Raw genomic sequence first — 43,643 nt, forward strand, 5'->3', positions numbered from 1 at the left:
ACTAGCGGTCGATTGGCGCCGCGGCTTCATCGAGTGTGCGGGCGATCCACTCGGGCAGGGAGACGGCCGCATTCCGCGCCGCCGCGATCCAGCGCCGCGCGGCGGCGCCGCTGCCGGTGTGGCGCGGAGCCGTCCCACATCATGGAGGCGCGCCCTTCCGGCGTGCCAGATATTTCATACTTTGCGGAGCAATGACCGAGATGATCGGGGTGTTTGAGTGACCGCAGTGCTAGTGCTGGAAGACGGCCGTGTCTTCCATGGGACCCCTTACGGCGCCGAGGGCGAGACCTTCGGCGAGATGGTCTTCAACACCGGGATGACCGGCTACCAGGAGACCCTCACCGACCCCTCCTACCATCGCCAGATCGTCGCGATGACCGCGCCGCACATCGGCAACACGGGGGTCAACGACGAGGACCCCGAGTCCTCACGCGTCTGGGTCTCCGGCTACGTGGTCCGCGAACCCGCCCGCGTCTCCTCCAACTGGCGCGCCAACCGCTCCCTCGACGACTATCTCAAGGAGCAGGGCGTCGTCGGCATCGCCATCCCCGGAACCCGCGCCCTCACCCGCCACCTGCGTGAGCGCGGCGCCATGCGCGCCGGGGTCTTCTCCGGCAAGGCTTTGGCCCCGGTCGAGGAGCTTCTCGACCGGGTGCGTAACAGCCCCGCGATGGAGGGCGCCGACCTCGCGGAGGCGGTCTCGACCGCGGAGCCGTACATCGTGCCCGCCATCGGCGCCAAGCGGTTCACCGTCGCGGCCGTCGACCTCGGCATCAAGGCGATGACCCCGCACCGGATGGCGGAGCGCGGCTGCGAGGTGCACGTCCTGCCCGCCTCAAGCACCGCGGAGGACATCCTCGCGCTGAACCCGGACGGGGTGTTCTTCTCCAACGGCCCCGGCGACCCGGCCACCGCCGACCGGCAGGTCGAGGCGCTGCGCGGGGTCCTCGCCGCGGGCAAGCCGTTCTTCGGCATCTGCTTCGGCAACCAGATCTTCGGCAGGGCCCTCGGGCTCGGCACCTACAAGCTGCGCTACGGCCACCGCGGGGTCAACCAGCCGGTCCAGGACCGCCGCACCGGCAAGGTGGAGATCTCCGCGCACAACCACGGCTTCGCCGTGCAGGCCCCTCTGGACGGCAGCTTCGACACGCCGTACGGCCCGGCGGAGGTCAGCCACGTCAACCTCAACGACGACTGCGTCGAGGGGCTGCGGCTGATCGACCGTCCCGCCTTCAGCGTCCAGTACCACCCGGAGGCCGCGGCGGGCCCGCACGACTCCGCCGGGCTGTTCGACCGGTTCTGCGCGCTGATGGAAGAGACAACGAACACGACGGAGGGCAGCAAGGGTGCCTAAGCGCACGGACATCCAGTCGGTCATGGTGATCGGCTCAGGGCCGATCGTGATCGGGCAGGCCTGCGAGTTCGACTACTCCGGCACCCAGGCCTGCCGCGTGCTGCGCGCGGAGGGCTTCCGCGTGATCCTCGTCAACAGCAACCCGGCGACGATCATGACGGACCCCGAGTTCGCCGACGCGACCTACGTCGAGCCGATCACCCCGGACATCGTCGAGAAGATCATCGCCAAGGAGCGCCCCGACGCGCTGCTGCCGACCCTGGGCGGCCAGACCGCGCTCAACACCGCGATCGCCCTGCACGAGGCCGGAGTCCTGGCCAAGTACGAGGTCGAGCTGATCGGCGCGGACGTCGACGCCATCCAGGCGGGCGAGAACCGCGAGCTGTTCAAGGACATCGTGGCCAAGGTCGCCGACGAGCGCGGCCTCAACGCCGAGTCGGCCCGCTCGTTCGTCTGCCACACCATGGACGAGTGCCTGGCCGCCGCGGGCGAGCTGGGCTACCCGCTGGTCGTGCGGCCCTCCTTCACCATGGGCGGCGTCGGCTCCGGCTTCGCCCACGACGAGGACGAGCTGCGCAGGATCGCGGGCGCGGGCCTCGACGCCTCGCCGACCACCGAGGTGCTCCTCGAGGAGTCCATCCTCGGCTGGAAGGAGTACGAGCTGGAGGTCATGCGCGACAAGGCCGACAACGTCGTCATCGTCTGCTCCATCGAGAACCTCGACCCGATGGGCGTGCACACCGGCGACAGCGTCACCGTGGCCCCCGCGCTGACCCTCACCGACCGCGAGTACCAGAACATGCGCGACGTCGCCATCGCGGTCATCCGCGAGGTCGGCGTCGACACCGGCGGCTGCAACATCCAGTTCGCCGTCGACCCGCGCACGGGACGCATGGTCGTCATCGAGATGAACCCCCGCGTCTCCCGCTCCAGCGCCCTCGCCTCCAAGGCCACCGGCTTCCCGATCGCCAAGATCGCGGCCAAGCTGGCCATCGGCTACACCCTGGACGAGATCCCCAACGACATCACCAGGGAGACTCCGGCCTCGTTCGAGCCCTCCCTCGACTACATCGTGGTCAAGGTGCCGCGGTTCGCCTTCGACAAGTTCCCCGGCGCCGACCAGACCCTGACCACTCACATGAAGTCGGTCGGCGAGGCCATGGCCATCGGCCGGTCCTTCCCCGAGGCCCTGCAGAAGGCGCTGCGCTCGCTGGAGAAGAAGGGCGCGACCTTCACCTGGGCGGGGGAACCGGGAGACAAGGACGAGCTCCTCGCGGCCTGCCGCACCCCGCACGACGGCAGGCTGCGCACCATGCAGCAGGCCATCTGCGCCGGGGCGACCCCGGCCGAGCTGTTCGAGGCGACCGCGGTCGACCCGTGGTTCCTCGACCAGCTCTACGCGATCGACGAGGTCGCCGCCGAGCTGCGCGAGGCCGCCCAGCTCACCGCGGAGACGCTGACGAGGGCCAAGCGGTACGGCTTCGCCGACGCGCAGATCGCCGAGCTGCGCGGCATGACCGAGCACAGGGTCCGCGACCTGCGCCACGCCCTGGGCGTGCGGCCCGTCTACAACACCGTGGACACCTGCGCCGCCGAGTTCGCCGCCAAGACGCCCTACCTCTACTCCACCTATGACGAGGAGACCGAGGTCCCCTACGGAGACCGCCCCAAGGTCCTCATCCTCGGCTCGGGTCCGAACCGCATCGGGCAGGGCATCGAGTTCGACTACGCCTGCGTGCACGCCTCCTTCGAGCTCTCGGCCGCCGGGTACGAGACCGTCATGGTCAACTGCAACCCGGAGACGGTCTCGACCGACTACGACACCTCCGACCGGCTCTACTTCGAGCCGCTCACCCTGGAGGACGTCCTGGAGGTCGTCCACGCCGAGCAGCAGACGGGGCCCGTCGCGGGCGTCATCGTCCAGCTCGGCGGCCAGACCCCGCTCGGCCTGGCCCAGGCGCTCAAGGACGCCGGGGTCCCGATCGTCGGCACCTCGCCCGAGTCGATCCACCTGGCCGAGGAGCGCGGAGCCTTCGGCCGGGTCCTGGCCGAAGCCGGGCTGCCGGCGCCCAAGCACGGCACCGCGGTGACCGTGGACGACGCGCTGGCCATCGCCGAGGAGATCGGCTACCCGGTGCTGGTGCGGCCCTCCTACGTCCTTGGCGGCGCGGGCATGGCCATCGTCTACGACGACGAGACGCTGACCACCTACATGGCCAAGGCGGGCGCGGCCAGCGACCACCCGGTCCTGGTGGACAAGTTCCTCGACGAGGCCGTTGAGATCGACGTCGACGCGCTGTTCGACGGCGAGGAGCTCTACCTCGGCGGCGTGATGGAGCACATCGAGGAGGCCGGGATCCACTCCGGCGACTCGGCCTGCTCGCTGCCCCCGATGACGCTCGGCGGCCACGACATCAAGCGCATCCGTGCCGCGACCGAGGCCATCGCCAGGGGAGTGGGCGTGCGCGGTCTGCTGAACGTGCAGTACGCCATGTCGGCCAACATCCTCTACGTGCTGGAGGCCAACCCGCGGGCCAGCCGTACCGTGCCGTTCGTCTCCAAGGCGACGGCGGTGCCGCTGGCCAAGGCGGCGGCCAGGGTGATGATGGGCGCGACCGTCGCCGAGCTGCGCGCGGAGGGCATCCTTCCCGCGGATGGCGACGGCGGCACCATGCCGCTCGACGCGCCCATCGCGGTCAAGGAGGCCGTGCTGCCGTTCAACCGGTTCAGGGGCGTCGACACCGTGCTCGGCCCTGAGATGCGCTCGACCGGCGAGGTCATGGGCATCGACGAGTTCTTCGGCACGGCCTACGCCAAGTCCCAGGCCGCCGCCTACGGCTCGCTGCCGACCAAGGGGCGGGCGTTCGTCTCGGTCGCCAACCGCGACAAGCGCGCGATGATCTTCCCGGTCAAGGCGCTCGCCGACCTCGGCTTCGAGATCCTGGCCACCGAGGGGACGGCCGAGGTGCTGCGCCGCAACGGCGTCCATGCCAAGATCGTGCGCAAGCAGAGCGACGGGACGGGTCCCGATGGGGAGCCGACCATCGGCAGGCGCATCTTGGACGGCGAGGTGGATCTCATCGTGAACACGCCCTTCGGCAGCCCCGGTCAGTCCGGGCCGCGGCTGGACGGCTACGAGATCCGCACCGCGGCCGTGCTGCGGGGCGTCCCCTGCATCACGACCGTCCAGGGGCTGGCCGCGGCCGTACAGGGCATCCAGGCCATCGTCCGCGGCGATGTGGGCGTACGGTCGCTCCAGGAGCACTCGGAGCGGCTGAGGGGACGAGTGAGCGGAGCGGCCGGCGAAGGATGAGCCGTCCGTGTAGTGAGCGAGGAACCGAACGCGACCATGGGTGTGTGCGGCTGAGGGGACGAGTGAGCGGAGCGGCCGGCGAAGGATGAGCCGTCCGCGTAGTGAACGAGGAACCGAACGCGACCATGGACACAGCACGCCTGCGGGGTTGATGCCTTAAGCGGAGGTGAGGGAGACGCCTGTTACTCCGGTACAGGTGACGGGCACGGTGCTGACGACGCGCCGGGTCGACGCCTACCATGCGCTGACCGTGGTCGCGCCCGGCATCGCCGAGCGGTTCAGGCCGGGGCACTTCGTTTCGGTGGCCGTCGGCGGATCACACACGTCGATGCTGACGCGCCGTGCCTTCTTCGTCCACGATGTCAAGCCCGACTACGGCGGCACGGTCGAATTCGTCTTCACCGTGAGCGGTCCGGGCACGGCGTGGCTGGCCGAGCGCCGCGCCCGTGACACGCTCGACCTGGTCGGGCCGCTCGGCAGGCCGTTCCCGCTGCCGCGCGACCCGGTGACCTGTGTTCTGGTCGGTGGCGAGTACGGCTCCGCGACGCTGTTCACCGTGGCCGACGCCCTCCAGCAGCGCGGCTGCCGCGTCGACTTCGTGCTCGGCGCGGCCTCCGCCGACCGGGTCTTCGGTGCGCTGCGCGCCAGGAGGATGGGGGAGACGACCACCCTGACCACGGAGGACGGCTCCCTCGGCATGCGCGGCCGGGTGGCCGACGTGCTGCCCGGCGTGATCGCCGACGTCAGGGCTGATGCGGTCTACGCGTGCGGCCCCATGGAGATGCTGCGCGGCGTCACCGCCGTCGCGGTCGAGTTCGACATTCCGGTCCAGGTGGCCGTCGAGGAGCGGATGGCCTGCGGGATCGGTGTGTGCATGACGTGCGTGCTCCCGGTCATCGGAGACGACGGTGTCACCCGGATGGTGCGCTCGTGCGTCGAAGGACCGGTCTTCAGGGGCGAGCGCGTCCGCTTCGACGATGTGGGGACGATCCCGTTCGACGCGCTCGGGGCGCCGGGTGGGGGAACACGGAATGTCGGTTGACATGCGGACGTACCTGGGGCATGTGGAACTGGTCAACCCGATCACCACGGCCGCGGGATGCGCCGCCTCGGGCTCTGAGCTGGCCCAGTTCTTCGACCTCAGCCGCATCGGCGCGTTGACCACCCGGTCGATCACCATGGCCCCCAGGGCGGGCCGTCCGACCCCCAGGATGGCCGAGACGCCCTCGGGGCTGCTCAACGCCGTCGGGCTGCAGGGGCCGGGGGTCGACGCCTTCCTGGAGCGTGAGCTGCCCTGGCTGGCCCAGCGAGGCGTCAGGACCGTGGTCTCCATCGGGGGCGGGACCGTTGCCGAGTACACCGCGCTCGCGCGCAGGCTCACCGACGCCCCCGGTGTGACCGCCGTCGAGGTCAACCTGTCCTGTCCCAACATCGAGGACCGGGGCAGGGTCTTCGCCCGTGACGGGGCCTCCTCGGCCGAGGTGGTCGCCTCGGTGCGCTCGGTCATGCGCTACGACGTCCCGGTGGTCGCCAAGCTGTCGCCGGACGTGGTGGACATCGTGAGCGTCGCCAGGGCGTGCGTCGACGGAGGCGCCGACGCGCTTTCGATGATCAACAGCCCGATCGGCATGAGCATCGACACCGAGGCCATGCGCCCCTCGCTGGCCGCGGTCACCGGTGGCCTGTCGGGACCGGCCATCAGGCCGCTGGCCGTACGCTGCGTGTGGCAGGTCCACGCGGCGCTGCCCAGCGTGCCCATCATCGGCATGGGCGGTGTGCTGACCGGCAGGGACGCCTTCGAGCTCATCCTCGCGGGCGCCTGTGTCGTCGCTGTGGGCACCGCGCTGTTCCACGACCCATATGCCTGCCTTCGCGTCCTGCGGGAGCTTGAGGAGCTTCTGGCGGCGCGGGGGTTCCATCGGCTGGCCGACGCCGTCGGGCTGGCCCATCGCCCGCCGGGTGCTTCCGCCCGGCACCGGATAGACCTGGAGGAGAGTTCCCTGTGACGCCCGCACCCATCGCCGTCGCCCTGGACGCGCCCGACCTGGAGACCGCGGCCCGCTGGGCGAGCATGGTCACGCCACACGTCAGCACAGTGAAGGTCGGACTCGAACTCTACCTCCGTTACGGCCCCGAGGTGATCGCCTCGGTCAGGGGCGCGAGCGGTGTCCAGGTCTTTCTCGACCTCAAGCTGCACGACATCCCGAACACGGTCGCGGGCGCGGCCAGGGCCGTCGCGCGGCTCAAGCCCGCCATCCTGACCGTCCACGCGACGGGTGGCCCCGCCATGATCAGGGCGGCGGTCGACGCGCTTCCGGACACCCGGATCGCGGCCGTGACGCTGCTCACCTCGCTCTCGGAGGCCGACCTGGAGAGGATCGGCGTCTCCGGCTCTCCAGGCGACGCCGTGCGCCGCCTGGCGACGCTCGCCGTCGACGCGGGCGCGCAGGCCCTCGTGTGCTCGCCGCGTGAGGTCGCCGCGGTGCGAGCAGAGGTCGGCCCGGACATCACCCTGATCACTCCCGGCGTCCGCCCCGCCGGCGCCGAGACTCAGGACCAGGCAAGAGTAGCGACTCCCGAGAGGGCTTTCGCCGACGGGGCCGATCTTCTGGTGATCGGCCGCCCGATCACCGGTTCCGCGGACCCCGGCGCGGCGGCCGCGGGAATCGCCGCGGCGCTCCGGCGCGCCTTCGCACCGGCCAACAGGGGCGCCTGATCGACTCCCCCGAAAAACGCGGAGTTGAGGGTCGTTTCATCGACACTCGGCGACTTTTGAGCTACAGAAAGTGACGAAGTAGATTTTCTCAGGGAAGAAACTGGTCTTGACGTTGCTTGAAGCGCGATGACCAGCTAGTTTCCCTTCCCGTCCGAGTACATCGACAGGAAATTCGAGGTGACCCGGCGTGGCTCTTCCTCCCCTTACCCCTGAGCAGCGCGCCGCAGCCCTAGAGAAGGCTGCCAAGGCCCGCCGAGAGCGTGCCGAGGTTAAGAACCGCCTGAAGCACGGCGCTATCTCTCTGGCTGAGGTGCTCAAAGACGGGCAGGCTGACGACGTCATCGGCAAGATGAAGGTGTCGGCTCTTCTGGAGTCGCTCCCCGGCGTGGGCAAGGTCCGCGCCAAGCAGCTGATGGAGCGGCTTGGCATCGCAGAGTCCCGCCGCGTGCGGGGCCTCGGCGCCAACCAGCGGGCATCGCTCGAGCGTGAGTTCGGCGGGGCCGAGAGCTAATCTCGGTTCGGTACGCACACGCTCACCCCGCGGCAGCGGGAACAGCATCACGGGGGGTTTTGGAGTTGACCGGAACATCGAGGTCCGACGGGAGTCGGGCTCCGGGGAGAACCGCTGAGAGCGGGTCTGGTGGCTCCGCGTCCCCGGTCGCAGGCTTGGAGGGGGCAGCCGCCCTCGCCGGGCCGACCGGCAACCGCCTGACGGTCCTCTCAGGGCCGTCAGGCGTTGGCAAGTCCACGGTCGTCGCCGAGCTTCGGCGGGCACACCCCGAGGTGTGGCTGTCGGTCTCGGTGACCACCAGGAAGCCCCGTCCCGGGGAGACCCACGGGGTGGAGTACTTCTTCGCCGACGACGAGGAGTTCGACCGCCTCGCCGCCTCGGGCGAGCTGCTCGAATGGGCGGAGTTCGCGGGCAACCGGTACGGCACGCCGCGCGGCCCGGTGCTCGCCAAGCTCGAGGCCGGGGTTCCCACGCTCCTCGAGATCGACCTTCAGGGGGCCCGCCAGGTCCGCGCGACCATGCCGGAGGCCCTGCTGGTCTTCCTGGCCCCGCCGTCCTGGGAGGAGCTCGAGAAGCGCCTGCGAGGCAGGGGCACGGAGCCCGAGGACGTCATCGCGCGCCGCCTCGCCGCGGGCCGGATCGAGATGGCCGCCGAGCAGGAGTTCGACCTGTCCCTGGTGAACACATCCGTCCAGGACGTATGCCACCGGCTGATAGCCTTGTTGGCTGATGCTCCCGAGGCTTCGAGCCCCGGACGTTCACCTAGCTAGGGGAAAACACAACGTGGCAACGAACGCGGCCTACTCCGAAGGCATCACCAACCCGTCGATCGACGCCCTGCTCGACATCGTCGACAGCAAGTACAGCCTCGTGATCTTCGGTTCGAAGCGCGCCCGCCAGATCAACGCCTACTACTCCCAGCTGGGCGAGGGCCTGCTCGAGTACGTCGGCCCGCTCGTCGAGACCCACGCGCAGGAGAAGCCGCTGTCCATCGCGCTGCGCGAGGTCAGCGAGGGCCTGCTGACCTCAGAGCCGATCGAGGGCTAGTCCCACCGATGCGGACGCCTGGCGAGGGCGCGGACGGCGCGCCCGTGGCCGCCCCCTCCGCCCCTGGATCCGCCGCGGAACGGCCCGCCGCACGTGACGGCGGCTCTCCCGCGGCAGGCTCGCGGGGAGTCGGCCGCGGACCGGCCGTCGTCCTTGGGGTGAGCGCGGGCATCGCCGCCTACAAGGCCTGCGAGTTGCTGCGCCTGTTCACCGAGTCCGGTCACGACGTCCGCGTCGTCCCCACCAGGGAGGCGCTCCGTTTCGTCGGCGAGCCGACCTGGGCAGCCCTGTCCGGCAACCCCGTGGCGACCGACGTCTGGGAGTCCGTGCACGAGGTGCCCCACGTCAGGATCGGGCAGGAGGCTGACCTGGTCGTGGTCGCCCCCGCGACCGCCGACCTGCTCGCCAAGGCCGCCCACGGGCTGGCCGGGGACCTGCTGACCAACACCCTGCTCACCGCGCGCTGTCCGGTGGTCTTCGCCCCCGCCATGCACACCGAGATGTGGGAGCACCCTGCGACCCGCGCGAACGTCGCCACGCTCCGCGAGCGCGGCGCGATCGTCATCGACCCCGCCGTCGGCCGCCTCACCGGCGCCGACACGGGCCGCGGGCGGCTGCCGGACCCGAAGGAGATCTTCGAGATCTGCCGGGGAGTCCTGGCGGGCCGTCCCGCCGACCTGGCGGGGCGCCGCCTGGTGATCTCCGCGGGAGGCACCCGAGAGGCCATCGACCCGGTCCGCTTCCTCGGCAACCGCTCCTCGGGCCTGCAGGGCTACGCGCTGGCCCGTACGGCCCTGGCCCGTGGCGCCGAGGTCACCCTGGTCGCCGCCAACGTCGCCCTGCCCGACCCGGCGGGGGCGACGGTCGTCCGGGTCGAGTCGGCACTCGAACTGCGTGCCGCCGTGCTCGAGGCGGTCGAGAACGCGGACGCGGTGGTCATGGCCGCCGCGGTTGCCGACTTCAGACCGGCGCGGCGGAGCGGCTCGAAGGTCAAGAAGACCTCAGCCGATCCCGACCCTATCCATTTGGTGAAAAATCCGGACATCCTTGCTGAGCTGGGTGAGCGCCGCAGGGAGGGGCTCAAGCCGTACCCCCAGGTCATCGTCGGATTCGCCGCAGAGACCGACGACGTGCTCGCCAACGGGCGTGCCAAGCTCGCCCGCAAGGGCTGTGACCTGCTGGTCGTCAACCAGGTCGGGGAGAATCTCGCGTTCGGCACACCGGACAACGCGGCGGTCGTGCTGGCCGCGGACGGCGATCCGGTGGAGATCCCGCGTGGTCCCAAGGAGGCCCTCGCCGACGTGGTCTGGGACCTCGTCGCCGAACGCCTCGTCTGATCTGCTTGCTGGAGATCCTCTCGCGGCGGATACTGCGTCCGAAGTGGTGTGGAACGTTACGCCCGGGAGGGTTTTGACCATGCCGGTGTCTGCCGCAGTCAGGGGACGCTGCCGCGCCCTTCTTCCCCCGGGGGAGGACATCCGCTACATCCTGCCCGCCCTTTCGGTGAACTCGCCGGGTATGGCGACCTTCCTCATCGTGGTCACCGACCGGTCGGTCCTGGTGCTGTCCACCAAGTTCTTCGACCGCGACATCCCGAGCTCCGTCTACGCCACCCACTCGCGCCGGACCAGGCTCGGCCCCGTGGAGTTCTCCGCGGGCGCGGCCATCGAGCTCGGCGGCATGGTGTTCGAGATCGACGAGGAGTACGCGGCGGTGGTGTGCGCGGCGGACGCCGAGGTCTTCGCGCCGGAGACGCTGCCCCCCGACCCGCTGCCCGACCTCTGACCCCGGTTCTCCACCGCGCGGGCTCGTGGGGGCCCTCGCCGTACCGGATAAAAGGGTGAATATCCGGGGATAAAGGATGAAAGGTGCAAAACGACAAGGGGTGGTTCCGGGATTGATGGGGGCCTCACGGGCGCTGTACGTGGTCCGCGTTCTCGCCGTGCTGCTGTCCGTCGCGTTCCCCTACGGCCTCGCGGCCCGTGGGGGCCGGGTGGCCCGCGCCGATCCGCCGGTCCCCGTCTCCCGCCCCGTGACCGACGCGGCGGGTGTGCTCGGCGGTCGTCGGGGCCAGGTCGACAGGGCCGTCGCCAGGCTGAGAGCCGTCCACGGGGTGCGCCTCTACGTCGTCTACGTCAAGGACTTCTCCGGGCTGTCCGCGCAGGAGTGGGCCTCACAGGCGGCCCTGCGCAGCCATCTGGGCAGACTCGACCTGCTGCTCGCCTTCTCCGTCGGGGAACGGCGCTACGCCGTCTCCGCGGACTCGCGCTTCCCGCTGTCCTCCGGGGAGCTCGACGCGGTCGCCGCGACCGTGATCGAGCCCGCCCTGCGGCACGGCGACTGGGCGGGCGCGGCGATCGGCGCCGCGGAGGAGTACGGCGCGACCCTCGCCGAACGGGGCAAGATCCACGCGGCTGATCGGCCCGGGGGCGGGCCGGGCGGAGGTCCCGGGGTGGCGTGAGTCCCGGGGACGAGCCGGGTGGAGGTCCCGGGGTGGCGTGAGTCCCGGGTGGGAAACCCGGCGGGTCCTGGGCGGAAACCCGGCGCGGCGCGGTTCCGGCGAAGGAGGCGGTGGCCGTCCCCCGATTTCGGCTCGCCGGATTCGGGGCAATTTCGCAGCGCCACGCCAGGTGGGGCTAGAATTCGGCGAGCGCTCTCAGTGTCGTGCCGACACGGGGAGCCCCCAGACGCCAGCAGCCGCTGCATGAGGAGCCACTGACTTGTCCCGTCGCCTGTTCACCTCCGAGTCGGTCACCGAGGGCCACCCGGACAAGATCGCCGACCAGATCAGTGACGCGATTCTCGACGCCATGCTCAAGGGTGACCCCAAGAGTCGTGTCGCGGTCGAGACGCTGATCACCACCGGTCAGGTCCACGTCGCCGGAGAGGTGACGACGGAGACCTACGTCGACATCCCCGGCCTCATCCGGGAGAAGATCCTCGAGATCGGTTACGACGCCTCCCACAAGGGCTTCGACGGCGCCTCCTGCGGTGTGTCGGTGTCCATCGGCGCGCAGTCGCCCGACATCGCCCAGGGCGTCGACTCCGCCTACGAGGCCCGTGAGGGCGAGGGTTCCGACGAGCTCGACCGTCAGGGCGCGGGCGACCAGGGCCTGATGTTCGGCTACGCCTCGCGCGAGACCCCCGAGCTGATGCCGCTGCCGATCCAGCTGGCCCACCGCCTGGCCGAGCGCCTGTCGGAGGTCCGTAAGAACGGCACCGTTCCCTACCTCCGTCCCGACGGCAAGACCCAGGTCACCATCGAGTACGACGGCGACAAGCCGGTTCGCCTCGACACCGTGGTCGTCTCCACCCAGCACGCGGCTGAGATCGACCTCAAGGAGATGCTCGCTCCGGACATCAAGGAGCACGTGGTCGACCCGGTGCTCGCGGGCGTGGAGATCGACACCGAGGGCTACCGCCTGCTGGTCAACCCGACCGGCCGTTTCGAGATCGGCGGCCCGATGGGCGACGCCGGTCTGACCGGCCGCAAGATCATCGTTGACACCTACGGCGGCATGGCCCGCCACGGTGGCGGTGCCTTCTCCGGCAAGGACCCGTCCAAGGTGGACCGCTCCGCCGCCTACGCCATGCGCTGGGTCGCCAAGAACATCGTGGCCGCCGAGCTGGCGGACCGCGCCGAGGTCCAGGTCGCCTACGCCATCGGCAAGGCGCACCCGGTCGGCGTGTTCGTCGAGACCTTCGGCACCGAGAAGATCCCGGTCGAGAAGATCCAGGAAGCCGTGCTCAGCGTCTTCGACCTGCGCCCGGCCGCGATCATCCGCGACCTCGACCTGCTCCGCCCGATCTACTCGGGGACCTCGGCCTACGGTCACTTCGGCCGTCCCGAGTTCTCCTGGGAGGCCACCGACCGGGCCGACGCCCTGCGCAAGGCCGCCGGTCTCTGACCGATCGCGCCGCACCTGCACGGGACGGCCCCCGCGAGACGTCTCGCGGGGGCTTTCCCGTTCCCTGCGCCTTTCCCTGCGCCTTTGCCGCACCGGACGCCCGTCGGCCTGCCGGTACGGCGGGCCCTCGTCCGGTGCCTGCGGAACGGCCCGGACTCCGGTGGCCTCGGCCTGTCATGTTCATCGGGCCGGTCGTAGGCTGAAGGTCAGGACGCTCGCCCGGCGAACGCGGTCCGCTCGCGGAAGACCGGGTGGGCAGACGCGGCTCGCGCGGTTGCGGGGGTGAAGCCGATGAGGTTTCACGATGTACGGCTTGCCGGGGCGGTGAGCGCGGTGATGTTCACCACGGTCGTCGCCGGTGGAGCGGCGGCGCAGACGCAGCCACTGAAGTGCACCGCGCCGCCCCTGCCGGGTCACGTGGTGAACGTGACCCTGGCGGACATGGGCCCGGGCATGATGAGCGACGGCCCCGGGCCGCAGGGCATGCGGATGCGCCTGTTCGCGACCCCGGCGAAGGTCCCCGCGGGGACCGTGTCGCTGCGGGTGGTGAACGAGGGGGTCATCGCCCACGAGGTCGTCGTGCTGCCGCTTGCGTCAGGTCAGGCCCCGGGACGGCGGGACGAGGGTTCCGATCAGCGCGTCGACGAGGCGGGCAGCCTGGGAGAGGCGTCGCACGACTGCGCCGCGGGCAAGGGGGAAGGCATCTCCCCCGGGGCCATGGGCTGGACCACGCTGACGTTGCGCCCCGGCCGTTACGAGCTGGTGTGCAACTTCCCCGGTCATTACGTCAGGGGCATGTACGCCGAACTCGACGTCACCGGGTGACGGCGCCCGCCGCCGTCAGGCCGGTGAGGATGTCGTTGTACGTGATCTCGTCGGCCTTGCCGCTGCGCCGGAGCAGGATGGTGGTGTTCATGATGTGTTCGGACATCATGAACACCAGGGGATTGGATTTCATGCCCTCTGGTACTGCCTGGGCCTGTAACGACAGATGCGAAGAATGTGCTGATAGATGATCAAGACTTGAGGGCCATCGGCGTTCAGATGACGTCGCGGCGGCGGAAGCCGACGAAGCCGACGGCGGTGAAGAGCGCGGCGATGGCGCTGATCCACGCCAGTCCGGTCCAGTCGGTGCCGGCCACGGTGATGGCGGGGACGTGACGCAGAGGGCTGATGTCGAGGATCACCTCCTTGAGGTTGAACAGCGGCCCAAGGATGGTGAGAGCGAAGGTGAGCACGACGCCGAGCCAGCCGACCAGCCGGACGCGGGGGTTGGCGCCGACTGCGGCCAGGGCCAGGGCGATCAGCACCCATACGGCCGGTACGGTGACCGCGGCCTGCCCGATGACGTCGGCGACGGCGATGCCCGGCTGCGCCTGGGAGGCCACCAGGCCCAGGACGGTTCCGGCGATGAGCATGCCGAGCGCGGGCCCCGCGAACGCCACGAGGGCGTTGCCGGCCAGGTAGGTCGAGCGGCGCAGCGAGCCGGCCAGAAGCGGCTCGACCCGGTGGTCGATCTCCTCGGCGTACACACGTAGGACGATCTGGACGCCGAAGACCGCGGCGATGATCGCGATGATCGACAGAATCTGGACGAGGAAGGCGAACAGCGGGCCCGCCGTACCGCTGATGCCCCCCAGGGGAACGAACCCGCCGGGGCCGTCGGCGAGGATGTCGCTGACGGGGCCGGCCAGGAAGCCGAAGACGGCGCCGAGACCGGCTAAGGCCGCCAGCCAGGAGATGAGTGAGCCACGGTTGAGCCGCAGGGCCAGGCCCCACACCGTGGCGGACCTGCCGCCGTGGGCCGGTCCACGGCGGGGGGCCATCATGCCCATGCCGAAGTCGCGGCGCCCGTTCAGGACCGCCGCGATCACGGCCGTCGCAGCGGCGAAGGCGAGGGCGGGCAGCAGCGGCCACAGATTGTTCCCGGAGGCCGGCTTGACCTGTTCCAGCCAGCCGAGCGGGGTCAGCCACGCCGTCCAGGCCGGGGCCTGGCTGGCGTCGACGTAGCCGCGGGCGATGAACGCCACGCCCAGGACGGTGACGGCGACGGTGTTGGCGGCGCGGGCCTCCGAACCGAGCTGAGCTGCGATTGCGGCCACGCCCGTGAACATCAGCCCGGCGGCGGTGAACGTCGCCGACAGCGCCAGGGTGTTCATCAGGCCGCCGCCGACCGCGACGGTGACCAGCCAGGACACCACGCCCAGTGTGACAGAGGCCAGCATCCCCATGGTCATTGCCGTGGCCAGGCGGGTCTGGCGGCCCATGACGCCGGAGGCCAGCAGTTCGGCCTGCCCGGAGTCCTCGTCGGCGCGGCTGTTGCGTACCACGATGAGAACGGCCATCAGCGCGGCGAAGAAGACGCCGAGAGCCCCGGCCCGCCACGCGTTGAACCCGTCTGCGCTCATCAGGTCGTGCGCGGGCCCGAAGATCAGGCTGAGCGCCGGGTTGGTGCCCAGGGTCGTGGCCAGCTTGGCACGGCTGGCCACGTCGGGAAACACCCAGTCGTAGGCCACGACCGAGGAGGCCGACAGCGCGGTGATCAGGACGATCCACGGCGCGATGTTGCGCCGGTCCTGGGCCAGCGCGACCTTCAGCAGCGGCCGCACGCCGGTCACGGAGCTCATGACCGACCGTCCTTTTCTGCGCCGTAGTGGCGAAGGAACAGGTCCTCCAGCGACGGCGGCGCCACGGTCAGCGCGCTGATCCGGTAGCGGCTCAGCTCGGCCATCGCGGCGTTGATCTCCGCGGGGTCCACGCCCGCGGTGAACCGGCCGCCTTCCAGCCGGCCGTCGTGGACGAAGCGCAACTCCTCCAGGCTCGCGGGCGGATCGTCCAGCACCGCGTGGACGGTGGTGCGGGTGTGCTTGCGCAACTGCTCCAAGGTGCCGACCTCGACCACCTTCCCGGCCCGGATGATGCTGATCCGGTCGGCCAGCGCCTCGGCCTCCGACAGGATGTGGCTGGACAGCAGTACGCTGCGCCCCCGCGCCTTCTCCTTGACGATCTCCTCCTGGAAGATCGCCTCCATCAGCGGGTCCAGGCCCGAGGTGGGCTCGTCCAGGATCAGCAGCTCCACATCCGAGGCCAGGGCGGCCACCAGCGCGACCTTCTGCCGGTTGCCCTTGGAGTACTGCCGGCCTCGCTTGGTGGGGTCGAGCTCGAAGCGCTCGATCAGCTCCCGGCGGCGCGTCTCGTCCAGCCCGCCGCGCAGGTTGCCCAGCAGGTCGATCGCCTGGCCGCCGGTCAGGCCCGGCCACAGCGTGACGTCCCCCGGCACGTAGGCCAGGCGGCGGTGCAGCGACACCACATCGCGCCATGGGTCGCCGCCCAGCAACTCCACCCGCCCGGCGTCAGCGCGCAGCAGGCCCAGCAGCACCCGGATGGTGGTCGACTTGCCCGCCCCGTTCGGGCCGAGGAATCCGTGTACCTCGCCGCGCTCCACCCGCAGATCCAGGCCGTCCAGCGCCCGGAAGGATCCGTAGGACTTCACCAGTCCTTCTGTACGGATCACCGTTTCGTTCATTGGGGGTCCCTTCCGCCCATGTCCTTGCACGCCACTTAAACATGAAGCATGACTGCATGCTACATTGATTCATGTATCAGATTGGAGAACACTTGTGACACCTGCTGGAGTCGAAGTCCCCGCAGACCTGGTGGAAGCAGCTCTGCGCGCCGCGCACCGGCTGGGCAAGGATGTCGCCGACGTTTCCGTCCTGGCGATCGCCAAGGAAGCAGGCGTCTCCCGCAGCACTCTGCTGCGCCGCATCGGCGGCTCACGCCAGGCCCTGGACGAGGCGGTGCGCGCCGCGGGCGTGGACCCCGGCGGGCAGCGGCCGGTACGCGAGCGCGCGATCGACGCGGGCGCGCACCTGATCGGCGCTCAAGGTCTGGCCGCGCTGACGCTGGAGGCGGTCGCCGCCCAGGCCGAGTGCTCCGTGCACAGCCTGTACGCCGCCTTCGGCGGCAGGGACGAACTGCTGCGAGCGATCTTCGAGACCCACAGCCCGATCCTGGACGTGGAGAAGGTGGTCTCCGGCCCGCACGCCGACCTGGGGGAGACCGTCAACAAGATCTACCGGCTGGTGGCCGAGGCGCTCACCCGGGAGCCGCGGGTGGTGCCCGCCATGCTCGCCGAAGCCCTGGCCCGTCCCGGTGAACCTGCCCTACGTGCCCTGCAGCAGCATTTCGCACCGCGCATGCTCGCCGGGCTGGGCACGTGGGTGGCCGAGGAGATGGCCATGGGACGCATCCGCAGCCTGCCGCCACCCCTGGTCATCCAGCAACTGATCGGCCCGGCCTTGATGCACTTCGTGACCCGTTCGGCCATCGACCAGGTCCCCGGTCTCGACCTGCCGAGCGTGGAGGAGACCTGCGCGGTGTTCGCCGACGCCTTCCTGCGCGCCGTCGGCGTGCCGTAGCCACAGCCAAGCGCCGAACGTCCCCACCCACGCGCTCCTTCTGCGCAGGAAGACAGGAATCCCCGATGACCCCGGCCTTCACTCCTCCGGACACGCCGGCTGACACTCCTCCAGGCACGCCGGCCGATGAGCCGAAAGCGAGCGCCGCGCGCATGCTGCTCGGCGTCATCGTCGGCGCGACCGTGCTGGTCGTGGTGATGCTGTGCGCCTTCGCGCTGCCCTCCGTCAAGGGCGGCCCGCACCACGTGCCGCTCGGGCTGGCCGGACCGCCGCAGGCCACCCAGGCCATCCAAACCCGGCTGCCCCGCGACGCCTGGGACGTCAGCACCTACCCCGACTCGCAGGCCCTGCAGACCGCCATCAAGCGGCGCGAGGTCATCGGCGGCCTCGCCCCCGGCGCCGACGGCCTGACCGTCTACACCGCCGGCGCGGGCGGCCAGCAGGCCGCGGCGGCGATCACCGCCCTGGGCGCCGGCATGGCCGCCCAGCAGCAGGCCAAGGCCACCGTGCAGGACCTGGTGCCCTTTCCCGCCGACGATCCCCGCGGCGTCGGGTTCACCGCCAGCGCTCTCCCAATGATCATCAGCGGTATCCTCCCCGCTGTCCTGCTGCTGCGCCTGTTCCCCGGCCACGCCAACCTGCGCCGCCGCCTGGCCGGCGTGATCCTGTTCGCCCTGGTCGCCGGAGCCGCCGTCGCCGCTGTCCTGCAGTACGGCTTCGGCTCACTGCACGGCGCCTACTGGCTCACCGCGCTCGGCCTGTCGCTGGGCATGGCCGCCCTGTCCATCCCCTTCCTCGCGCTGGAATCGCTGTTCGGCATGGCAGGTCTCGGGGCGGGCGCCGCGGTGATGATGCTCCTGGGCAACCCGCTGTCGGGCATGGCCGGGCCGTACTGGCTGCCTTCCGGCTGGGCCACTCTTGGCCAGCTTCTGCCTCCGGGCGCCTCCGGCAGCCTGGTGCGCGCCAACGCCTTCTTCGACGGCACCGGAGCGGGCGGGCCCGCGTTGGCTCTGGTCGCGTGGGCGCTGGCCGGCTTGCTGGTCATCCTCATCGCCGACCGTCGTACGGCTCGCAGTGCGCGGGCCGAAGCGACCGCGGCAGCAGCCGCCTGATCGCGCGCTAGGTCATGTCACGTCTCGATGGACCTTGCTTGGCCCGGCGTTCGTCCTCCACTGTTCGCCGGACCGAGCGGGGCCGCAGCGGCCACGAACACCCCTCGGTAGCGGCGCGTAAGGCTCTGCCGGGGCCGGCACCGGCCATCGTGGCACCCGCAGATGAAGCACCCCGCCGTGCCCGGCGGCGCTGGCGGACCGCCGCCCTGGGCGGCCTGGCCGTCTTGTTCGCCGCCGAGCTGGCATGGGGGTGGAACGCCCTGGCCTCGGCGGCAGCTCACCTGGGCGCCCCGCATACCGGCTGGCTGGCCGCTGCCCTGGCCGCGGAGGTGATCTCGATGGGAGCATACGCGCGCATGCAACGCCGCCTGCTGCGCTCGGCCGGGGTATGCGCCCCGCTCAGCCGCCATGTGGCACTCGCCTACGCGGCCCACTCACTGAGCGTCACCCTGCCAGGCGGTCCAGCCTTCTCCACGCGGCTGAACTACCAGCAGATGCGCCGCTTCGGAGCCAGCCCGGCCGTCGCCTCCTGGTCGATCGCGCTGTCGGGCATCCTGTCGGCCACCGCGCTGGCCGTCATCACCGTCGCCGGCACGCTGGGTGCCCAAGAGACCCTGCGATGGCCTGACCTGGCAGGCCTGGTGGTCGCCGCCCTGCTGGTCACCGTCGGCGTCCGTTGGGTCGTCCGCCGGCCCCACATCGTGATCCGAGTCCTAGGTGCCCTGTTGGGCCTGCTCAACCGAGTCCGGCGCCGGTCGGCGACAAACGGGATCGAGCGCGTCGAGGGCTTCGTCGGCCAGTTACGAGCCGCCCGCCTTTCTCCCCTCCAGGCCGCCGCCGCTTCGGGCTTCGCGCTCCTCAACTGGTTGCTGGACGCGGCCTGTCTGGGAGCGTGCCTACTGGCGGTGGGCGGCAGTGTCTCCCCGAGCGACCTGTTGCTCGCGTTCTGTCTCGGGATGGCCGCTTCCACCATCACCCTCGTTCCGGGCGGGCTGGGCATCATCGACAGCGCCCTGACCCTCGGCCTGACGACCGGCGGTGTCGGCACGGCCACCGCGATCGCCGCCGTCGTGCTCTACAGGATCATCAGCTTCGGCTTCGTCATCGGCACCGGATGGATCTTCTGGCTGATCATCCGACGCCGGGGGCGCACGCCCGTGACCTCGCACCCGTGACAGGCCGTCCCGCCGTCACGGGACTTTTCGTTCCGATGTTCGTCAGCCCCCGTCCAGGGGCCTCCCCTCATGGTTTTCTCTTCGCCATATTGGTCCTAACTTAGGATTTCAAGGTGTGGGGTTACCAGTGAACGGTTCGTACGAGGAAGCTCAGGCATGACGCAACGCGTGACCGACCGGCGCAGCTACAACGACCCGTGCGGGATCGCCCGCGGTCTCGACGTGATCGGCGAGCGATGGGCGCTGTTGGTGGTGCGCGAGCTGCTTCTCGGCCCGAAGCGGTTCACCCAGCTGCGTCTCGGCCTGCACGGCGCGAGCCAGAACGTCCTGTCCCAGCGGCTGCGTGAGCTGGAACAGGCCGGGGTCGTACGGCGCCGCAAGCTCGGCCCGCCCGCGGCCGCGTGGGTCTACGAGCTGACCGAGTGGGGCCGCGACCTCGAACCCCTCCTCATGGCCCTTGGTCGCTGGGGCAGTCGTATCCCCGTCACCTCGGAGACCGAGCTCGGCCTCGACGCACTGATCCTCGCGCTCAGGACGATGTTCGACCCGCGGGCGGCGCAGGGGCTGCGGGCTACCTACGACCTGAGGATCGGCGACGACCGTTTCCTGGCCGAGGTCGCCGACGGCCGCCTTGACATCGTCCGCGGCGACCCGGGGGGCCGCGCCGACGCCGTCGTCGAGACCGACGTCACCACGCTCAGGGAGATCGTCTTCGGCGGCCTGCCGCTCGCCGACGCGGTCGGCTCGGGAGCCCTGAAGATCGGCGGCGACCGTCAGGCGGTCGAGCGCCTCACCGGGCTCTTCCCGCTTTTGCCGCCCCGCCCGGTGGACGCGGAGTGACCTGTCTGCCCGCTCAGTCCTCGTGGCGGGGGATGCCGGAGACCTCGTGGTCGGCGTGGAAGAGCGCCTCGCCGATGAGGCCGCGCACGTGGGCGTCGCGGGCGCGGTAGAGCACGCGCCTGCCGTCCCTGCGGGTGCGCACCAGCCCGGCCAGGCGCAGCTTGGCCAGGTGCTGGGAGACCGAGGGGCGGGCCACGCCGATGGCCCCGGCCAGGGAGGTGACGTCGTACTCGCCTTCCGACAGCAGCCACATCAGGCGCAGCCGGGTGGTGTCGCTGAGCATCCTGAAGGCCTCGGCCGCGGTCTCCACCTGGGCGTCACTGGGTTGCTGTTGCGGCAGGCTTGCACCTGATTCGTTGTCGCGTGCGTACATGGCTACATATAATTCCTGCGCAGGACATCACGCGCAAGCGAGGGAAACCATGCCTGACCAGCCATCCCCTGAGGTCTTCCCCTCCGAAGAGCCGCACCGCCCCCACACGCCCGGCCATACCCCCGGGCAAGGGCACGACCACTCCGGCGACCCTGCCCACACCCGTGCACACGGCCACGGCCACGCGAACGACCACGACCATGCGCGCAGACACGGGCACGGACACGGACATGTGAACGCGAACGCGCACGGCCATCCCCACGGCCCCGGAGAGGAAAACAGGGGAACGGCGTTCAGGGGGCTGGTCTCCCGGGTCCGTCACGCCCTCACCCCGCACAGCCACGACAGCGCGGACAAGACCGACGCCGCGCTGGAGTCCAGCCGCCGCGGGATGCGGGTGCTGGCGATCTCCTTCGTCGCCCTGACGGTCACCGCGACCGCCCAGGCCGTGATCGTGTTCTTCTCCGGCTCGGTGGCGCTGCTGGGCGACACGCTGCACAACTTCGCCGACGCCCTGACCGCCGTCCCGCTGGCCGTCGCCTTCTCCCTCGGGCGGCGCGCCGCCACCCGCCGCTTCACCTACGGCTACGGCAGGGCGGAGGACCTGGCCGGGATCGCCGTGGTGGCCGTCATCACAGCCTCGGCCGCCCTCGCGGGCTACGAGGCCCTCAGGCGCCTGATCGCCCCCCAGGACGTCGAGGCGCTGGGCTGGGTCGCCGCGGCCGGGGTGATCGGCTTCCTGGGCAACGAGTGGGTCGCCCGCTACCGGATCAGGGTCGGCCGTGAGATCGGCTCGGCCGCGCTGGTGGCCGACGGCCTGCACGCCCGCACCGACGGCTTCACCTCCCTGGCCGTGCTGCTTGGCGCGGGCGGCGCCGCCCTGGGCTTCCCGATCGCCGACCCGATCGTGGGCCTGCTCATCACGGTCGCCATCTGCTTCGTCCTGCGCGACGCGGCGCGGGAGATCTATCACCGCCTGATGGACGCCGTCGACCCCGGCCTGGTCGAGCGGGCCGAGCAGATCATCGCCGCGACTCCCGGGGTGACGGGGGTGGCGGCGCTACGGCTGCGCTGGATCGGCCACGAGCTGCGCGCCGAGGTCGACATCCTGGTGGGTCACGAGCTGACCCTGCTGCAGGCGCACGCGGTCGCCGTACAGGCCGAGCATCAGCTCATCCACCACCTGCCACGGCTGCGCGCCGCCACCGTGCACACCGACCCCGACGGCCCCGGCCAGGCCGACTCGCACGCCGTCCTGGCCGCCCACCGCTGACCCCTCACCCGGTGGCCACGGCGGCCTCACCGGCGCAGTCGGCGCAGTCGACACAGGAGAGGGGGCAGGTCGCGAACTGAGCCCACACCGCATGGCCCGTCTCCCGGTTGCCCCGGTGGCCCGCCTTCGAGGCCAGGGCGCCGACCAGCGCGAGCCCCCGGCCCCGCTCGGCCCCGAGATCCGTCTGCCCGCGCCGCCCGAACTCGGGAACCCCGCCCCGCCCCAGATCGTGGACGGCGATCCGGATGACGGCGCCCCTGCGGACGACTTCGACGGCGAAGGTGCCGTGTGGTCGCCCGCTGGCGGTGTGCAGGACGGCGTTCGCGGCCAGCTCGGCGACGACCTGTTCGGCGTCGGCGCAGCAGGAGGCGTCCGCGAGGAGGAATCTGACGAAGTGGCGTGCCTCGGGCACCTGGTCCAGACGTCCGGGAAAGGTCCGCCTCCAGGTGAGCCCGGAGGGGAACAACTGCAGCATCGTGTCGATCATCTCCGGAGCCACCTCGTTCCAGGTAACGGCCATGGATCATCTCCCTAGGAGAGGGAATGCGTCACCGGAACCGTGGCGTACGCCCCCGACGCCGGTAACCCCCTGTGAAACCTTGGGCACCACTCCACCTGAAAGCCGCTCTGACCTGCATCGACGTCCCGCTGAATGGACCAGGCATCCCCGTTTTTACCATCGGCCGTCATTGTGGGTAATCGCATGCATACGATCTGTGTGCATTGATGGAACCCCGGGAGGGAGTGACGATGTCAGGCGAGGGCTACCGGATCCTGCTCGACTGCAGACGCCGCGCCACGGCGCTGCGCGCCCGTTCCTTCACCTTCGACCAGATCGCCGACGTGCTGGCACTGGACCACGCGGTCAGCCCGCTGCGCCTGTACCGCTACGCGCACGGCCGGACCGCCTCCGACGTGGTGACCGCCTACAACGACCTCGACCCGGCGGGGACGGCGTCGTTGCGCGAGGCGCGGCTGTACGACTACGAGGTCTGGCCGAACGGCGGCCGCAGACCCTCCGTCAGAGTGCTCACGATCTTCGCCCGGATCTACCAGACCGCGGCGAGGCGCCTGCTGCCGGAGGGGGTGCACGCCTCGTACGGCGTGCGCGACCGCGACCTGCTCGACCAGGCCGACCATCGCCACCTCGACCCCTGTCAGTGTGTTCCGGCACCCGCGCCGCCCGCCGCACGTGACGTGGTCCTTCCCGTGGGGAGTCTGGCGCCCATCCCCGGTGCCCATGACAGCATGGGGCCACAGCCGGTCGCCGCACGCGTTTCGCCCCCGGACCCCGCGCGCTGCGCCGAGCTGCTGCGTGCGCTGAGCGCCGAGGAGGCCGACGTGAGACGACGCGAGCTGCTCTTCGAACTGGCCCTGGTCCTCGGCGGCACCCCCGCCCTCGGCCTGCTGCGCCACCTCACCCCGTCCGAGCGGGAACGGCTCGCCGCAACGGCCGCGCAGCGGGCCCCGGTCGACGGCGGCACGATCGGCCTGCTGGAGAAGCTCATGAACCGGCTGTGGGCCATGGACGAGAGCCTCGGCCCCGCGCAGGTCCTCCCGGTGGCGGAGGCGAAACGAACGCTGGTCGGCGACCTGCTCGGCCAGGCCTCCCTCACCCCGGCTCTTCGTGACCGCCTGCTGCGTCTCTACTGGAACCTGTCGCTCATGACCGGCTGGAGCCACTTCGACCTCACGGACTACGCGGGCGCCTCCCGCCGATACAACGAGGGCCTGGCGGCGGCCCACGAGCTGGGCTCTCCCGCCCTCATCGCCCACCTGCACGGCCTGCTGGCCTACATGGCGCTGTACCAGAAGCGGCCCAGCGTGGCGCTGGACCACGCCTTCGCCGCCGAGGGATGGGCCAAGGAGAGCGGCCACCGCCTGCAGCAGGCGGCGGCCTCCATCCAGCTCGCCAGAGCGGTCTCCAGGGTCAAGCACGACGAGGGCGCCCTGCGTCTCATCGACCGCGCCACCGACCTGGCGGGCAGGGGACGGGGCGGCCCCGACTTCCAGCATCTCGGCTGGCTGACCCCGGCCTCCGCTTCCTCCTACGGTGTGTTCTGCCTCCTCGAACTCAACCGGCCCGACCAGGTGATGACCGAGGTGGGACGGCGCCTGGCGACCATGACTCCCGACCTCGTCCGGGAACGAGGTTTCCTTCATGCCGAATACGCCACCGCGCTCGTCCAGAAGCGAGAGATCGTCGCGGCCGCCGAGATGATCGGCGAGGCCGCGCAGGTCACCAGGACGCACAGCTCCGCCCGTCTCGTCCAGTCCGTACGGCAGGCCCGCGCCCGCCTCCAGCCGTGGGAGGACAACCGTCACGTCCGCGACCTGGACGAACGCCTCCGCGTCCTCTCCATCACGGACTGAGCCCCCCTGGGACCCCGGCGAGGTCCCAGGCCTGTCGGCGGTCGCGGGGTCACGCGCGGGGGGTGCCGTTTTCCAGGTAGTGCAGCACGGCGGTCACCCGCCGGTCGGTCCGGTCGGTGGGCGGCAGGTCCAGCTTGGCGAAGATGTTGCGGATGTGCTTGTGCACCGCGCCGTCGCTGATGAACAGTTTCTCGGCGATGGCGGCGTTGCCCAGCCCCTCGGCCATCAGCGCCAGCACCTCAAGCTCGCGCGGGCTGAGCCGTTCCAGCCGCCGGTCGGGCCGGTTGCGTGACATCAGCTGCGCCACCACCTCCGGGTCGATGGCGGTGCCGCCTGCGGCGACCCGGTGCAGCGCGGTCATGAACTCCCCCACCCGGCCCACCCGTTCCTTGAGCAGGTAGCCCAGCCGGGCGCTGCCGCGGGCCAGCAGGTCGGTGGCGAAGGCCTGTTCCACGTAGGCCGACAGCACCAGCACGGCCAGGTCAGGGCGGCGGCGGCGAGCCTCAACCGCGGCGGTGATGCCCTCGTCGGTGTGGGTTGGCGGCATGCGTACGTCGACGATGGCCACCTGGGGGGCGTGGGCGTCCACCGCGGTCAGGAAGCCGTCGGGGTCGGCGGCGGTTGCGGCGACCTCCAGGCCTTCGGCGCGTAGCAGCAGGGCCAGGCCTTCGCGCAGCAGCGGGTCGTCCTCGGCGATCACGATCCGCATGGCAGGCTTACCTCCAGGGTGGTGGGCCCACCGGGTGGGCTGGTCAGGGTGAAGGTGCCGTCGTGGGCTTCGGTACGGCGGCGGATGCCGGCCAGGCCGGAACCGGTGTGGTCGTCGGCGCCGCCGCGGCCGTTGTCGGTGATGCGCAGGTCCAGCCGATCGGCGTGCCGGTGGAGAGTGATGGCGGCGTTGGCGGCGTGGCTGTGTTTGGCGATGTTGGTGAGGGCTTCGGCGGCGATGAAGTAGGCGGTGGCCTCGACCGAGGCGGCGCAGCGGCCGGGCAGGTCGGCGGTGACGGTGCAGGGCACGGGGCAGGCGGCGGCCAGCCCGGTGAGGGCGTCGGCCAGGGAGCGGTTCTCCAGAATGGGCGGCAGGATGGTGCGGACCACGGCGCGGAGTTCGGCCAGAGCCTGTTCGGCGGCGGTCTGGGCGCGTTCGAGGACCTCTTCGGCGGTGGCGGGGTCGCGGGCGACCGCGCGGCGAGCGGCCCCGAGCAGGACGGCGACGGTGACGAGGCGGTTCTGGGTGCCGTCGTGCAGGGAGCGTTCGATGCGGCGGAGTTCGGCGGCGTGGGCGTCGAGGGCGGCCGCGCGGGTGGCGGTGAGGTGGGCGATGCGCAGGGTGAGGTCGGTGCCGGGGGCGGCGGCCAGCAGGTGTCGTCCGGGCAGGGCCTGCAGCCAGGCCAGGGCGGGGGCGAGCAGGATGCAGACCGCGAGCCAGCCCAGGCCGGACAGGGAGACCAGCAACGCGTCCGGCAGGTCCTGCACCGTCCAGGACACGAACAGCACGCTGTAGTAATCCCTCTTGTCCGGCGGTATGTCAGCCGTCGGCTCGTGTGACGGTAGCAGCCACCACAGCAGCGGAAAGAGGAGGCTGGCCACCATGACCAACGACACCATCACGCAGATCAGGCCGACCGTCAGCCCGATGGTCGCGTGGCAGGTTGCCCAGAGCAGTTCCCGGCGTACGGCCGGCCCCGCCAGGGCGGCACGCAGCCCGGGAGGCGGTGGTTCGGGGCCGATGAGCTCCGGACCCCGGCGGGACAGCCGAGCCCGCTCCCGCTCGGCGACGGCGTGCAGCCCGCGCAGCGCGCCGGGCACCAGGAACAACCCCACCCCGGCCAGGCACAGCAGCCCGGTCACCGCCAGCCAGAGCAGCGCGAACAACGCCAGGAGCGCGGTGCCCGTTCCTCCGGTGAGACGTTCGAGCGCGTCAAGAGCGGCGCGGGACCGTGCTGACACGCTCCATCGGCGAAACCGGCCGGCCGTGGGGAGGGGCGGCATCCTCGGCTCCTGATTTACCCGAAAAGGCCCCCTGGGGGTCACTGTCGGATCACTGGTCAAGAGTACGGCCTGCCGTACACCCATATGCCTGGTTGGTGGGATCTTCGGTCCCGAAGGTGCTCCATAGCTTTTGTGTATCAAGAACACGCACCATGAACGGCATATCGGACAAGAAAGCATTATTAGCCGGTCCCTGTGCGTTTTCCGGCCCTTTCGGCGCGTTCCCTGGCCGTCCCCGCGCGGCGCGGGGCGAGCCGGCAGTGGCCGCCGCGCTCGCTGTCGAGGATGGAGGCGAAGACGCCCGGAGAGTCGGACCGGGGGGTGCACCACCAGTCGACGGTGCCCGTACCGGAGCCGAGCGCGGCGGTCTGCAGATCCCCGATCAGGCCGTGGTCCGCGATCCGCGGATAGTCGTCCTTGAGTCCCTCCCGTCGTTTGCCGAGCGCACCGAGCGACTGTCGCGGGGGACGGAGCGGTTATTACACAGCTAACTCGGGAAATACTCGCGAATCACCCCACTCCACCCCTCAGGCGAAGTCGCTCCGGCTCTCAGTGGAAGCCGCTCCTGGGCCCTCAGATGAGCCTCGCTGAGTAGGTCGTGAGCCCTCGAAGGAAGAGGCAGGCTCGCTGAGGAGGCCGCTTCAGGCAGGGCCCTCCGAGCAAGGCGCTTCGGCTCTCCCGGGAAGGGCCGGGGAGAGCCGGGAAGAGGGGTGCTGACTGGGGCGGTGATTGTCCGGCTCGGCACGCTTCGGCATCTTGGTAGTGATTTGGGGGAATCAATGTGTTTTCATAACAAAACCCTGTCCAATTTATGTATTTTATTTAGATATATGGAGAGTGTGGGGCGTCCCGAATAGGCAGGGGAAGAGGGTGGGCACGACCGTGTGCCCGATTCGCTCGAACGCCGGGCCTGCCGGACGAACGCCGGGCTTGCCGTACGGGGTCGTGGCCCAGGGGGCGCGTCCACGGACGTGACCGGCCCAGGTTCCTCGAAGGGACTACGGGCCCGGGGACGAAAGGAGCCGAACATGGCAGACCCACGCCACGCGCCGTCGCCGCAGGCTTCCGGGGACCAGCCCCTGCAGGCCCCACCCCAGCCGCGTCAAGGGTCGCAACGGACACAGACAACACCGGGGCCGACGGCACAGGCGACACCGGCACCGGGGCTGACGACGCAGGCGGCACCGGCGACGCGGCCGATGGAGCCCGAGCCCACCGCCTGGGTCGGCTGGGTGATGTTCGCCGGCCTCACGATGGTAATCGTGGGATGCTTCCAGGCCATGATGGGCCTGGTGGGCATCTTCAACACCGACTTCTACGTCGTCACCGCCAACCGCCTGGCGGTTCCCGTCAACTACACGGCCTGGGGATGGTTCCACCTGTGCATGGGCGTGATCGTCGCCATCGTCGGCGCCGCCATCATCGCGGGCCAGACCTGGGGGCGTGTGGCCGGAATCGTCATCACGGCCCTCCAGGCGATCGCCACCTTCGCCTGGTTCCCCGCCTACCCGTTCTGGTCGATGATCGTCATAGCCGTCGACGTCCTGGTGATCTACGCGCTGGCCGTCCACGGCAGGGAGATGAAGACGTTCACCGCGAGAGGCGGCAGATAGACGTTCACAGGTTATGAGCATGCATCTGGAGCCCCGACCGCCATCTGTGGCCCCTGAACCGCCGAATTCTGTGTAACTTCTCTTTTAGAGATCTTGGAGGGGAGACGTGATCAGGCGGTTTGGGGCGGGCGAACTGCCCATGGAGACCACCAGCTTCGTGGGACGAAAGGAGGAGGTTCGCCAGGTCAGGCGCCTGCTTCAGGTCTCCAGGCTGGTCACCGTCACAGGCGTCGCGGGCATCGGCAAGACCCGGGTCGCGGTCAGGGCCGCGTATGGCGTGCTCGGAACCTTCGCCGACGGTGTCAAGTTCGTCGAGCTGGCCGGGGTGAGCGATCCAGGCCGCCTGGAGCAGGCCGTGGCGCATGCGCTCGAGCTCGTCGACATGTCCGTCAGGCCGGACACCGAGGTTTTGGTCGAGCATCTCCGCGACCGGCAGGTCCTGCTGGTCCTGGACACCTGCGAGCATCTCGTGGACGCCTGCGCCAAGCTGGCGCAGACCCTGCTGGAGAGCAGCCCGCGCCTGCGGATCCTCGCCACCAGCAGGCAGTCGCTCGGCGTGCCGGGCGAGCACATCGTGGCCCTCCCGCCGATGACCCTGCCGGGGCCGCGCGCCGTGAAGTCCGTCGGCGCGCTCTCCCGGTGTGACTCGGTCGCGTTGTTCCTCGAACGGGTCGCGGCCGTCAACCCGGACTACGCGCTCACCCGCGAGAACGCCGAGGAGATCGCCGAGATCTGCACCAGGCTCGACGGCATACCGCTGGCCATCGAGCTGGTGGCGGTCCGGATGCGGGCGTTCACGCTCGGCCGGGTCCGCGACCTCCTGGATGACCGCCTCTGGCTGCTGTCCGGCCGTATGACGGCCAGCAGGCACCCGACGGTCGGCGCGACCGTCGACTGGAGCCACGATCTGTGCACGCCCGACGAACGGCTCCTCTGGTCACGGCTGCCGGTCTTCGTCTCCGAGTTCGACGCCGCGGCGGCCGAGGGGGTCTGCGCCGACGAGGTGCTGCCCGCCGACCGGATCCTCCCCACCCTGCTCGGCCTGGTGGACAAGTCGATCGTGATCCCGGTCAAGCGCGATGCGGGAACGGTCTATCGGCTGCTGGACATCATCCGGGAGTACGGCGCGGCCAAGCTGGCCGAGACCGGCGACGAGGAGTGGCTGCGCCGCCGTCACCTGCGCTACCACTTCGAGTTCGCGCTCAGGGGCAAGGAGTCGGGCCGCCACGGCGACCAGGTGGAGATGTGGAGCCGCGTCCGCAGGCAGTGGCCCAACATCCGTGCCGCTCTCGACCTGTGTGTCGAGGATCCGGACCTCCGGGAGACAGGCCTGATGATGGCCGCGGGCCTGTGGTACCTCTGGGTGGCCTGCGGGATGCTCAGGGAGGGCCGCGACCAGCTCGAGCGACTGCTCGCGCGCCCCATGCCGGGAAGCCAGGCATGGTCCTGGGGGTTGCTCACGCTCGTCTACATCGCCAACGCCAGGGGTGACCTGGAACAGGCACGGCTGCTGCTGGAACGGTGCAGGTCGCACAGCCCGCCCGGCACTCCGGGCACGGAGCTGGTCGAGCTGGTTCAGCTCAAGATGAGCGGCACGCTGGCCTCCGTCGAGGGGGACCCCCGGGGCGCGGAACGCATGCTCGGCGCGGTGATCGATCGGCTGCGTCCGAACCGCGAACTGCCCGAGGTGCTCCTGCCCGCGATGGTCGAGCTGGGCACGGGACTGGTCCTGGCGGGCGAGTCCGAGGCCGCGGGAAAGATCTTCCTGGAGTGCAGGCTGCTCTGCGACGCGCTGGGCGAGGCCTGGGTGAACGCGCACGCCGACTACGGTCTCGGCCTGGTCGCACGGGCCGAGGGCGACGCCGCCCGCGTGGTTCTGCACACGCGTGACTCACTCCAGGTCAAAAGGCACTTCTCCGACACCATGGGCGTCGTCTCCTGTCTGGAGCTGCTGGCCTGCGCGGCGGCGGATGAGGGTGATCTGGCCAGAGCGGGGCGGCTGTTCGCCGCGGCACGCGCCGAACGGCTCGACAAGGGCCTGCTCGAACAGGGCTACCCGGTGATGATCGAGGAGAGCGCCCGCTGCGCCGAGCTTGTCACGCACGGACTGCCTGCCAAGGAGGCCGAGCAGGTGGCCAGAGAGGGAGCCGCGCTCGGCCTGGAGAGGGCGATCGGCTACGCGCTGGGCGAGGAGGCGGTCGAGGGCTTCGCCGTACGGCGCGACTCTCGCTGGGCGCCGCTCACCCGCAGGGAGCGCGAGGTCGCGGAGTTGGTCGCGGAGGGGCTGACCAACCGGCAGATCGCCCACCGCCTCGTGGTCGTCCAGCGTACGGTCGACTCCCATGTCGAGCACATTCTCGCCAAGCTCGGTTTCTCCGCGCGTACCCAGATCGCGGCCTGGGTGACCAGACGGCGGCGAGGGCACGGGTGACGCGTCTCTCCGGACACGAGCGGTTCCCCAGGCACGAGCGCGTGCGCGGTTCCCTGAACACGAACGCTTGTCCGGACACGAGCGGTTCTCCAAGCACGAGCGTTTGCGCGGTTCCCTGAGCACCAGCGCTTGTCCGGACACGAGTGATTCCCCAAGCACGAGCGGTTTCCCAGCGCAAGCGGTTCCCCGGACATGAATCTTTCCCCGGTCGCGGGCGTTCCACCGAGGACGGACGTTTCATAGGACACGGAGGATGAACATGGCGCAGCGGCCGGGAAACCTGCCGGTTGACCTGTCCAGCTTCGTGGGACGGGCGGAGGAACTGGCCGAGGGGCTGCGCCACCTCACCGAGGCCAGGCTCATGACCGTAACCGGGCCCGCGGGCGTCGGCAAGACCCGTACGGCGCTGCGCCTGGCGGCCAGGCTGCGCCGCCGCTTCGCGGGCGGGACCTGGCGGGCGGAGCTGTCCGGCACCGGCGATCCGGCGGCCACGCTGGCCGAGGCGCTCGAACTGCCCGGGGTTTCCTCGGGGCGGGAGATCGCCTCGGCCCTGCGCGAAAGGCGGCCGCTCGTGGTCCTCGACACCTGCGAGCACCTGCCAGGTGAGGTCGCCGAGCTGGTCGAGGCGCTGCTCTCCGGAGCGCCCAGGATCGCGGTCGTCGTCACGGGGCGCAGGTCGCTCGGCCTGCCGGGGGAGCGGGTGCTCCAGCTCGCGCCGCTGCCGCTCACGTCGGCCGTGCGGCTGTTCGAGGACCGGGCCATGGCGGTCGACCCGGGTTTCGCGCTGACCCCCGCCGTCGCGCCGGTGGTCGCGGAGATCTGCGGCAGGCTGGACGGGCTCCCGCTGGCGATCGAGCTCGCCGCGACCCTGGTGCGATCCATGTCGGCCAGGGACCTGCTCGAGGAACTGCGGCACCGGTTCACGCTGCTGACCGGGGTCAGCAGGACGGCGCTGCCGCGCCACCGCGACCTGCGGGCGGCCGTCCAGTGGAGTCACGACCTCTGCGACGAGGAACAGCGCAGGCTGTGGGCACTGCTGTCGGTGTTGCCCGGCTCCTTCGACCTGGAGGGCGCGGTGGCCGCCTGCGGTCCCGAGCTCTCCGCCGAGCGGGTCGCGCGTGTCCTGGCGGAGCTGGTCGAGGGGTCCATCGTGCTCCGCGAGCCCGGCGACGGGTACCGGATGCTTGAGGCGTACCGGCAGCTCGGCCTCGAACCGTCGGGCGGCCCCTGGCGCCCCGCCGCCGTGCAGCGACCGCTGCGGGGTGGGGGACGGCTGCCGTCCTCCCGGGCGGGCAAGGCGGCGCGGCCCGTCGGCGGCACCCTGAGCGCCAGGGAGCTCCAGGTCGCCGAGCTGATCACCGAGGGGTTGTCGAACCCGGAGATCGCCGCGAGGCTGGACATCGCCAAACGCACCGTGGACGCGCACGTCCGCAACATCCTCGCCAAGGGCGGTCTCGCCTCCCGCACGCAGGTCGCCGCCTGGGTGGCGGAAAGCGATTATCAGTCGTCCAAATAGGCACATCGCCCGATGCGGGAGCGGGCCGGCTGCGGTCATCATTGAGGCGGCCAGTGGGACACCGTGTGCTCCAGCGTTCCGCAGCGTCGGGTGGTCTTGAGGGAGGGGTCCCCTTCCACCCGGAGTCAGTTGGGGTTTTCCCTGTGTCGGGCGTGACCCACTGGCCGAACCCCTCCTTCCGGCATCGGACCGGGGCGTTCCCGCCTGGGGCGCCCACCGGCGGCTTCCGTGTCTGGCGGGACAGCCCTTTCGCATCTGGTAGGACAAGTGGGTGACCCACACCAGCCTCCCAGCGGACGACGACGCCCTGCTGCCGCTCCACGCCGTGCGTGAGAGGCTCGCGCCCGCCGCCCAGCCCGCCAGGGGAGTGCCGGAGCCGGCCGCGACGCTGCCGGTCGCACGGGTCGCCGTGGACACGCCGCTGCCACACCTGGACCGGTCTTTCGACTACCTCGTCCCCGCACCCCTGGACGAGGACGCGGTTGCGGGCGCGCGGGTCAGGGTCAGGTTCGCGGGAAAGCTCGTCGATGGCTTCCTGCTCGAGCGGGCCGAGGCCAGCGAGCACGAGGGCAAGCTGGCCAGGCTCGAACGGGTCATCTCGCCCGAGCCGGTGCTCACCCCCGAGATCGCTCTGCTGGCCCGCGCCGTGGCCGACCGCTACGCGGGAACCCTGGCCGACGTGCTCAGGCTGGCCGTCCCCCCGCGCCACGCAAGGGTCGAGGCCGAAGCCCAGGACGAGACCCAGGACGGGACCGGCGCCCCCCGGGAGGGCGGGAGCCCGGCCGGAACCGTGTCCGAAACCCTGTCCGGAGCCCGGGGCGGCCCCGGGCCATGGGCGGACTATCCGGACGGGGAGTCGTTCCTGGCGGCCCTCGCCGAGGGCCGCTCGCCCCGCGCGGTGTGGACCGCGTTGCCCGGCACGGGACAGCAGGGCCCCGGATGGCCGGAGGCGATCGCGGTGGCCGTGCGGGAGACGCTCAGCGGGGGCAGGGGCGCCCTCGTCGTCCTTCCCGACGGCAAGGACGTGGCACTGGCCGACGAGGCGCTGGGCGCCGTCCTGGGGCCGGGGACGCACGTCGCGCTCACCTCCGACCTGGGACCCGCCGAGCGCTACCGGCGCTGGCTGCGGGTCTCCAGAGGGCACGTGCGCGCCGTCGTGGGCACCAGGGCGGCGGCGTTCGCCCCGGTCAGGGATCTCGGCCTCGCGGCGATCTGGGACGACGGCGACGACCTGCACGCCGAGCGGCTCGCGCCGTACCCGCACGCCAGGGAGATCCTCGCGCTGCGCGCCCACCACGGCCGCGCGGGCCTGCTCATCGGTGGATACGCCCGTACGGCCGAGGCCACCCGGCTCGTCGCCACCGGCTGGGCCGGTCCCATCGTCGCGGCCCGCGAGACGATCAGGGCCAGGGCGCCCAGGGTCCGCCCAGCGGGCGACGACTCCGAGCTGGCCAGGGACGAGGCGGCGCGGGCGGCCAGGCTGCCCAGCCTCGCCTGGCGGGCGCTGCGGACCGGCCTCGAGACGGGCCCGGTGCTGGTGCAGGTTCCCCGGCGGGGCTACCTGCCTGCGCTGGCCTGCCAGAGCTGCCGGGCCACCGCGCGGTGCGGGCACTGCCGGGGGCCGCTCGCCCTCCGCGGCGGCCACGCCGTGCCGTACTGCCGTTGGTGCGGCCGGATCGCGGGGGACTGGCGCTGCTCTGCCTGCGGTGCGGCGCGGATGCGGGCACAGGTGATCGGCGCCCGCCGTACGGCGGAGGAACTCGGCAGGGCCTTCCCCTCGGTGCAGGTCAGGACCTCGGGGAAGGATGGGGTGCTCGCCGCGGTCGGGGCCACGCGCGCCTTGGTCGTGGCGACCCCGGGGGCGGAGCCCGTGGCGGAGGGCGGTTACGCCGCGGCGGTGCTGCTGGACGGCTGGGCCCTGCTGAGCAGGCCGGATCTGCGGGTCGCAGAGGAGACGCTGCGCCGCTGGATGAACGCGGCGGCGCTGCTGCGGCCGAGGGCCGAGTTGGTCGTGCTCGCCGACTCCTCCGTGCTCGCCGTGCAGGCGCTGCTGCGCTGGGACCCCGTCACCCACGCCGAGCGTGAACTGGCCGAGAGGACAGAACTACGTTTTCCCCCGGCGGTAAGAATCGCCACCCTGACCGGCTCCCCCGCGGCGGTGCGGGAGATGCTCGGCGAGGTCGCCCTGCCCGAGGGGACACAGGTGCTCGGTCCCGTCCCCCTCGACGCGCCAAGGGGCGATCAGGTGCGGGAACGTGCCATGGTACGGGTTCCGCAGGCGGCGGGGGCGGCGCTCTCCGCCGCGCTGAAGGGGGCGGCGGGTGTGCGCTCCGCCCGTAAGACTCCGGAGGTGGTCAGGGTGTGCATTGACCCCCTGGACGTCATTTGAGTTGTTTCCCCGATTCGCGGTGCTGACAGTAAGCCGTTAATTTTCCTCTGTGTCGATCGAATGGGTGAATCGGGCCGTAGACGATCTGCGCGCGTGGGGGCGTGCGCACAGCCTGGACGTTGACGTGGACGAGGTGCGACTGCTCTGCGACTACGCGAGCGACTATCTGGACGTGAACGAGCTGGGTGACTTCACCCCGGTCACCTTCGAGGAACTGCTGCTCAACATCTATCCGCGCAAGGTCATCGCCCCGCCGGAGAGCGCCCCCCAGACCGTCGCCGCCGCCCGCACCCTGGTCGACTTCCTCCTCGCGACCGAGGAGATCGGAGGAAAGATGGCGGTCCGCATGCGGACCGTCCTGGACCGGATCGAACCCGAGATGCCGATCGCCCTCGCCGACACCTCCCGGTTCGGCATGGCCAAGAGCCTGTTCAGCGCGATGGGGGCCGACTCCCTCGAACAGAGCGTCTCCGTCCCCGCCGCGGAGCTCCCCGCGGAGGAGCCCGTCTCCGAGGTCTGCGACTGCCCCGGCTGCTCGCCCCTTCCCCCCGTACGGCTCGCCTCCCGCGAGGCCCTCGCCGAAGGGGCCATGCGGGTGCCGCTGGTGACCGATGTGCGGCGGCTGGTGCAGTGGATGCTCGCCGGAGGTCGCACCCCGACCGTCAAGGGGCGGCTCAGGGTCCGTGACGCCGCGGAGGCGACCGCCCAGCTCGCGGTCGCCGACCCGGCCCTGCTGTGGGAGCTGGCGGTCTACAGCGGCTTGGTCGAGGTCGAGGGAACCGCCATCTTCGACGCGGACGCCCCCGACCCGCTCGACACCTGGGCGGCCGTGGTCGAGTTCGTCGTGGAGAAGGAGACTCGGGGCGCCGTCACCGGGAACTCGACCCTCGACGAGGAGCTCTACGGCCTGTGCGACATGCTCTACCGGCTGCAGGCACCGGTGCCCATCCCCCTCCTCATGGAGTACATCGAGGAGATCGGGCTCACCGACGAGGGCGAGGCCGACATCGTCGAGGTCGTGCGGAGCCTCGCCTACTGCGGCATCGCCGAGCCGGGGGAGGAGAGCCTGACGCTCACCCCGCTGGCCGTGTGGGCCCTGCGGGAGCTCTACACGGGGCTGGGCATCGAGGCGCCGGAGGCGGCCGACCTCACGGCCGCCGACGCCTCGGAGCTGATCGAGGGGTTGCTGTCGGGCATCCCCACCGAGATGGCCGAGGCGGACATCGAGGGATGGCTGCGGGGCAGGAGCGCGGAGGAGGCCGCCGCCGACCTGCTCGGCGCCGTCTCCGGCGCCCCCTCCGTCGCCAGGGGCATCGCCGTGACGATCGTCGACAGGCTCGGTCCGGAGGCGGAGCCCGCGGTCAGGCGGCACCTGCAGGAGGCCGAGCTGCGCCCCCACGCCATCCACTGGCTCTCCGCGCGGGGTCTTGCCGCTCCCGCGCTCACCCAGGAGGAGGTCCTCTGGATGAGCGTGGACACCCTCGCCCTCGCGATCTCGGCCGCCGAGGACGACCCGGAGACGTTCGCGGAGAACATGGCGGCCTCCGGGCCTCCGGCGCACGTGATCGACGAGATGTGGCGGGTCGACCACCCGGACGTCGTCCAGGTGCTTGAGCTGCTCGGCCGCTCCCTGGACGACCCGAACGTCGCCAAGGCCGCACGCAAGGCCGCCTTCAAAGCAAGGTCCAGAGCCATCGGATAGAGCCGTACACCCGTGAGGCTCGAGTGCAGTAAGTTTCACGGGTGGCAAAGAGCGGGAACACCGGCAACGTCTTCGACCTCGGCGAGCTGCGCAGGCTGGTCGGCGAGTTGGGAGCGGCACCCGGAGAGCTGCGCACGGCCGTGCTCGACACGGTCGGCGCCACCGAGACGGGCGACGACTGCGACTGCCCTGGCTGTGGCACCGAGGTGCTGAGCTTCCCACCGGTCGAGCTGGCCGCCGACGGCGAGCTGGCCGCGGCCGTGCTGAGGGTCCCCCTGGTGCTGGACGCCCAGCGGCTGGCCGCCTGGACCGGGACCAGAGAGGTGACCCCCGAGGGGCTGCTGCCCGACCCCTTCCTGCCCTGCGCCGAGCTCGGGCTGGCCGGTCCCGCGCGGCTGCACCTGCTGTGGATCGTCGCGGTCAACACGGGCATGCTCCGCATCTCCCGGGGCGTGGCGACGACGGGCCCGCTGGCCCTGTCCGCCGAGCTGCCCCACAGGGCGACGCTGGAGTTCTGGGACGGCGTGGTCATGGACGTCCTGGATCGCGCCGACGAGGGCCTGACCGGCTCGGCGGTGGTCGACGACCATCTCGCGGAGATGCTCGCCACGATGTACGCCGTGAGTGACGGCCTGTCGGCCGCGACCCTGGTCAAGGGCATTCTCCAGTCGCATGAGGTGGCCTGCGAGGCCCGTCCCGCGGAGATGCGGGCACTGGCCGTCGCCCTCCCCGGCGAGCTGGAGGCCGCGCTCTCGCTCCTCGGCTACTGCGGGATCATCGAGTTCTCCGAGGCGGGCAGGCCGCGACTCACCCCGCTCGGTGTCTGGGCGGTCCGCCAGGACCTGATCCGCGAGGGCCACGACGCGCCTACGAGCGCGGAGGTCGCCGTCTTCGCCGACCTGGGCGCGACCGAGCTGGTCGACGCCATCATCAAGCGCTCCGCCGCGCCCAGCGCCGTCACCGTCTGGCTGGAGTCCCGTACGCCGGAGGCCGCCGCCCGCGAGCTGGTCGGGATCGCCACCACCGGTACGGCCGGGCAGCGCGGCACCGTCGGCACGATCCTGGAGGAGCTGGGCCCCGAGGCGGAGCCGCCTCTCAGGGAGGCGCTCGCCGATCCGGCCATGTGGCGCTACGCCGCCTCGTGGTTGCACATCCGCGACCTGCCCGCGCCCGCCCTCACCCAGGAGGATCGGACCTGGATCGCGGTCGACACGCTCGCCTCGCTGATCCAGCTCGGCAAGGCGGCCGAGGCGATGCGCGAGTTCGACGCGCTCGAACCCGGCGAGGACCTGGTCAGGGTGGTGGAGGAGATGGCCGTGGCCGACCACCCGGACACCGTTGCCGTGCTCGACCTGCTGGGCACGCACCACGGCGACGCCGCGGTGGCCAAGGCCGCCCGCAAGGCGGCGATGAAGACCCGCTCCCGCTAGTTTTCGCGCCCCCCGGCTTGACGAACCGGCCGACCGGGACTGGTTTTCGGCTTGGGCGCGTCGGTGTCTGGACTGAGGAGAGAGGGAGCGCAGCGACCGAACGACGAGGGAAGACACCGACTCCGGGGCGCCCAAGCCCGCGACGCCGTTAGGCGTCGCAATGAACACAGCCCTTTACACTGGGGAGATCCCCGAAAAGCGTGAGGAGATCCCTGTTGGCCATTCAGCCGATCCGCCTTTTCGGCGACCCGGTGCTGCGCACGCCGGCAGAGCCGGTGAAGGACTTCGACAAGGAGCTGCGCAAGCTCGTCAAGGACCTCACCGACACGATGATGGACGCGCCGGGGGCGGGTCTCGCGGCACCGCAGATCGGAGTCGGGCTGCGGGTCTTCACCTACTACGTCGACAAGCAGCTCGGGCACCTGATCAATCCCGACCTCGACCTGTCCGACGACAAGGACGAGGAGGGGGAGGAGGGCTGCCTGTCCTTCCCCGGTCTGTCGTTCCCCACCCCCAGGGCGATCCGGGCCGTGGCGACGGGCTTCAACATGCACGGTGACCCCGTCACTCTCGAGGGCACCGACCTCATGGCCCGCTGCTTCCAGCACGAGACCGACCACCTCGACGGGGTGCTGTTCATCGACCGGATGGACCTCAAGCAACGCAAGATCGCCATGAGGGAGATCCGCGCGGCCGAGTGGAGCGGTCTTTCCGCCCCCGCGTTCAAGTTCTCCCCGCACGCAACCCACGGGAAGGCTCTGTAGGAACCTTGCGCCTGGTCTTCGCCGGAACCCCGGAAACCGCCCTGCCCTCGCTGAGGGCCCTGCTCGACTCGCCGCGGCACGAGGTCGTCGCCGTCGTCACCCGCCCCGACGCCCAGTCGGGGCGGGGCCGTAAGGTCCACCCGAGCCCCGTCGCCGAGCTGGCGGAGGAGGCGGGCGTCGAGATCCTCAAACCCGCCAAGGCGGGGGACCCCGAGTTCCTCGAGCGGCTGCGGCTGATCGACCCCGACTGCTGCCCCGTGGTGGCCTACGGCGCGCTGCTGCCGCAGAGCGCCCTGGACATCCCGCGCAACGGCTGGGTCAACCTCCACTTCTCGCTGCTGCCCGCCTGGCGCGGCGCGGCTCCCGTGCAGCACGCCGTACTGCACGGTGACGAGATCACCGGCGCGGCCACCTTCCAGATCGTCAGGGAGCTGGACGCGGGCCCGGTCTATGGCGTGGTCACCGAGGAGGTCAGGCCCGCCGACACCAGCGGGCAGCTCCTGGCCAGGCTCGCCGAGTCCGGCGCTGGCCTGCTGGCGGCGACCCTCGACGGGATCGAGGACGGGAAGCTGGAGGCGGTTCCCCAGCCCGCGGAGGGGGTGAGCCTCGCCCCGAAGATCACTGTGGACGACGCCAGGGTCGACTGGTCCGCGCCCGCCATGCGGGTCGATCGCCTGGTTCGCGCCTGCACGCCCGCCCCCGGCGCGTGGACGGAGTTCCGCGGTCAGCGGGTCAAGCTCGGCCCCGTACGGCCCGTGCCTGGCGGATCCGCGCTCGCCCCGGGGCGGATCGCGGTCTCGAAGAACGCGGTGCTGGTCGGTACGGCCACGCACCCCGTGGAGCTGGGAGAGGTGCAGCCGCAGGGCAAGCGCCTGATGGGCGCGGGGGAGTGGGCCCGCGGCGTGCGGCCCACCGAAGACGATCGGCTGGGCTAGGACATGAGTGACCGGGGGAACGACACGGGTTCGGGTGCCGCGCGCGGCGGTGGCCGTCGCGGCTCGGCGAACCCATCGCGGAGCGGTCAGGCGGGCGCGTCCGGCGGCCGGGAGCGGGGCGGTCAGCCCGGTGCGCCCGGCGGGCGGGATCGGCGGGGATCCGGCGGGAGCCGCGGCGGGGGCAGAGGTCCCCGCCCGCCGAAGCCGGTCCGCGACGAGGCCAGGAACGTCGCCTACGACCTGCTGCGCGCCGTGGACGAACGAGACGCGTACGCCAACCTGCTGATGCCGGCGCTGCTGCGCGAGCGCCGCCTGACGGGGCGTGACGCGGGGCTGGCCACCGAGCTGGCCTACGGGACCCTGCGCGGCCTGGGCACCTACGACGAGGTCATTGCGGCCTGTAGCGACCGGGCTCCCGAGGACCTGGACCCGCCGCTGCTTGACGCCATCCGCCTCGGCGTGCACCAGCTCCTCAAGACGCGGGTCCCGCCGCACGCCGCCGTCGGCACGACCGTCGACCTGGTGCGGCTGCGGGTCGGGACCGGCGCGTCCAAGTACGCCAACGCGGTGCTCAGGAAGGTGGCGACCCGCTCGCTCGAGCAGTGGATCCCGATCGTGGCCCCCGACCCGCGGGAGGACCCGATCGGCCACCTCGCGGTGGCGCACAGCCACCCCCGGTGGATCGTCACCGCGCTGCGCGACGCCGTCGGCGGAGACTTCGACGAGACCGCCGCCCTGCTCGCCGCGGACAACGAGCGCCCCCGCGTCACCCTGGTCGCCCGCCCGGGGCGCGCGTCGGTCGACGAGCTCCTCGCCTCGGGCACCGAGCGGGGCGAGTACTCCCCCTACGCGGTCTACCTGAGGGAGGGCGATCCCGGCTCCATCCTGGCCGTGGCCGAGGCGCGCGCCGCCGTACAGGACGAGGCCAGCCAGCTCGTCGCCCTCGCCCTGACCCGCGTCCCCGTGGCGGGCGCGGACACCCGCTGGCTCGACCTGTGCGCGGGTCCCGGCGGGAAGGCGGGCCTGCTCGACGCCCTCGCCGCAGGAGGCGGGGCGAGGCTGCTCGCCGCCGAGCTCCAGTACCACCGCGCCCGCCTGGTCAGGCAGGCGACCCGGGAGGCCGCGGTGGTCACCGCGGACGGCACGGTGCCCGCCTGGCGGCCCGGAGTCTTCGACCGGGTCATGGTCGACGCCCCCTGCACCGGCCTCGGCGCCCTGCGCCGCAGACCGGAGGCCCGCTGGCGCCGCGACCCCCGGAGCATCCCCGAGCTGGGCAGGCTCCAGCGAGACCTGCTGTCCTCCGCCCTCGAGGCCGTTCGCCCCGGGGGAGTCGTCGCCTACGTGACCTGCTCGCCCCACCTGGCGGAGACGGTGGCGGTCGTCGATGACACGCTGCGCCGCCGCGACGACGTCGAGGCCCTCGACGCCCGCGCGCACCTCCCCGAGGTAAAGGACCTGGGGGCGGGACCGCATGTCCAGTTCTGGCCACATCGCCACGGCACGGATGCGATGTTCCTGGCCCTGTTGCGCCGTCGCTGATCCGGGGCGGCTCACCGTCCATTCTCCATCTTCGCTGGTCGGCCGCCCTTGCGTGTCCTTTTTGTGCCGTTTTTTGGGGTATGGCCATTGTGGTGCGGGTGGAAAGCGCGTTTCGTCGTGGGACGGATATGACTGATTTAAATGGTGTCCGAAAGGAGGTTACGGAAAGCCGGATATGGGCGCCACGTTGAGATGCATGACGGCTCTGCCGACAATGTGAGGCAATTGCCATGAGACGTGGGGGTTTATCGATATGTGTGGGATCTCCGGCTGGGTGGACTTCGAACGCGATCTCGGGCAGTTGCGGGACACCTCGCAGGCCATGACCGACACGATGGCCTGCCGCGGACCCGACGACGAGGGGCTGTGGACCGCCCCGCACGCCGCGCTCGGCCACCGCAGGCTCGCCGTCATCGACATCGAGGGCGGGCGCCAGCCGATGGTCGCGGACGAGGACGGCAGGCCGCTCGCCGTACTCGTCTACAGCGGGGAGCTCTACAACTTCCGCGAGCTGCGCGACGAACTGGCCGCGCGCGGCCACAGATTCCGCACCCGGAGCGACACCGAGGTCGTGTTACGCGCTTACCTGGAGTGGGGGGACGACCTCGCCACCCGGATGAACGGCATGTTCGCCTTCGCGATCTGGGACATCCGGCGCGAGGAACTGGTACTGGTGCGCGACCGGATGGGCGTCAAGCCGCTGTACTACCACCCGACCCCGTCGGGCGTGCTGTTCGGCTCGGAGCCCAAGGCGATCCTCGCCAACCCGCTCGCCCAGCCCGCCGTGGTCGACCTCGACGGGCTGCGCGAGATATACGCCCTCAGCAAGACGCCCGGGCACGGGATCTACCGGGGGATGTACGAGGTGCGCCCCGGCCAGATCGTCCGGGTGAGCCGCGCGGGCCTGAGCCGCCGCCTCTACTGGAAGCTCGAGGCCCGTGAGCACCCCGACGACATCGAGACCACGGTGCGGACCGTGCGCGAGCTGCTCGACGACATCGTCGAGCGCCAGCTCATCTCCGACGTGCCGCTGTGCAGCCTGCTGTCCGGCGGCCTCGACTCGAGCGCCATCACCGCGCTCGCCATGAAGAAGCTGCGGGAGCAGGGGGACGACAAGATCCGGTCCTTCTCCGTCGACTTCGTCGGCTACAACGAGAACTTCAAACCGGACCCGATGCGCGAGACCCCCGACACGCCGTTCGTCCTCGACGTCGTCCGGCACATCGAGGCCGCCCACACCGACATCCTCCTGGACTCCGCCGACCTCATGGACCCCGAGGCGCGCGCCGCGGTCCTGCGGGCGCGGGACGTGCCGCTCGGTCTCGGCGACATGGACACCTCGCTCTACCTGCTGTTCAAGGCGATCCGGCAGCACTCGACCGTCGCGTTGTCCGGAGAGTCGGCCGACGAGGTCTTCGGCGGCTACCGCTGGTTCCACGACCCGGTCGCGGTCAACGCCGACACCTTCCCCTGGCTGGCCCTGCCGGGAGTCGAGGAGTTCAGCGGCGCGTCCAGGATCCTCGGTGACGACCTGCTGCGGGAGCTCGACCTTCCGGCCTACCGGGCGGAGCGCTACCGGGAGGCCCTGGACGAGGTGCCCCGGCTGCCCGGGGAGAGCGGCCTGGAGAAGCGGATGCGGGAGATCGGCTATCTGAACCTCACCCGGTTCGTGCAGAACCTCCTCGACCGCAAGGACCGCATGAGCATGGCCGTCGGCCTGGAGGTCCGGGTGCCGTTCTGCGACCACCGGCTGGTCGAGTACGTCTTCAACATCCCCTGGTCGATCAAGACCTTCGACGGATACGAGAAGAGCGTGCTGCGCGCCGCGACGGCGGACCTCCTGCCGTCGTCGGTGGTCGAGCGCAGGAAGAGCCCCTATCCCTCGACCCAGGATCCCGCCTACGAGCGGGGCCTTCGCACCGAGGCCGCCGACCTGCTCGGCCGTGACGTGGTCGCCGCCGAGCAGGTGGCCGACCTCGGCAAGATCCGGGCCATCCTCGACAAGCCGGTGGGCGCCTCTGGCCCGGGGACCAGGGCGGCGCTGGACGGCTTCCTCGGCGTCAACACCTGGCTCGAGGACTACGCCGTACAGCTCAAGCTCTGAGGCCGCGGGCCGGCGAGGCCGCGCCTCGCCGGCCGCTCCCGAGCCGGTGGGCCGCGGCTCGCCGCCGCGCAATAGACTCGGCGCACTATGGCCGTACAGATCTCGCCCAGCATCCTGTCCGCCGACTTCGCCCGCCTCGCGGAGGCGGCAGCGGCGGTCCCCAACGCCGACTGGTTGCACGTGGACGTCATGGACAACCACTTCGTGCCCAACCTGACACTCGGTCTGCCGGTCGTCGAGTCGCTGCTCAAGGCGACCTCGACGCCGCTCGACTGCCACCTCATGATCGAGGACCCGGACCGCTGGGCCCCCGCCTACGCCGAGGCCGGAGCGGGGAGCGTGACGATCCACGCGGAGGCCGCCAAGGCACCGGTCCGCACGCTGCGGCAGATCCGCGCCGCGGGTGCCCGCGCCGGGCTCGCGCTGAACCCCGCGACGCCGGTCGAGCCCTACGAGGACCTGCTCGGCGAGATCGACATGCTGTTGCTGATGACCGTGGAGCCCGGCTTCGGCGGCCAGAAGTTCCTCGACGTGGTGCTGCCCAAGCTCCGCCGGGCCCGCGGGCTCATCGACAGGCACGGCGGCCAGGTCTGGCTGCAGGTGGACGGCGGAGTCTCCGCAGAGACGATCGAGCGCTGCGCGGAGGCGGGGGCCGACGTGTTCGTGGCGGGCAACGCCGTCTACGGCGCTGAGGACCCGGCCCTCGCGGTGGACGAGCTGCGAGCCCTGGCCGAGAAGAGCTGGGCACTCCGGCCGGGCAGCTGGCCGTCGGGGTCGCCTCGGTTCTCACCCTGGGCGGTGTTGGTCTGTAC

The 43,643-nt window shown here is 71.1% G+C and carries 36 protein-coding genes and 2 pseudogenes; 30 read left to right on the forward strand and 8 right to left on the reverse strand.

Annotated elements, in window-relative coordinates; all coding sequences use genetic code 11:
- Nucleotides 1-217: 217 nt before the first annotated feature.
- The 13 genes from carA to AB0395_RS37085 all read left to right on the forward strand — a co-directional run bounded on the left by carA (nt 218) and on the right by AB0395_RS37085 (nt 13,674).
- Nucleotides 218-1,354 (forward strand): glutamine-hydrolyzing carbamoyl-phosphate synthase small subunit, encoded by a 1,137-nt coding sequence (carA, locus tag AB0395_RS37025; RefSeq protein ID WP_366289241.1) that lies wholly within the window; start codon nt 218-220, stop codon nt 1,352-1,354.
- Nucleotides 1,347-4,667, forward strand: coding sequence for a carbamoyl-phosphate synthase large subunit (gene carB, locus AB0395_RS37030; RefSeq protein WP_366289244.1), 3,321 nt, complete (start codon nt 1,347-1,349; stop codon nt 4,665-4,667). The genes carA and carB overlap by 8 nt, the downstream gene beginning before the upstream one ends.
- A gap of 196 nt (nt 4,668-4,863) precedes the next feature.
- The gene (locus AB0395_RS37035) at nt 4,864-5,709 is read left to right on the forward strand and encodes a dihydroorotate dehydrogenase electron transfer subunit (protein WP_366289246.1); all 846 of its coding nucleotides are present in this window, start codon (nt 4,864-4,866) and stop codon (nt 5,707-5,709) included.
- Nucleotides 5,699-6,673 carry a dihydroorotate dehydrogenase gene (locus tag AB0395_RS37040; RefSeq protein WP_366289248.1) on the forward strand — a complete coding sequence of 325 codons (975 nt, stop codon included), beginning with the start codon at nt 5,699-5,701 and terminating at the stop codon, nt 6,671-6,673. Before AB0395_RS37035 ends, AB0395_RS37040 begins: the two co-directional genes overlap by 11 nt.
- On the forward strand, nt 6,670-7,383 hold the full coding sequence (gene pyrF, locus AB0395_RS37045; protein WP_366289251.1) for an orotidine-5'-phosphate decarboxylase: 714 nt from the start codon (nt 6,670-6,672) through the stop codon (nt 7,381-7,383). The genes AB0395_RS37040 and pyrF overlap by 4 nt, the downstream gene beginning before the upstream one ends.
- 187 nt (nt 7,384-7,570) lie before the next feature.
- A complete protein-coding gene (gene mihF / locus AB0395_RS37050) occupies nt 7,571-7,894 on the forward strand; it encodes an integration host factor, actinobacterial type (RefSeq protein WP_012889515.1) in 324 nt (107 codons plus the stop codon).
- A 155-nt stretch (nt 7,895-8,049) separates the two neighbouring features.
- On the forward strand, nt 8,050-8,664 hold the full coding sequence (gene gmk / locus AB0395_RS37055) for a guanylate kinase (RefSeq protein WP_366289255.1): 615 nt from the start codon (nt 8,050-8,052) through the stop codon (nt 8,662-8,664).
- A gap of 13 nt (nt 8,665-8,677) precedes the next feature.
- Nucleotides 8,678-8,941, forward strand: coding sequence for a DNA-directed RNA polymerase subunit omega (gene rpoZ, locus AB0395_RS37060; RefSeq protein WP_012889517.1), 264 nt, complete (start codon nt 8,678-8,680; stop codon nt 8,939-8,941).
- A gap of 8 nt (nt 8,942-8,949) precedes the next feature.
- Nucleotides 8,950-10,278, forward strand: coding sequence for a bifunctional phosphopantothenoylcysteine decarboxylase/phosphopantothenate--cysteine ligase CoaBC (gene coaBC, locus AB0395_RS37065; RefSeq protein ID WP_366289259.1), 1,329 nt, complete (start codon nt 8,950-8,952; stop codon nt 10,276-10,278).
- A gap of 79 nt (nt 10,279-10,357) precedes the next feature.
- On the forward strand, nt 10,358-10,726 hold the full coding sequence (locus AB0395_RS37070) for a hypothetical protein (RefSeq protein WP_366289262.1): 369 nt from the start codon (nt 10,358-10,360) through the stop codon (nt 10,724-10,726).
- A 115-nt stretch (nt 10,727-10,841) separates the two neighbouring features.
- Nucleotides 10,842-11,402, forward strand: coding sequence for a TPM domain-containing protein (locus AB0395_RS37075; RefSeq protein WP_366289265.1), 561 nt, complete (start codon nt 10,842-10,844; stop codon nt 11,400-11,402).
- A gap of 259 nt (nt 11,403-11,661) precedes the next feature.
- Complete coding sequence (gene metK, locus AB0395_RS37080; protein WP_366289267.1) at nt 11,662-12,849, forward strand: methionine adenosyltransferase; 1,188 nt, start codon at nt 11,662-11,664, stop codon at nt 12,847-12,849.
- A 291-nt stretch (nt 12,850-13,140) separates the two neighbouring features.
- Nucleotides 13,141-13,674, forward strand: coding sequence for a sulfocyanin-like copper-binding protein (locus AB0395_RS37085; RefSeq protein ID WP_366289270.1), 534 nt, complete (start codon nt 13,141-13,143; stop codon nt 13,672-13,674).
- On the opposite strand, the gene AB0395_RS37090 is transcribed toward AB0395_RS37085, so the two are convergent.
- From AB0395_RS37090 to AB0395_RS37100, 3 genes are all read right to left on the reverse strand, one after another.
- The gene (locus AB0395_RS37090; RefSeq protein ID WP_366289273.1) at nt 13,664-13,807 is read right to left on the reverse strand and encodes a hypothetical protein; all 144 of its coding nucleotides are present in this window, start codon (nt 13,805-13,807) and stop codon (nt 13,664-13,666) included. The two genes, AB0395_RS37085 and AB0395_RS37090, sit on opposite strands and share 11 nt — an antisense overlap.
- A gap of 82 nt (nt 13,808-13,889) precedes the next feature.
- Entirely contained in the window at nt 13,890-15,476 is a 1,587-nt protein-coding gene (locus AB0395_RS37095) for a multidrug ABC transporter permease (protein ID WP_366289275.1), read from the reverse strand.
- Entirely contained in the window at nt 15,473-16,375 is a 903-nt protein-coding gene (locus AB0395_RS37100; protein ID WP_366289278.1) for an ABC transporter ATP-binding protein, read from the reverse strand. Before AB0395_RS37100 ends, AB0395_RS37095 begins: the two co-directional genes overlap by 4 nt.
- Before the next feature lie 94 nt (nt 16,376-16,469).
- Between AB0395_RS37100 and AB0395_RS37105 the strand changes: the two genes are divergently transcribed.
- From AB0395_RS37105 to AB0395_RS37120, 4 genes are all read left to right on the forward strand, one after another.
- Nucleotides 16,470-17,270 (forward strand): TetR family transcriptional regulator, encoded by an 801-nt coding sequence (locus AB0395_RS37105; RefSeq protein WP_366289281.1) that lies wholly within the window; start codon nt 16,470-16,472, stop codon nt 17,268-17,270.
- Between the two features lie 152 nt (nt 17,271-17,422).
- Complete coding sequence (locus tag AB0395_RS37110) at nt 17,423-18,382, forward strand: hypothetical protein (RefSeq protein WP_366289284.1); 960 nt, start codon at nt 17,423-17,425, stop codon at nt 18,380-18,382.
- A 149-nt stretch (nt 18,383-18,531) separates the two neighbouring features.
- Nucleotides 18,532-19,557 (forward strand): YbhN family protein, encoded by a 1,026-nt coding sequence (locus AB0395_RS37115; RefSeq protein ID WP_366289286.1) that lies wholly within the window; start codon nt 18,532-18,534, stop codon nt 19,555-19,557.
- A 156-nt stretch (nt 19,558-19,713) separates the two neighbouring features.
- Nucleotides 19,714-20,397 carry a winged helix-turn-helix transcriptional regulator gene (locus tag AB0395_RS37120; protein ID WP_366289289.1) on the forward strand — a complete coding sequence of 228 codons (684 nt, stop codon included), beginning with the start codon at nt 19,714-19,716 and terminating at the stop codon, nt 20,395-20,397.
- A gap of 13 nt (nt 20,398-20,410) precedes the next feature.
- Here AB0395_RS37120 and AB0395_RS37125 read toward each other — a convergent pair whose 3' ends face one another.
- Nucleotides 20,411-20,770, reverse strand: coding sequence for a metalloregulator ArsR/SmtB family transcription factor (locus tag AB0395_RS37125; RefSeq protein ID WP_366289291.1), 360 nt, complete (start codon nt 20,768-20,770; stop codon nt 20,411-20,413).
- 232 nt (nt 20,771-21,002) lie between these two features.
- Here AB0395_RS37125 and AB0395_RS37130 point away from each other — a divergent pair, with 232 nt between their 5' ends.
- A complete protein-coding gene (locus AB0395_RS37130) occupies nt 21,003-22,043 on the forward strand; it encodes a cation diffusion facilitator family transporter (RefSeq protein WP_366289294.1) in 1,041 nt (346 codons plus the stop codon).
- A 4-nt stretch (nt 22,044-22,047) separates the two neighbouring features.
- Here the strand turns inward: AB0395_RS37130 and AB0395_RS37135 are convergent, their stop codons facing one another.
- The gene (locus tag AB0395_RS37135) at nt 22,048-22,563 is read right to left on the reverse strand and encodes an ATP-binding protein (protein ID WP_366289297.1); all 516 of its coding nucleotides are present in this window, start codon (nt 22,561-22,563) and stop codon (nt 22,048-22,050) included.
- Between the two features lie 230 nt (nt 22,564-22,793).
- Here AB0395_RS37135 and AB0395_RS37140 point away from each other — a divergent pair, with 230 nt between their 5' ends.
- Entirely contained in the window at nt 22,794-24,416 is a 1,623-nt protein-coding gene (locus AB0395_RS37140; protein ID WP_366289300.1) for a hypothetical protein, read from the forward strand.
- Nucleotides 24,417-24,465: 49 nt separating this feature from the next.
- Here AB0395_RS37140 and AB0395_RS37145 read toward each other — a convergent pair whose 3' ends face one another.
- The 3 genes and pseudogenes from AB0395_RS37145 to AB0395_RS37155 form a co-directional block, all read right to left on the reverse strand.
- Nucleotides 24,466-25,125: a response regulator transcription factor gene (locus AB0395_RS37145; protein WP_366289303.1), complete on the reverse strand. Its 660-nt coding sequence runs from the start codon at nt 25,123-25,125 to the stop codon at nt 24,466-24,468.
- Nucleotides 25,113-26,366, reverse strand: a complete 1,254-nt coding sequence (locus AB0395_RS37150) for a sensor domain-containing protein (RefSeq protein ID WP_366289306.1) — start codon at nt 26,364-26,366, stop codon at nt 25,113-25,115. Before AB0395_RS37150 ends, AB0395_RS37145 begins: the two co-directional genes overlap by 13 nt.
- A gap of 224 nt (nt 26,367-26,590) precedes the next feature.
- Nucleotides 26,591-26,812, reverse strand: a pseudogene (locus AB0395_RS37155) (trehalase-like domain-containing protein); the annotation flags it as partial.
- Nucleotides 26,813-27,436: 624 nt separating this feature from the next.
- Here AB0395_RS37155 and AB0395_RS37160 point away from each other — a divergent pair.
- From AB0395_RS37160 to rpe, 11 genes and pseudogenes are all read left to right on the forward strand, one after another.
- Nucleotides 27,437-28,021 (forward strand): hypothetical protein, encoded by a 585-nt coding sequence (locus AB0395_RS37160; RefSeq protein ID WP_366289308.1) that lies wholly within the window; start codon nt 27,437-27,439, stop codon nt 28,019-28,021.
- Nucleotides 28,022-28,127: 106 nt separating this feature from the next.
- Nucleotides 28,128-30,452 (forward strand): LuxR C-terminal-related transcriptional regulator, encoded by a 2,325-nt coding sequence (locus AB0395_RS37165; protein ID WP_366289311.1) that lies wholly within the window; start codon nt 28,128-28,130, stop codon nt 30,450-30,452.
- Nucleotides 30,453-30,711: 259 nt separating this feature from the next.
- On the forward strand, nt 30,712-31,968 hold the full coding sequence (locus tag AB0395_RS37170; protein WP_366289314.1) for a LuxR C-terminal-related transcriptional regulator: 1,257 nt from the start codon (nt 30,712-30,714) through the stop codon (nt 31,966-31,968).
- 271 nt (nt 31,969-32,239) lie between these two features.
- The gene (locus AB0395_RS37175; RefSeq protein WP_366289317.1) at nt 32,240-34,357 is read left to right on the forward strand and encodes a primosomal protein N'; all 2,118 of its coding nucleotides are present in this window, start codon (nt 32,240-32,242) and stop codon (nt 34,355-34,357) included.
- A gap of 49 nt (nt 34,358-34,406) precedes the next feature.
- Entirely contained in the window at nt 34,407-36,059 is a 1,653-nt protein-coding gene (locus tag AB0395_RS37180) for a hypothetical protein (protein WP_366289319.1), read from the forward strand.
- A gap of 41 nt (nt 36,060-36,100) precedes the next feature.
- Nucleotides 36,101-37,489 (forward strand): hypothetical protein, encoded by a 1,389-nt coding sequence (locus tag AB0395_RS37185; protein WP_366289322.1) that lies wholly within the window; start codon nt 36,101-36,103, stop codon nt 37,487-37,489.
- 215 nt (nt 37,490-37,704) lie between these two features.
- A complete protein-coding gene (gene def / locus AB0395_RS37190) occupies nt 37,705-38,253 on the forward strand; it encodes a peptide deformylase (protein ID WP_366289325.1) in 549 nt (182 codons plus the stop codon).
- 5 nt (nt 38,254-38,258) lie between these two features.
- On the forward strand, nt 38,259-39,188 hold the full coding sequence (gene fmt / locus AB0395_RS37195; protein ID WP_366289328.1) for a methionyl-tRNA formyltransferase: 930 nt from the start codon (nt 38,259-38,261) through the stop codon (nt 39,186-39,188).
- 3 nt (nt 39,189-39,191) lie between these two features.
- Nucleotides 39,192-40,727, forward strand: a complete 1,536-nt coding sequence (locus tag AB0395_RS37200) for a transcription antitermination factor NusB (protein WP_366289330.1) — start codon at nt 39,192-39,194, stop codon at nt 40,725-40,727.
- A gap of 253 nt (nt 40,728-40,980) precedes the next feature.
- Nucleotides 40,981-42,831, forward strand: coding sequence for an asparagine synthase (glutamine-hydrolyzing) (asnB, locus tag AB0395_RS37205; RefSeq protein WP_366289332.1), 1,851 nt, complete (start codon nt 40,981-40,983; stop codon nt 42,829-42,831).
- A gap of 87 nt (nt 42,832-42,918) precedes the next feature.
- Nucleotides 42,919-43,572, forward strand: a pseudogene (gene rpe, locus AB0395_RS37210) (ribulose-phosphate 3-epimerase); the annotation flags it as partial.
- Nucleotides 43,573-43,643: the final 71 nt, after the last annotated feature.

The organism is Streptosporangium sp. NPDC051023, assembly GCF_040689595.1.
In the GTDB taxonomy this organism is placed as follows: domain Bacteria; phylum Actinomycetota; class Actinomycetes; order Streptosporangiales; family Streptosporangiaceae; genus Streptosporangium.

Bases quoted from the DNA above. Each gene is read 5' to 3' on its own strand.
- AB0395_RS37070 (WP_366289262.1), top strand. From the start codon at position 10,358: ATGCCGGTGTCTGCCGCAGTCAGGGGACGCTGCCGCGCCCTTCTTCCC.
- AB0395_RS37125 (WP_366289291.1), bottom strand. From the start codon at position 20,770: ATGTACGCACGCGACAACGAATCAGGTGCAAGCCTGCCGCAACAGCAA.
- AB0395_RS37040 (WP_366289248.1), top strand. From the start codon at position 5,699: ATGTCGGTTGACATGCGGACGTACCTGGGGCATGTGGAACTGGTCAAC.
- AB0395_RS37110 (WP_366289284.1), top strand. From the start codon at position 17,423: ATGCTGCTCGGCGTCATCGTCGGCGCGACCGTGCTGGTCGTGGTGATG.
- AB0395_RS37095 (WP_366289275.1), bottom strand. From the start codon at position 15,476: ATGAGCTCCGTGACCGGCGTGCGGCCGCTGCTGAAGGTCGCGCTGGCC.
- AB0395_RS37170 (WP_366289314.1), top strand. From the start codon at position 30,712: ATGGCGCAGCGGCCGGGAAACCTGCCGGTTGACCTGTCCAGCTTCGTG.
- AB0395_RS37200 (WP_366289330.1), top strand. From the start codon at position 39,192: ATGAGTGACCGGGGGAACGACACGGGTTCGGGTGCCGCGCGCGGCGGT.
- AB0395_RS37085 (WP_366289270.1), top strand. From the start codon at position 13,141: ATGAGGTTTCACGATGTACGGCTTGCCGGGGCGGTGAGCGCGGTGATG.
- AB0395_RS37100 (WP_366289278.1), bottom strand. From the start codon at position 16,375: ATGAACGAAACGGTGATCCGTACAGAAGGACTGGTGAAGTCCTACGGA.
- AB0395_RS37160 (WP_366289308.1), top strand. From the start codon at position 27,437: ATGGCAGACCCACGCCACGCGCCGTCGCCGCAGGCTTCCGGGGACCAG.
- AB0395_RS37075 (WP_366289265.1), top strand. From the start codon at position 10,842: ATGGGGGCCTCACGGGCGCTGTACGTGGTCCGCGTTCTCGCCGTGCTG.
- AB0395_RS37140 (WP_366289300.1), top strand. From the start codon at position 22,794: ATGTCAGGCGAGGGCTACCGGATCCTGCTCGACTGCAGACGCCGCGCC.
- asnB (WP_366289332.1), top strand. From the start codon at position 40,981: ATGTGTGGGATCTCCGGCTGGGTGGACTTCGAACGCGATCTCGGGCAG.
- coaBC (WP_366289259.1), top strand. From the start codon at position 8,950: ATGCGGACGCCTGGCGAGGGCGCGGACGGCGCGCCCGTGGCCGCCCCC.
- AB0395_RS37090 (WP_366289273.1), bottom strand. From the start codon at position 13,807: ATGAAATCCAATCCCCTGGTGTTCATGATGTCCGAACACATCATGAAC.
- AB0395_RS37120 (WP_366289289.1), top strand. From the start codon at position 19,714: ATGACGCAACGCGTGACCGACCGGCGCAGCTACAACGACCCGTGCGGG.
- AB0395_RS37145 (WP_366289303.1), bottom strand. From the start codon at position 25,125: ATGCGGATCGTGATCGCCGAGGACGACCCGCTGCTGCGCGAAGGCCTG.
- AB0395_RS37135 (WP_366289297.1), bottom strand. From the start codon at position 22,563: ATGGCCGTTACCTGGAACGAGGTGGCTCCGGAGATGATCGACACGATG.